This window comes from candidate division TA06 bacterium, assembly GCA_004376575.1.
Lineage (GTDB): Bacteria > Hydrothermota > DG-26 > E44-bin18 > E44-bin18 > E44-bin18.
In genome coordinates this window covers 1-47,832 of record SOJN01000012.1, presented here as the reverse complement: position 1 = coordinate 47,832, position 47,832 = coordinate 1, and the positions used below count along the sequence as shown (strand labels likewise).

Annotated in this window: 33 protein-coding genes and 2 pseudogenes; 32 read left to right on the top strand and 3 right to left on the bottom strand. The window is 51.4% G+C overall.

Annotation, left to right across the window (positions count from 1 at the left end):
* The first annotated feature begins 183 nt into the window (after positions 1 to 183).
* The 9 genes from hflX to E3J62_00870 all read left to right on the top strand — a co-directional run bounded on the left by hflX (position 184) and on the right by E3J62_00870 (position 10,245).
* Entirely contained in the window at positions 184 to 1,476 is a 1,293-nt protein-coding gene (hflX, locus tag E3J62_00910) for a GTPase HflX (GenBank protein ID TET47652.1), read from the top strand.
* A 3-nt stretch (positions 1,477 to 1,479) separates the two neighbouring features.
* Complete coding sequence (locus tag E3J62_00905) at positions 1,480 to 3,111, top strand: DUF885 domain-containing protein (GenBank protein ID TET47651.1); 1,632 nt, start codon at positions 1,480 to 1,482, stop codon at positions 3,109 to 3,111.
* A gap of 63 nt (positions 3,112 to 3,174) precedes the next feature.
* A complete protein-coding gene (locus tag E3J62_00900) occupies positions 3,175 to 3,447 on the top strand; it encodes a hypothetical protein (protein ID TET47650.1) in 273 nt (90 codons plus the stop codon).
* A 32-nt stretch (positions 3,448 to 3,479) separates the two neighbouring features.
* On the top strand, positions 3,480 to 3,923 hold the full coding sequence (locus E3J62_00895) for a LysM peptidoglycan-binding domain-containing protein (GenBank protein ID TET47649.1): 444 nt from the start codon (positions 3,480 to 3,482) through the stop codon (positions 3,921 to 3,923).
* Positions 3,924 to 4,071: 148 nt separating this feature from the next.
* Positions 4,072 to 5,028, top strand: coding sequence for a PhoH family protein (locus tag E3J62_00890; protein ID TET47648.1), 957 nt, complete (start codon positions 4,072 to 4,074; stop codon positions 5,026 to 5,028).
* Entirely contained in the window at positions 4,991 to 7,273 is a 2,283-nt protein-coding gene (locus tag E3J62_00885) for an HDIG domain-containing protein (GenBank protein ID TET47647.1), read from the top strand. The genes E3J62_00890 and E3J62_00885 overlap by 38 nt, the downstream gene beginning before the upstream one ends.
* A complete protein-coding gene (ybeY, locus tag E3J62_00880; GenBank protein ID TET47646.1) occupies positions 7,203 to 7,655 on the top strand; it encodes an rRNA maturation RNase YbeY in 453 nt (150 codons plus the stop codon). The genes E3J62_00885 and ybeY overlap by 71 nt, the downstream gene beginning before the upstream one ends.
* Positions 7,656 to 7,767: 112 nt before the next feature.
* Positions 7,768 to 9,021, top strand: coding sequence for an HlyC/CorC family transporter (locus E3J62_00875; protein TET47645.1), 1,254 nt, complete (start codon positions 7,768 to 7,770; stop codon positions 9,019 to 9,021).
* A gap of 3 nt (positions 9,022 to 9,024) precedes the next feature.
* Entirely contained in the window at positions 9,025 to 10,245 is a 1,221-nt protein-coding gene (locus E3J62_00870) for an HlyC/CorC family transporter (protein ID TET47644.1), read from the top strand.
* Here E3J62_00870 and E3J62_00865 read toward each other — a convergent pair.
* From E3J62_00865 to E3J62_00855, 3 genes are all read right to left on the bottom strand, one after another.
* The gene (locus E3J62_00865; protein ID TET47643.1) at positions 10,226 to 11,305 is read right to left on the bottom strand and encodes a hypothetical protein; all 1,080 of its coding nucleotides are present in this window, start codon (positions 11,303 to 11,305) and stop codon (positions 10,226 to 10,228) included. The two genes, E3J62_00870 and E3J62_00865, sit on opposite strands and share 20 nt — an antisense overlap.
* Before the next feature lie 26 nt (positions 11,306 to 11,331).
* Entirely contained in the window at positions 11,332 to 12,045 is a 714-nt protein-coding gene (locus E3J62_00860) for a CAP domain-containing protein (protein ID TET47642.1), read from the bottom strand.
* 113 nt (positions 12,046 to 12,158) lie between these two features.
* Complete coding sequence (locus tag E3J62_00855) at positions 12,159 to 13,739, bottom strand: D-aminoacylase (GenBank protein TET47641.1); 1,581 nt, start codon at positions 13,737 to 13,739, stop codon at positions 12,159 to 12,161.
* Positions 13,740 to 15,291: 1,552 nt separating this feature from the next.
* Between E3J62_00855 and E3J62_00850 the strand changes: the two genes are divergently transcribed.
* The 23 genes and pseudogenes from E3J62_00850 (at position 15,292) to guaA (ending at position 47,799) form a co-directional block, all read left to right on the top strand.
* The gene (locus E3J62_00850) at positions 15,292 to 16,101 is read left to right on the top strand and encodes an acyltransferase (protein TET47640.1); all 810 of its coding nucleotides are present in this window, start codon (positions 15,292 to 15,294) and stop codon (positions 16,099 to 16,101) included.
* Positions 16,098 to 17,516: an aldehyde dehydrogenase family protein gene (locus E3J62_00845; protein TET47639.1), complete on the top strand. Its 1,419-nt coding sequence runs from the start codon at positions 16,098 to 16,100 to the stop codon at positions 17,514 to 17,516. The genes E3J62_00850 and E3J62_00845 overlap by 4 nt, the downstream gene beginning before the upstream one ends.
* Before the next feature lie 119 nt (positions 17,517 to 17,635).
* Positions 17,636 to 18,616 (top strand): kelch-like protein, encoded by a 981-nt coding sequence (locus E3J62_00840; GenBank protein TET47638.1) that lies wholly within the window; start codon positions 17,636 to 17,638, stop codon positions 18,614 to 18,616.
* A gap of 123 nt (positions 18,617 to 18,739) precedes the next feature.
* Positions 18,740 to 19,918 (top strand): phosphopentomutase, encoded by a 1,179-nt coding sequence (locus E3J62_00835; protein ID TET47637.1) that lies wholly within the window; start codon positions 18,740 to 18,742, stop codon positions 19,916 to 19,918.
* Positions 19,900 to 20,289 carry a cytidine deaminase gene (gene cdd / locus E3J62_00830; GenBank protein ID TET47636.1) on the top strand — a complete coding sequence of 130 codons (390 nt, stop codon included), beginning with the start codon at positions 19,900 to 19,902 and terminating at the stop codon, positions 20,287 to 20,289. The genes E3J62_00835 and cdd overlap by 19 nt, the downstream gene beginning before the upstream one ends.
* On the top strand, positions 20,282 to 21,550 hold the full coding sequence (gene serS / locus E3J62_00825) for a serine--tRNA ligase (GenBank protein TET47635.1): 1,269 nt from the start codon (positions 20,282 to 20,284) through the stop codon (positions 21,548 to 21,550). Before cdd ends, serS begins: the two co-directional genes overlap by 8 nt.
* A 284-nt stretch (positions 21,551 to 21,834) precedes the next feature.
* A complete protein-coding gene (locus E3J62_00820) occupies positions 21,835 to 22,458 on the top strand; it encodes a class II aldolase/adducin family protein (protein ID TET47634.1) in 624 nt (207 codons plus the stop codon).
* Between the two features lie 1,005 nt (positions 22,459 to 23,463).
* Positions 23,464 to 24,003, top strand: coding sequence for a T9SS type A sorting domain-containing protein (locus tag E3J62_00815; protein ID TET47633.1), 540 nt, complete (start codon positions 23,464 to 23,466; stop codon positions 24,001 to 24,003).
* A gap of 35 nt (positions 24,004 to 24,038) precedes the next feature.
* A complete protein-coding gene (locus E3J62_00810; protein ID TET47632.1) occupies positions 24,039 to 27,137 on the top strand; it encodes a hypothetical protein in 3,099 nt (1,032 codons plus the stop codon).
* A 399-nt stretch (positions 27,138 to 27,536) separates the two neighbouring features.
* On the top strand, positions 27,537 to 28,808 hold the full coding sequence (gene thiC / locus E3J62_00805; GenBank protein ID TET47656.1) for a phosphomethylpyrimidine synthase ThiC: 1,272 nt from the start codon (positions 27,537 to 27,539) through the stop codon (positions 28,806 to 28,808).
* Complete coding sequence (locus E3J62_00800) at positions 28,809 to 31,661, top strand: DEAD/DEAH box helicase (GenBank protein ID TET47631.1); 2,853 nt, start codon at positions 28,809 to 28,811, stop codon at positions 31,659 to 31,661.
* 1 nt (position 31,662) lies between these two features.
* Positions 31,663 to 33,336 (top strand): urocanate hydratase, encoded by a 1,674-nt coding sequence (hutU, locus tag E3J62_00795; GenBank protein TET47655.1) that lies wholly within the window; start codon positions 31,663 to 31,665, stop codon positions 33,334 to 33,336.
* Positions 33,337 to 33,358: 22 nt separating this feature from the next.
* Positions 33,359 to 34,603, top strand: a complete 1,245-nt coding sequence (locus E3J62_00790) for an imidazolonepropionase (protein TET47654.1) — start codon at positions 33,359 to 33,361, stop codon at positions 34,601 to 34,603.
* Between the two features lie 113 nt (positions 34,604 to 34,716).
* Entirely contained in the window at positions 34,717 to 35,022 is a 306-nt protein-coding gene (locus E3J62_00785) for a DNA-binding protein (GenBank protein TET47653.1), read from the top strand.
* Complete coding sequence (locus E3J62_00780; GenBank protein TET47630.1) at positions 35,016 to 35,432, top strand: putative toxin-antitoxin system toxin component, PIN family; 417 nt, start codon at positions 35,016 to 35,018, stop codon at positions 35,430 to 35,432. The genes E3J62_00785 and E3J62_00780 overlap by 7 nt, the downstream gene beginning before the upstream one ends.
* Positions 35,433 to 35,447: 15 nt before the next feature.
* Positions 35,448 to 37,157, top strand: a pseudogene (gene ftcD, locus E3J62_00775) (glutamate formimidoyltransferase).
* 23 nt (positions 37,158 to 37,180) lie between these two features.
* On the top strand, positions 37,181 to 39,451 hold the full coding sequence (locus tag E3J62_00770; protein TET47629.1) for a tetratricopeptide repeat protein: 2,271 nt from the start codon (positions 37,181 to 37,183) through the stop codon (positions 39,449 to 39,451).
* Positions 39,452 to 39,474: 23 nt separating this feature from the next.
* Positions 39,475 to 40,293: an AAA family ATPase gene (locus E3J62_00765; GenBank protein ID TET47628.1), complete on the top strand. Its 819-nt coding sequence runs from the start codon at positions 39,475 to 39,477 to the stop codon at positions 40,291 to 40,293.
* A 24-nt stretch (positions 40,294 to 40,317) separates the two neighbouring features.
* Positions 40,318 to 41,154 (top strand): PHP domain-containing protein, encoded by an 837-nt coding sequence (locus E3J62_00760; protein TET47627.1) that lies wholly within the window; start codon positions 40,318 to 40,320, stop codon positions 41,152 to 41,154.
* Positions 41,138 to 42,361, top strand: a complete 1,224-nt coding sequence (locus E3J62_00755) for a 2,3-bisphosphoglycerate-independent phosphoglycerate mutase (GenBank protein TET47626.1) — start codon at positions 41,138 to 41,140, stop codon at positions 42,359 to 42,361. The genes E3J62_00760 and E3J62_00755 overlap by 17 nt, the downstream gene beginning before the upstream one ends.
* A 32-nt stretch (positions 42,362 to 42,393) precedes the next feature.
* Positions 42,394 to 43,947, top strand: a pseudogene (gene purH / locus E3J62_00750) (bifunctional phosphoribosylaminoimidazolecarboxamide formyltransferase/IMP cyclohydrolase).
* A 26-nt stretch (positions 43,948 to 43,973) separates the two neighbouring features.
* Entirely contained in the window at positions 43,974 to 46,265 is a 2,292-nt protein-coding gene (locus E3J62_00745; GenBank protein TET47625.1) for a hypothetical protein, read from the top strand.
* Positions 46,243 to 47,799, top strand: coding sequence for a glutamine-hydrolyzing GMP synthase (guaA, locus tag E3J62_00740; protein TET47624.1), 1,557 nt, complete (start codon positions 46,243 to 46,245; stop codon positions 47,797 to 47,799). Before E3J62_00745 ends, guaA begins: the two co-directional genes overlap by 23 nt.
* The last annotated feature ends 33 nt before the right edge of the window (positions 47,800 to 47,832 follow it).

The window sequence follows — 47,832 nt, the reverse complement described above, 5'->3', positions numbered from 1 at the left end:
TTTTCTATTTTCGAAGGTGTGGGGTAGAGTTGGGTGGAATTTCGAAGGAGTGGGCCATGGGTGAAGGGAGTTTCTATTTTCGAATGTGCAGGGAGGAGATGATGGGAATTTCGTGGTCGAGGGATAGATGGGGAAAGATGGGGCTTGCGCAGGGTGTATGGGTGGTTTATAGTGGGGACGGCAATGTATGATCTTGAGGAAGAGAGCAGGAGGAAAGAAAAGGTTCTCCTGGTGGGCACAGGGCCGAAATCCCAAAGGGAAGAATTGATAGAGTCACTTGAAGAACTCGGTCTGCTGGTCGAAACAGCAGGCGGTGAAGTGGCTGAGAAGATGCTCCACATAAGGGAAAGGCCCGATGCCGCCACCATGATTGGCAAGGGGAAAGCCAGGAGGGTAGAAGAAATACGCACACAGCTCAAGGTAGACACGGTGGTGTTCGATCAGGAGCTTTCTTCCGCCCACATTAGAAATCTTGAAGGCATCATAGCGGCGAAAATCCTGGACAGGACTGAACTGATTCTGGACATATTTGCCCTTCACGCGAGGACGATGGAGGCGAAAATAGAAGTGGAGCTCGCGCAGCTTTCATACAGACTACCCAGACTGACCGGTAAAGGCATAGATCTTTCAAAGCTGGGCGGAGGCATAGGAACGAGGGGTCCAGGAGAAAAGAAACTTGAGGTGGAGAGAAGAAGGCTGAGAGAGAAGATGAAGAAATTGAAGGATGAGCTGAGGTCTGTGGAGAAGGCGAGGGCGGTCCAGAGAAAGCGAAGACGTTCGATGTTCAGGGTGGCCCTGACCGGATACACTGACGCCGGCAAATCAACGATAATGAATGCGCTCACCAAGGCCGGTGTCAGGACTGAAAAAGCTCTTTTCACCACTCTGGACCCGACAACCCGGCTGCTCCAATTTGAGAATGGGAGAAAAGCCCTGATCACGGACACCGTAGGCTTCATCCGGGATCTTCCTCACCATCTAGTCGCTTCGTTCAGATCCACCCTCGAGGAGGCCATTGAAGCTGACTTGAGGCTTCGAATAGTGGACGTTAGCCATCCTGAGTTTAAATCCCATATGGACGCAGGTTCGGTTGTACTCCGTGACCTGGGATGCCTTGACAAAAAGAGCATTCTCGTTTTCAACAAGATAGACAGGCTTCTTGACAGGGCAGTGCTTTCCGGGTTGTCTCGCAGATACACTGGATGCCTTTGCGTCTCAGCCCTTACTGGCGAGGGTATGGACAGGCTTCTATTCGCCCTGGAGGCAGAGATGGAGAGAGAGGTGGTTGAAGGAAAATTCAGGTTGCCTCTGAAGAATGGGAGGCTAATATCTGTGGTGCACGAACTGGGTGAGGTCCTTGAGACCAACTGCGAGGGTGGATATGTGGAACTGAATGCCAGGTTACACAAATCGGATTTTGAAAAGATAAAGAAGCTTACGCTTGAAGCAGGGGGCGAAGTAAAACCCTGGAGGTGAGAGGTGCCCAAGAGGGACACTCTTGATGCGGCAGTAGATCAGTTCTTGAAGGAATTGTGGAGAAGAAATCCCGTTGAGGCTACTGCTGTGGGTGTTCACGACTATGATACCGAACTGGGAGATCTTAGCAGTCCTGCTATCGAAGATGACACGCGCTGGCTAAAGACGCAACTCTCCAAATTTGAAGGACTCGACTCGAATTCTCTGTCGAAAATGGAAGTGGAAGACCTCAAACTCACCATTGCCATGATACGCACCAGACTCCTCTTCCTGGATGAAATGAAAATACTTAAGAAGAACCCGGTCGCCTATCCAGAGATTTGTATCTACGGCTGCTATGTACCGTGTGTTAGAACCTATGCTGGAATTGAGGAGAGACTCAATTCAGTGGTGAAGAGGCTTTCGCTCATTCCTGGTGTGCTCAAAGAGGGGAGGGCCAATCTCTCAAATCCACCTCGTATCTGGACAAACCTCGCAGTCGAGTCAGCAGAAGGGGCCATCATGTTCGTGAAAGGTGCACTTCCCCCTCTCTTTGAACAGGTTCCCAAGCTGAAGAAAGATTTCGAAAAAGCCAGTACTCAGGCTCTGGCAGCCGTTGAGGGGTACATCAAGTTTTTGAAAGATGCTCTGCTCGCAAGTTCTTCTGGAGCTTTCGGAATAGGAAGGGGCCGGTTTGATTTTTTGCTCGGAGAGGACCACATGCTGGAATTTGACGCGGATTCTCTTCTCGCGTTCGGGGAGAGCTCAATCTCGAAGACGGAGGAAGAGCTAACTCTAGTCGCCAACCGGCTTGATCCAAGCAAGCATTGGAGGGACATTGTTGAGATGCACAAGGATGAGCATCCAGAGCCTGGTGAGTTACTTCGCTTCTATGAAGAAAAGATTGAGCAGGCAAAACGTTTCGTGGTGGACAATGGCCTCGTCACGCTGCCGGAAGAGGAGTCCCTTGAGGTCATACCTACGCCTGAGTTTGAAAGGCCTTTCCTTCCTTATGCAGCCTACATGCCTCCTGCCCCTTTTGAAAGAGAGCAGAAGGGCTTTTTCTACGTCACTACTGTCGATGAGAGGCTCGATGACGAACAGAAAAAGCAGCAGCTTAGAGGACATAATAGATACAAGGCTGGGATTACGGCCCTCCATGAGGCATATCCGGGGCACCACTTGCAGTTGACAACGTCTAATACTCACCCCTCAAAGATCAGACGACTCTACGGAAACAACGTGTTTGTGGAGGGTTGGGCACTTTACTGCGAGGAGATGATGTACGAACAAGGGTTCTATCCGGATGCAACTACCAGGCTCTTTCAACTGAAGGATACACTCTGGAGGGCTTGCAGGGTGGTGCTTGATGTCAAACTTCATCTCAATCTCATCTCATTCACTGAAGCGTGCGACTTCCTGGCGAAGGAGGCTGGACTGGAGAGACTCAATGCTGAGAAAGAGGTGAGCCGCTATACTCTATCACCGACCCAGCCGATGAGTTACCTTGTTGGCAGAGAGGAGATAAGGTCCCTGCGGGAGCGCGTCAAGTCGATGAAGCCCGAAGGCTTCCAGCTAGACCGTTTCCACGATTGGGTTCTGAGTCATGGTTCGGTTCCGGTGGGGCTCATTTTCCCTGAGTCTTTTTTCTCTTGACACTCACAGTTGCTTTTGATAGCCTATCTGAAAGTTTAAGAAAAGGGAAAGGAGGTGTAAGAGATGCTACGGAAACTATCATCTCTTGTGTTGCTTTTGGCGTTTGCCGTATCAATTGTATTCGTTTCTGGGTGCGGGCCGAAGGGTACCCCTCAGGAGCTTCTGGATGAGCTCGGGGAGTTGAAGGCTGCTTCAGAGGCTTGTGACAACAACGTCAAGAACCTGGAACGGCAGAAGGCGGAGAGGGAGAGGGAAAAGACAGCGAAGGAATCCAGGCTCGAGTCACTCACCGAAGAGAGAGATGCGCTGAAGGCCGAGCTCGGATTGGTCAAGTAATTTAACCTATTGATGTGAAAGGAGTTGGAACAATGAGGTCGATTATTACTGCCCTTGTGGCGATCGCTCTCCTCGGCGTTCCGGTTGGGCTGTTGGCCCAGGGGGACATTAGCAGGGAAGAGGCCCAGGAGATGATTGAGGGCTACAAGCAGAAGCTAAAGGACTGCAAAGATAGAGCTTCCGACCTTGAGGGTGATGTACGGGACCTGGAGGGGACCCTCAAGAATCTCGATACGAAGATAGGGGCACTAGAGAGGGAAATCGCGGACCTGAAGGGCATGAGAGCTTCCACCTACATTGTGAAGAATGGCGACTGGCTGGCGAAGCTGGCTGAGTATCCTGAAATCTACGGTCATGGCAACTATGCGTGGTGGCCCAGAATCTATAGGGCCAACAAGGACAAGATAAAGGACCCGAATTTGATTTATCCTGGCCAGGTATTGTTCATTCCACGGACTGTCAGCGGGAAAGACTAGAGGGACTATTCTGGGCTGAGCGGAGCTGTCACAGCAGTTAGGTGATTACCCTGCTGAATAGATTCCCAAGGACGAGTGAAAACTTGGAGATTATACTAGCCCTTGGCTTTAGCATCAGCGGCCAAGGGCTCTAGTTTTGAGGTAGACTTTGAGCAAAAGAACCATAGAGATTGAAGGAATAGACTGGCTTGATCTTCTGGGTGAGAAGGACGCCAATCTCAGGCTAATAGAAGACAGCTTTGAGAGCAAGATAAGTGTCCGGGGAGAGAAGATCACAATCACGGGGCCGGCCGATGATGTGAAACTTGTTGACAGGCTATTCAGGCACCTCGTATCAAAGGTGGAGAGTGGGACCGCGGTAGGCGACTTGGATGTGAGGTATGCCATAGACATCATCAGGGATGAAGGAGAGTTGAAGGAAGAGCATAAGGGGTCCTCAGCACTAATAAGTACTCCCAGAGGCGCGATAAGGGCCAAGACAAAGGGGCAAGAGGTCTATGTGGAGGCCATCCACAAGTACGATATGGTCGTGAGCATAGGTCCGGCCGGCACAGGGAAGACATATCTGGCTGTTGCCAAGGCAGTATCTGAGCTAAACCGGAGAAGTGTGGACAGAATCATACTCTGCCGGCCAGCAGTCGAAGCTGGCGAAAGCCTGGGGTTCCTCCCTGGTGATTTCAGAGAGAAGATCGACCCCTATCTGAGACCTCTCTATGACGCGCTAAGGGAGATGATACCTCCAGAGAGGATGCGCAGGTTGATGGAGAACGGAACGATTGAAATCGCGCCCCTTGCCTACATGAGAGGGAGGACCCTGAACGATTCTTTTGTCATTCTGGACGAGGCTCAGAATACGACGAGCATGCAGATGAAAATGTTTTTGACGAGACTTGGCTTCAAGTCAAAGGCTGTGATAACAGGGGATATTACGCAGATAGACCTTCAAGATGGGACCCAGTCAGGTCTTGTAGAGATAATAGAAATACTGAAGAACATAAGCGGTATAAAGTTCGTAAGACTGTCCGGCAAAGATGTAGTGCGCCACAGGCTCGTTTGTGATATAATAGATGCCTATGAAACCTACAGCGAGAAAAAGCAGGACTAACGCGACCCTGAAGGTGTTCCGGAAGTCCCTGGTCAGGTGGCATCGTAGCAGTCTGGGCTTCTGGATTGAAAGAGCCGCCATGTTTCTGATAGTCCTGGCCATGGTCAACGTGCTCTATCCGGCCAAACCGGCCCTTCAGAAGGTTCCAAAGGAGGGAGACATAGCCAGGGAAGACGTGATTGCGCCTTTCACATTCTTCATTGAGAAATCGCACGCGGAGCTGGAAAGCGAATGGAAGGCAGTAATCGAAGCTGTTCCCACTGTTCTCGATTTTGACTCAGACAGGACAAGTAAGATAGTCTCTGACTTTAGGTCATTTCTCTCCAAGGTTTCTTCCATAGCAAAGGAGGGCAGGCCGATTCGAAAGGCTATTGATGAGATCAACTCGCTCAATCCTGCTATGTCGGCGGAGGGCATTTCAGGGCTGATCAAGAATAGAGATGCCAAATTCGACAAGGCAATGACAGGCGTCCTGAAGGATGTTTTGGACAGAGGTGTTATTGCCAGCAGGGAGGAACTGGCCCTCAGCGGTGGCAGCAAGGTGGCTGTGGTCAAACGTGGCAAGGAGATTACAAGGGGAGTCGAAACTATCCTAGATAGCATATCAGCCACCAATCTAATCAAAGAGCTTGCCACCCAACTTGCAGGTAGCGGTCAGCTAAGAATGGAGACATTTGTTGAGGCTGTATCCAGCTTCATTGCCCCCAATATTGCCATAAATGTGAAAGAGACTCACAGCAGGAAAGAAGAGGCAAAGCTTGGGGTTGCCACCACAAAGGGGACCGTCCTCAAAGGTGAAATGATAGTGAGGGCGCACGATGTAGTTACCGCCGAAGTTGCCGAAAAACTGAGATCCCTGGAGTTGAATAAAGGCGGGATGCCCATTCCTTCGAGCATGATTTCTTCTGCTGCAGGCCGCAACATCCTCTACTGCATAGTTCTTGGTGTACTGTCAGCATATCTGTTTCTCTTCAAGGGTGTATTCTTCAAAAACTACTCTATGCTCGTCCTGCTGTCGCTGCTCTTCACTGTTGCCGTGGCTCTCTCTGCAGTCATCCTCAGGCTTGACGCCGGATCCGTATATCTTGTTCCTATTGCTATTACTTCCATATTGGCTTGCGTGCTTCTGGATGCTCAGATTGGTGTGGCTCTGACGCTTGCGCTCTCCGTACTTTTTGCAGTGTTTACGGGATTGAGGGTGCCAGTGATGCTCGTAGCGCTGTCCGGCGGGCTGGCTGCTGTCTACAGCGTCAGGAGTATCACAAGAAGGTATGAGTTTTACAGAGCAGTGCTTTTCGTTTCACTGGCTAACGTCTTATGCATCCTTGGTCTCGAACTATTCCGACTGACGCCGATGGCACAGATTCTGAGAGCTTCCGGTTTTGGTGTACTGAACGCATTTGCCTCCACCTTTGTTGCTATTGGACTTCTTCCTCTATGCGAACATGCGTTCGGAGTTACCACGGACATAAGACTGCTTGAGCTGTCTGATCTCAATAGGCCGCTCCTCAGGGAGTTGGCCATGAAGGCCCCCGGAACGTTTCACCACAGCATCGTGGTGAGCAATCTTGCTCAGGCAGCAGCAGAAGCTGTGGGCGCCAATTCCCTGCTTGCGCGTGTTGGTTCTTACTATCATGACATAGGTAAAATGACAAGACCTGACTATTTCATTGAGAATCAGACTGGAAAGAAGAACCCCCATGATGAGCTGGCACCTAAGATGGGCAGTCTGATAGTAATGTCTCACATAAAAGATGGAATAGAGCTGGCGAAAAAGGCAGGCCTTCCAAAGACAATAATTGATATTGTGGCGCAGCATCACGGTACTGGGTTGATGGTCTGGTTCTATGATAAGGGATTGGCGCACTATTTAGATGATGGAATCAGTGACATTCACTTCAGATATCCTGGTCCAAAGCCCCAAAGCAGAGAGGCAGGCATAGTCATGCTTGCCGACTCGACGGAGGCCAGGGCGAGGTCGATAGAGTCTCCAACTCCGAACAGGTTCCAGGGAGTGGTAAAGGAAATAATAGATGACAGATTGAAAGAAGGTCAGCTTGATGAGACTGATCTGACCATGAGGGACCTGCACAAGATTTCTGAAAGGTTCCTTCCTGTTCTCATAGGTATTTTCCATCCAAGAATCGGATACCCTTCGGTTGAGCGGGATAAGAATGGAAATCTACGTAAAAGGTCTTCCGGAAAGGTGCGGAGTGAAACCGGGGGACGTAAAGCAAATCGCTAGACACGTTCTGACAAAAGAGGAAGTAGATTGTGAGCTGGCTGTCATCTTTGTTGATGATGCAGCCATGTCCGCCCTGAATCACCAATACACAAAAAGAGAAGGTACAACAGACGTACTTGCCTTTTCCGCGCGGGAGGGGAAAGACTCTGAGTACTCTGGCCACGTACTAGGGGATGTATTCATCTCCTTGGACAGAGCGCGAGAGCAGGCCAAAGAGCTCGGACACTCCTTTAGAAGGGAGCTCCTTTTCCTGGTCCTCCACGGGCTTCTCCATCTCCTTGGATATGATCACAAATCCATGCCCAAGAAAATAGAACGTCTGGAAAAAGAACTGGCTATTCTACCTATTAGAAACAAATCACGCTCCAGACGTAAGATGTAAGATATAAGATGTCAGACTACTGAAGCTGTACGCTACACGCTGTACGACAAAACACTTGGAATTTGTTTGGAGTTTGGAATTTGTGATTTGATTTTAGAGGGGGTATGTTTGCTTGAGGAGCGCGATTCTCCTCCACCTTGCGGGTATTCTTGTATTGCTTGTTCTTTCTGCCTTTTTCTCGGGCTCTGAAGCAGCCATCTTTTCACTTTCCCCTCTGCGAGTGAGAAGGTTAGTTTCTGAGAGGGTAAGATTCTCTGGTCATCTCTCGCGGTTGCTTTCAAATCCCCAGAGAACCCTCATCAGTATAGTTCTTGGTAATACGCTGGCCAACGTGGGTACAAGCTTTTTTGCCGCGCTCCTGGCCTTCAGGGTGGCAAAACTGATTGGAGTTGGTGAAACCGCGGGCGCAGCCGTGGGCATAGGTGTTACGACATTCCTCCTTCTCGTCTTCGGAGAGATCAGTCCTAAGTGGTATAGCCTGGAGAGGGCAGAGAGGGTTTCACTGAGAACTGCGCCAATACTCAATCTTGTTTCCACAATCTTTCTTCCTGTATCCTACATTTTGGAACTCTTCATCCGCTTCGGGCAGTTCGGTATGAACAGAAGAAGCCTGGTAACCATGGATGAAATAAAAGCGATGCTTGAGCTGGGCAGGAAGACCAAGACTCTAAGAGATTTTGAACAGGAGATAATAGGAAATGTCTTTGATTTTTCTGACACTGTTGTCAGAGAGACAATGACCCCTAGAACTGAAATGTTCTCCATCTCAAAAGATCTGTCCGTTTCCGAGGCGAGAGATCTGGCCAGGACAAAGCGCCATTCTAGAATGCCGGTCTACGATGACAATCTTGACGACATTGTGGGTATTCTTTACTTAAAAGACATTCTGACTGCCAGAGTGTCAGAGAGAGACTCGGTGCTCAATCTTCTCAAGCCAGCGTATTTTGTGCCCGAGACGATGAGAATAGGAGGACTCCTGGAGGAATTTCAGAGGCGGCGGATGCACTTTGCCATGGTAGTGGATGAGCATGGTGGGACGGTTGGCCTGGTCACCTTAGACGATGTCTTGAAGGAGATTGTCGGTGACATTACAGAAGAGTCACGTACCGGGGAAAGGCCTGAGATTGTTGTTATCAATGAGAAAGAACTGGTGGCAGATGGATATGTCAGCCTTAACGACCTGAAGAAAAGGACCGGCCTGGACCTGCCTGTTCAGGAGTTCGACACGCTTTCAGGCCTAATTTACGATCTTGCTGGAAGAATTCCCGTCGAAGGAGAGAGTTTTGAGTATCGGGGAGCGACCTACACCATTCAGGAAATCCAGGGGACCAGGATATCCAGGGTGAGGATAGTAAAGGCAGGATGAGCCATGATGGGTGCTATTATCGCGATCTTCTTTCTTCTTATGGTGGGGTTCTTTGGGGCCAGTGAGATGGCTCTTATCTCTGCAAACAGGGTGAGACTGAGGCATCTTCGGAAGCTTGGTTCCAGAGGGGCAAGAAATGCTCTTGACCTTTTGGCCAAGCCGGAGATCTTTCTCACCACAATCCTGGTGGGGACAAACCTGAGCGTGGTGGCCTGCACTTTTCTGGCAACCAGGCTGCTGTATCTAAGATTCGGAGAGCCGGGAAGGCTTGCGTCCCCGTTCATCGTAGGCTTTGCCATATTGATTCTAGGTGAAATGATCCCCAAGTCGTTTGCTCGAGTCAGGCCCGAACGTGTTGGAATTTCAGTGTCGCCAGCGATCGTTTCTGCAAGAAAAGTTCTCTTTCCACTGATAGTCCTTTCCAACTGGGGAGCAAGAGCTCTCCTGTTTCTGTTCCGATTCAGTCCCAAAGAGGTGATACCCATTTTTAGCAGAGGGACATTCGAGTCTGCCATTGAAGCCGGGGAGGATGAGGGGCTGCTGGGGGCAAGAGACAGGCGAATCATATCTACAGTGCTTGACTTCTGGAGAAAGCCCATACGGGAAATTATGGTTCCCAGGATGGAAATGGTTGTATCTCCTGTAGATGTCAGTTATGAAGAGATAGCGCGCCTTCTAGCTGACACGGGCCATTCCAGGATTCCAGTTTATGAAGGGAATGTAGACAACATCAAGGGAGTTGTCGTCGCCGTCGACTTGCTCGAGAAGGAGGGTTGGGACGCGAAAAAGGTGATGCGGTCTGTCACGTTCGTTCCAGAAGAAAAAAGCTGCGCTAGCCTCCTTGATGAACTAAAAAAGGACTATACACACATGGCTATTGTTGTTGATGAATACGGGGGAACTTCTGGTCTGGTGGGGCTTGAAGATCTGGTTGAGGAATTGATTGGCGAGATCAGGGATGAACACGACAAGGAGTTGAGACGGTTTCGAAAGGTGGCAAGGCGCACAATCCTGGCGGACGGGAGTGCGAGGATTGCGGACATTGAAAAACACTTCCACATAAACCTGCCAAAAGGAGAATATGAAACGATAGGCGGATTGCTAATCGAGAGTGCTGGGAAGATTCCGAAGGTGGGCAGGATCTTCAAATTTGGGCAGGTCACCGTTGTCGTTCTTGATTCAAGCGACAGAAAGGTGGATAAGGTCAGGATAAGAGTTTCCTGAGAAGTTTAGAGACCTTGAGGGGCGCTTCTGTTACCAAGGTAAGGCCGGTCGCTTCTTCGAACCCTGCTGGGGTGTTTGTCTCCGTTTTGGGCACAAACTCGGCGTGGATGTGACCTATCGATTTCCCGCATCTCACCGCCACATTGTAGCCGGGAACGACACCTGTTAATGATTTGATAGCCCTCAATGAGACCTTGAGTGCATCAGCGAATGCGTCAGGATCTATTGTCTCGAGTTGTGGCACGCACTGCCTGGGTGCGATGAGAAGGGAGTGATTCCTGACTGGGGCAGGGTGCGCCATGACCTTAAACTCCCTGTTGGTGTACACAGTAAGCGAACGACTCCTCAAAATGCTGCAAACTCCACATCCGTGTTTTTTTCTCCTTCGTGCTATCTGCTTGTAGAGGAGAGGGGTCTTTGTGATGTATACCTGGCTGTGAAAGCAGGAGACGCTCTGTCCCGCTCCAGCTCTCTTGCCGCCGTTTATGAATGGGACAGCCACCAATCGATTTGAGGAGGCAAGTTTTTCGATTGCCTGCCACGAGACGACTATGGCGCTTACGACGCGTTTCGGGAGCTGGTGCATGTGCCTGTAGTGATCCGCGGGGCTGATTGAGATGACTAGACTGAGTTCAGGATCGTCTGTAAGGGAAGGTACAAGGTTGAGAAATGTTCTTGCCGCCCACCTCTCCTTTGGAAAAGTGTGGCTGGGCATGTTTTCTAGCATTTTGTAGTAGGTGCTCACTTTGCTTTTGTCCTTGCCCTTAAGGGAGGCGAGAGCTGTCTCCATTGACCGGGTCTCTTCCAAAAGCTTCAGTTTGTTGTTGTTGTCTACATAGAAAAGGGTTGAGGGCGTTTTTCCACTGCAATAATAGCAATCTTCTCTTTTCCTCGTCGTCCCAGCATCTTCTCTGTGTATCTCCGCATGCCTTGTCTCTCTGTTTGGGCTTACGAGGACAATCCGGCCAGTTATGGGGTCTTCGACTCTGAAGAGACTCTTCGGCTTGAACTGCTGAAACTGAGACGCCTTGATCCGTCTTTTCAAGTCTGCCAGTTCCATAATCTTCTCCTTTACGAGATGGGGTCCTATTCGGCAATGATTATGGTTATCCATAACAGGCCGTTACCGTACTTGCGGGAGCTACCTTGCGCTATGCCGATCCCCATCCGTGTACCCCTGCACCGAATCATCTTTGCGTCACCAAAGATATCGTTCAACCCGGGTGTTACGAAATGAAAGGCGCTGGCGCTCGCGTCAATGTTTCCGAAATCTTGAGCGATTCTTGGGTTTTGGGATTTCAACATCTTCAGAGAATGACGGGTGGCAATACTGTCAATTGTAGCCTGCCTTCTAAGATAGGAACGGTTACGATAGATTCTTTTCCTGTTGAGCTTCTTCTCGATGAACTTGGCTGCGGAGTCGACATTAATTGTGTCTGCCGCTTGTATGTAGTTCTGAGTGATACACAAGAAACCGTCTGAACCCCTGTAGACTCCAATTCCAATGTGAGTGGAGGATCGGTCGAGCATGTTATCTCGGTGTCCTTTGCTCTCCATGAACCCCTTGTGCGCATTTATGATGCTGAAGGTTTTGGCGACGTTCTCCGCACACGAGACATACCAGATACCAGCGTTGTTTAGCCTCTTAGCCACACCCCATCCGTCAGGATTGATGTGCCCAAAGAAGCCTCTTTTGGACATGTCAAGGCTGTGTTTTCTTGCGGCCACTGCGATAGACTGCGACCTGAGTAAAGGTGGAAGCTTATGTTCGCGACGCTGTGCGTTTGTGATGGCGAACATGCTGTCTTCCAGTTCTTTTTCGAAATGAACCTGACAAAAGGCAATTTGCGATGAAGAGAAGAATCCAAGTAAAATGAGAAATACAAATGTGTGCTGAGGTTTCACTAGATGAATTACCCCTGTCTTCTCAAGACCATCCCGGGCGCTGCTTTTGTGTGAATGCCTTTGTTGACAACCAACTCCCCATTGACAATGACGTACTCTATGCCTTGGGGATAGCTGTGGGGATTCTGGTAGGTGGCAGTATCCTCGATCCTTGACGGATTGAGCACTACGATATCTGCAAAAAACCCTTCACTCAATGTCCCTCTGCTTTCCAATTTGAGCCTTTTCGCAGGCATGCTGGTCATCTTTCGTATTGCTTCTTCTATGGTGAGCAACCCCTTTTGACGCACGAATAGATTGAGAAATTTTGGAAATGCGCCGTAGCATCTAGGATGCGGTTTGCCTTCACCAAGCTTACCTTCAGGGGATTTCACTCCGCTGTCTGAGCATACCATGACCTTGGGGTGGGTCAGTGTTATTAACATGTCGTTCTCATCCTGTGTGAATGAAACCATGGATGCCAGCCCCTCGCTGTCGAGAATCAACTTGACCAGGATATCATAGGGATCCACGTTGGTTCTGGCGGCACACTCGGCAATGGATTTTCCTTCAAGCTCAGTGTTCTGCGCAGACCAGGCGTTTGTCAGAATGATCTTTCCCCATCCCACATCCGCGACTCTTTCATCAATTGCTTTTTTCAGATTCGGTGTGTGGTCAGCTGTTTTTAGGCGGGTGAGAAATGCCTTTCTTCCACCCTCGTGCGACCAGGCCGGGAAAATGGCCGCGAGGCTTGTGGCTCCGGCTATGTATGGGTATCTGTCGGCCATCACATCCACACCATCTTTTGATGCATCTTCTATTCCTGACAAAATGCTGGCCATTCTTCCCCAGTTTGATTCGCCCGACGCCTTCAGGTGAGATATCTGAACGGGAATGCTCGCCTCTCTGCCGATCTGGATTGCTTCTTCGACTGCAGGGGCAAGATTTTTGCCTTCCCCTCTTATGTGAGAGGCGTAGATGCCTGACTTGCTCGCAGCACATTTCGCGAGTTCTACAATCTCCTGCATATCTGCGTACATACCTGGAGGATACATAAGACCGGTTGAGATTCCCAGAGCCCCTTGGTCCAGGGCCTCCTTCACCATGTCCTGCATCCTTGACAGTTCGGAGGGGCTTGCTGGCCTGTCAATTGTACCGATTGCCCCACCTCTTATGGTGCCCAGTCCCACAAGAGTTGCATAGTTAATTGATATTCTTCCCTCGAGCATATCCAGGAAACTGCCCAGGGTTCCCCAACTCAGCTCCACTTCAAATCTTTTTGCGTCCGCGGCTAGATCGTCCATCATTCTCTTAGAAACAGGGGCCGCTGATTCTCCGCAGTTTCCTGCGACTTCAGTCGTTATCCCCTGCATGATCTTGCTGTCTGCTGTGGGGCAAACTAGAAGGGAGATATCTGAGTGTCCGTGAATGTCAATGAAGCCGGGACAGATGACCATTCCGTGGCCATCGATTGTCTCCGTGGCCTGGATATCATTCAGTGCGCCGATTCGTGATATTCTCCCCTTGAGAATGGCAAGGTCTGCCTGATAGGTTGCCTTGCCTGTCCCGTCAATGATGTCTCCGCCTTTTATGAGAATATCCACTTCCATATCTCCCTCCGGCCGAAATCTTAGGCCAATAACATGATCATGTCAAACGAAATAGGCCCGGGCCGAACTCCCGAAATTCCACTCCGCCCTTCCACTCACCTTCGAAATTACACCGCCCTGACCCAAAACAAGCCCGCCGCTGGGCCAAGCAAACCAGCCAATTGTCATTGCGAGCGCCCGAAGGGCGCGAAGCAATCTAAAACATGTCAAATGAGGGGGATTGCTTCGACTCGCTCCGCGAGTCTCGCAATGACAAGTTCTTTCGTCCGAGGGAAGAGGGGGACTTTTTCAAAATTGTAAAATTGGGGGGCTGTCCCCACTCCGCCCTCTTCATCGCCACTCCCCGTTCAATCCCGCGTCCCACGCGCCCGTCCCCGGTTCAATATGGTTCAATGTTGAACAATCTTGCCGCTCCCTAGCTAATCTGGAGTAGCCGCCTGCCCGGACCGTTTCACGGCCTCCTTCGCACTCAGCTTCGCCAAGCATAAACTCCGTCGGGGGGAGCTTGCTCGGCGCCGAGAGAATTGTAGGGGCGCGGCCTAATCATCTAAGATTGATGATCTAAGATCTATGATCGCGGGTTGAGCAGGGGGAGTGCCACATCAGTTTTCAGAAGTTCCCACCACACTCTCCCGAGAGAAAAACCTGTCATTGCGAGAAGCCCCGAGTTAATCGAGGGGCGACGAAGCAATCTCCGGACATGCACGGTGACCTCGTGAAACGAGGGACCGTGGAACGCCCCGGGCAGGCAGACGTGAACTTTTGACAAGATGGGCCGGGCGCGGCCTAACCATTTACGATTGCAGATTTCAGATCTCAGATTGCGGGTTGAGTTGTAGGGGCAGTGAGTGAGCTTGTCCTGAGCGATAGTCGAAGGGCGAACCGCCCACACTGTTCTTCATCTCGACCCTCAATCCTTATGTTTCAATCTTAGATCTGCGATCTACGATCTGAAATGTTGAGATCCTTCCACTCACCTCCGAAATTCCCAGCCCCATTTATCCCCCCTTCGAAATTACGAAATTCCTATCCACCCTTCCCCGGACCTACGAAAATAGAAAATCGAGAACAGAGAATATCCTACCCCCATCTCAAAATACCAGTGCTATACCGCAAGATGCCCCTACACATGGCCTGCGCACAAGACCGGGCAAAGTATTCGGAGTAGCGCCACTTGCCTGCCCCGTCGCACGGGGTGGCGCGTTCCTTGTCACGTGTGTGCGCCGAGCAAGCTCGGCTACTCCTCCGAGCTTGACATAGAAGGGAAAGGGTGGGGCAATTTGATTTTTGCCCTTCGATTCCTCTCACGATCTTCGACAGTTTGCATTCTGCATTTTGATATGCCTGCCCTTCGAAGCTTTAGCGAAGGAGGGTTTGCCCCGCAGAAATTAGGGGGTGCGCCCAAATGCTTCAGACCATTTTCGAAGGTTGGATTGGGGGGTGAAGGGAATTTCGTATGTCAGAGTATGGCGTACAGCCTAGCAGTCAGTTTCCTTTTGGGTTGAATGGTCATCGTCTGCCGTGTACAATCCAGTTCCACCAGGAGGACGGCGTGACGATAGGCTCAATTCAATTCCGACCACTTTTTGGGAAAAAGAGGCATAATATAGAGCGGGCTATCACTCTCATGAACAAGAAGAGAGCTGACCTGTACGTCCTTCCTGAATTGTTCAACACCGGATACAGTTTCAAAGACAAAAGTGAGGTGCGGGATCTCGCTGAACCGGTTGGGAGGGGAGAGACGACGCAGGCTTTGATGGATTATGCCAAAACCAAGAGGACTTCTATTGTGGCCGGGATAGCGGAACGCGAAGGAAAAAAGATCTACAACACTGCCATGTTGATAAAGCCGGACGGCAGGATTGGAAAGTATAGAAAGACGCATCTATTTCTCTTCGAAAAGCTTCTCTTTGACTCAGGAAAGGGTCCTTATCAGGTTCACCGTGTCGGCGAAGCAAGAGTCGGCATGCTCATATGTTTTGACTGGATTTTCCCAGAGCCTTTCCGGGAACTGGCCTTGAAGGGCGCAGACATCATAGCTCATCCATCAAACCTTATCCTGCCCTACTGCCAGGATGCGATGGTGACGCGCGCCCTGGAGAATCGTATTTTCATAATCCTGGCAAATAGAGTAGGCAATGAAAAGAGGAGAGGAGAACGTCTCACATTCACGGGCGGGAGTGAGATAATCTCCCCAAGAGGTAAGATCCTGGCGAAGGCTCTTGAGAAAGAGGAGACTGCGATTACTGCTAAGATAAGCTTGAGAGAAGCAAGAGACAAGAAAGTGACACTTCTAAATCACATCTTCAGAGACAGGAGGACAGATCTGTATACAGAGCTAAAGAAAGGAAGGAAAAGATGAAGATGCTGATTGGCGGAGAGTGGATTGAAAAGAAAGAAAAGATAGAGGTTCTGAACCCATACGATCAATCTGTTGTGGATACTGTCCCGCGTGCTGATGCTAAGGACCTAGACCGCGCCATCAACAGTGCTCAGATTGGCCTGAAGGAAATTTCGACCATCTCCAGCTACGATCGCTCCCAGATTCTGTCCAGGGCCGCGGACCTAATCAGGAAAAGAGCTGATGAACTGGCAACCACCATGAGCAAGGAAGTGGGAAAGACGCTGAAGGAAGCTAAGGGTGAAGTTTCACGCGCTGTTCAAACGATCACACTCTCATCTGAAGAAGCAAAAAGGATTTATGGAGAGACGATCCCATTTGATGCAGCTCCAGGAGGACAGCACAAGATGGGTTTTGCCATGCGAGTGCCGGTTGGTGTGATTGCTGCGATAAATCCTTTCAATTTTCCGCTCAATCTGGTGTGCCACAAGGTGGGGCCCGCTTTAGCCGCCGGGAACTCGGTTATCTTAAAGCCTGCCTCAGCAACTCCCCTTTCTGCACTCCTTCTGGCTGAAGTTCTGTTGGAGGCAGGTCTTCCGCCGAACTGCCTGAATGTGATTACAGGTTCCGGCGGGACAATTGGAATAGAGCTTGTAAGAAATGAGAATGTGAGGATGGTCACTTTTACGGGAAGTCTTGAAGTGGGAAAGGATATTGCTGCCAATGCGGGCCTTAAGAAGCTCACCATGGAACTGGGCTCCAACTCATGCTGCATAGTGATGAATGATGCGAATCTGGAAAGGGCTGCAGAGAGGATCCGGATTGGAGGATATGCTCTTGCCGGCCAGGTGTGCATTTCGGTTCAACGAGTGCTCGTTCAGGAAGATGTATTTGAGGGATTCCTGGATATGCTCAAGAAGGAGGTCCAATCGATCAAAACCGGAAATCCTCTTGATGATTCCACGGATATGGGGCCAATGATCGATGAGGCTTCCGCGGCAAGGGTGCAGGAATGGGTTGGTGAAGCCAAGGCCAGGGGAGCAAAGATTGTGATGGGTGGTAACAGGGTCAAAACCATTTTTGAGCCTACCATACTCAGGGATGTATCCAGAGATTGCAAGGTCTGGTTCAAGGAGGCATTTGCGCCACTTATTGTCGTCAATCCCTTCAAGACCCTGGATGAGGCAATAGAAGCAGCGAACGATTCAGAGTATGGGCTCCAGGCAGGAATATTCACAAAAGATTTGAAGTCGGCGTTTGAGGCGGCGAAAAGGATCGAGGTGGGCGGAATTATGATAAATGAGATTCCCACCTACAGGGCGGATTTGATGCCTTACGGCGGTGTAAAAGGCAGTGGTTTGGGGAGGGAAGGCCCAAGGTATGCAGTTCAAGAGATGACGGAGATCAGGGTGGTCGGGATTGACCTCCAGGATTGACTCTAAAAGTCTTTGACAAGACCTCTATCTTGTGTTAAGGTAAAATAGTGTACGAAAGGAGGTGAGTGGAATCTGGAGGTTTTCGCTGCGAGAATTATGCTACCCTTAAGGAGGGTGAAATGAGAAACAGAATTCCTTTTGCAATAGTTTTGGCCTTAATGGTGAGCTCGCTCGCGCTGACAGGATGTGGGGGCGGAGATGAACCGACCGGCCCCGGTAACGGGGGCGGAGGAGGAGGAGAGGGCGTCCTCTCATGGGCAGTGATAAGTCCGCTCTCCTCTCCCAGGTGGACCATGGCCGTTGTAGTTGCAGGCGGGAAGATATACGCGATAGGCGGTGTTGACACGTTGGGGGCAGTAGTAGGCGATGTTGAAGAATGGGATCCCGGCACGGGAAATTGGACAGCCAAAGCGCCCATGAATGAGCCGAGGACCTGGGCTACAGCACAAGCAGTTAGTGGGAAGATATACGTGATTGGCGGGCGTGACACACTCGGCAACTACTCCGACGTCGTGGAGCAATATGACCCATCTACCAACTCATGGTCCACTCGTTCTTCCATGTCGTCTGCGAGGGCTGGGATGGCATCGGGTGGGGTGAGTGGAAAGATATATGTTGCAGGAGGCTACGACGGCACGGCGAATGTCAACACAATGGAGGAATACGATCCGACCACAAATAGCTGGAACCTTCGGGCTCCCATGACTACTGCGAGGTATGACCTGTGTGCAGGAGTCTCCAATTCAATACTGGTTGCAGTGGCGGGATGGACCACTACTTGGTCAAGTGTGACTGAGGAGTACAATGCAGGGGGCAATGCGTGGACCACTAAGACCCCGCTTGCTCAGGGCCGGGATCGTGCTGGAGCAGTTGGTCTGGGTAACTACGTCTTCGTCGTTGGTGGCGTGACCAGCGCCGGACGTACGGCAGACGTGCAGAGGTACAATCAGACGAACGGGACCTGGTCCCAATCCACACCCCTCAGCGGGGCGCGTTATTATCTGGGTGTTGTCACCCTGAATGACAAGCTCTATGCCGTAGGCGGTGTGGACGGTAGCAATCAAACTGTGGGAACTGTGGAAGAGGGTACGTTCCAGTAACCTATTGCCAGCATTATCCAGTGGGGCGCCTGAACGGCGCCCCATTTTTTTCTTTACAATACCCGGTCATGCAATAGAATGTTTTGTCCTGTAAGGGCATGTGGTGTCAACAGAAAGTAGGTCATGTTCAAAAGGGCCATAATACTTCTTCTTGACGGTGTCGGCGCGGGCGAGCTTCCCGACGCTGCAGACTATGGAGATGTAGGAAGCAACACCTTGGGGAATCTGGCAAAGGCCTGCGGCGGTTTGCATCTTCCAAATCTTGGTCGTCTCGGCCTTGGCAATATAATGGACATAGAAGGTGTGCTACCATCGAGAAATCCAGGAACCTGCTACGGGAAAATGGCCGAAGCTTCCAAAGGTAAGGATTCCACCTCTGGCCATTGGGAAATTGCCGGAATAGTGCTGGATAAAGCCTTGCCGCTCTATCCAAAAGGATTTCCTTCTGAGATAATCTCTGAATTCGAACGCAAGACCAGCAGGAAGGCGATTGGAAACCGGCCTGCTTCTGGAACCATCATCATAGAGGAGCTTGGTGAAGAGCATATGAGGGATGGGAGTCTCATCGTATACACCTCGGCGGATTCTGTGTTTCAGATTGCGGCCCATGAAGATGTGGTTCCGCCGACAGAACTCTATCACTACTGTGAGATGGCCCGGTCCATCCTGACCGGGGAGCATGGGGTAGCGAGGGTTATTGCCAGGCCATTTGTGGGAAAGCCTGGGAGTTTCAGGAGAACAGAGCGCAGAAGGGATTTTTCCCTTACGCCACCGGATGATACCCTCCTTGATCTTCTCAAGAAGAGTGGGGTTCCTGTGATCGGGGTGGGAAAGGTTGATGACCTCTTTGCTGGAAGGGGGTTGACCGAAAGCTATCATTCGGTCAAAAATATGGAGTGCATAGACTACACTTTGAATGCTATGGAGAAGACCAGCGAGGGTCTCATATTTGCCAACTTCGTTGAGTTCGATATGCTGTGGGGACACAGAAACGATGTTGAAAGCTTCAAATCCGGTCTTGAGCAGTTTGACAGGAGATTACCTGAAGTGGAAGATAGGATGCGTTCAGGCGACATACTTTTTTTGACAGCAGACCATGGGAACGATCCGACCACTCCCAGTACGGATCACTCAAGAGAGTATGTGCCTCTGATTGCTTTCGCCCCTGAAAACAGAAAGAGCTGCGATCTGGGTACGCGAGACAGCTTCGCAGACCTGGGTGCAACAGTGGGGGAGGTTTTCGGCATAGAGCTGAAGAATGGAACATCATTCCTGGAGGAACTATGGATGAACAGGAACTGATCAGGATGGCCCACAAGGCCAGGGAGAAAGCGTATGCGCCATACAGCAAGTTCAAGGTTGGTGCAGCACTTCTGACAAAGACTGACAGGGTGTATACTGGATCAAATGTGGAGAACAAGTCATACGGACTGACAGTGTGCGCTGAGAGGAACGCCGTCTCTGCCGCTATCAGCGATGGTGAAAGGGATTTTGTTGCGATTGTGATCTCCTCTACGTCGAAACCCCCTGGACCGCCGTGCGGGGCGTGCAGACAGGTTCTTATGGAGTTCTCAGGTGATATAAAAGTAATCATGGTGAATGCCGCGGGTGACAGAAAGATCAGAACAGTCGCTGAACTTCTGCCTGAGCCGTTTGGAGCTAAAGATGCATGATATGAAAGCCCTGAGGGGGAGTCCCGAAGTCTTCAAGAAAGCAATGGAGGACAGGGCTGAGAAGATTGATGTCGATGGACTGCTGAAAATGGACGCAAGCTGGCGCTCGCTGGTGTCCAGGATTGACGAGCTGAAGCATGAGAAAAATGTTGCTTCGGAAAGAATAGCCGGTTTGAAGAAAAAGGGGAAGGATGCAAGCACCGAAATAAAGAGAATGAAAGAAGTATCGCAAAGAATAAAGAAAATGGAGGAAGAGGCGCGCGTGCTCGAGGGTGATATAAGGGAGATTATGGTTGTGATCCCGAACGTCCCTCATGAATCGGTCCCTGTTGGCCGGGACAGCGCTGCGAATGTGGTAGTGAAAGAGTGGGGTGAGAAGAAACCGCTCTGCGAGAACCCCCTTCCTCATTGGGAGGTTGGTGAGATTCTGGGGATACTCGATTTTCCAAGGGCAGCCAAAATATCAGGAGCACACTTCGCGTCCTACTGTGGGGCTGGAGCGACACTGGAGAGGGCACTCGTCAACTTCATGCTCGACCTGCATGTGAACGAGCACGGATACAAGGAGATGTTCCCTCCCTATCTTGTAAATCGGGATTCGATGTTCAGTACTGCGCAGCTCAGGTATGAGGAGGACATGTACAGGTGTGAGGTTGACGATCTCTTTCTCGATCCGACTGCAGAGACACCTCTGATCAATCTGCACAGAAATGAGATATTGAAAACAGAGGACCTGCCCATCAGATACGTGGGGTACACCGCGTGCTTCAGAAGAGAGGCGGGATCCTACGGCAAAGAGACGAGAGGGCTTTTGAGAGTTCACCAGTTCAATAAGGTCGAACTCATTTCCATCATTGAACCTGAAAAATCTTATGAAGAGCTGGAGATAATACTCAATCACGCAGAAAAGGTTCTCCAACTCTTAGAAATACCATACAGGGTTTATTCCCTTTCAACAGGCGAGATTTCGTTTGCCTCAGCCAAGACCTATGATATCGAAGCGTGGGCGCCCGGTGTTGGAAAATGGCTGGAAGTTTCCTCGGTCTCCAACTGTACAGACTTCCAGGCAAGGAGGGCGCAGATAAAGTTTAGAAGAGAAAAAGGTGCTCCCTCAGAGTATGTGCACACGCTGAATGGGTCTGGATTGGCTACCCCCAGGACATTCGCCGCAATAATCGAGAACTATCAGGAGAAAGACGGCACCGTGGTGGTTCCTGAGGTTCTCCGGCCGTACATGAATGGCCTGGAGAAAATCTGCTGATCCGACGGGTTGGATCTCCGCACAAATTCTTGAAAAAAATATTTGAAACGAATCAGGACCTGTGGTAGTGTTGTAGTGCCGTCACGCTGAGGGCACCACACACATAAGGCTGTAAGTCCCCAAGCCCGAGGGAATGATAGGGGCCGAGGTTGGGCGATTTCCCCACCACTTAGGTTTCCCATCTGAAGAGGATTCAAATTCCTGGTCTGGTGTCCCTGTACAAGGCACGTTTTGTCCGGATCGTCGTAGTCTTCACTATTTGAGTTGGTCTAGTGAGGTGTCTTATGCAAGATAAGATCAAACAGGAAATGGTCAGGTACTGCAGGCTGCTCTACGACCGAAAGCTAGCAGTCTCGTCAGATGGCAATCTCTCTGCGAAGGTGGCGGGAGGACAGATTCTGATAACTTCTGATTCTTGCTGCTTCGGTACAATCGATGAAGGTGAAATATCAAAGATAGATTTCCTGGGAAACATACTTCAAGGCAAGGCGCTGCCGTCGTTAGAATTCAGGATACATGTGGAGGCGTACAAGCGCAGGAAAGATGTTAATGCGGTTATCCACACCCATTCTCCCTATGCTACTGCTTTCTCGGCCATCGGTGACGAATTGGAGCCAATACTTTCTGAGCTTGCAATCTTTGGAGGATCAATCCCCAAGACGTGGTATGCCCCACCGCAGACTGAAGAGCTGGCTCATGCAGTATCCAGCCTGGTGGAGAATCACGATGCGATACTCTTGAGAAATCATGGGGCGCTGGTGGTGGGAAAATCGATGAAGGATGCGTTTCTGACTGCGGAGAGATTAGAGTTTGTCGCCCAGGTAGCATCAATCGCCAGGCAAATGGGAGGCCTCAGGAAGCTTTCCAGAGAACAGATTGCGAGAGCGCAGGCAATCTTTAGAGCCTAACCCTGCCTTCCCCGACTCCAGAAATTGGAAAATGGGAAATTCCGCCCAGTCCTTCCCTCAGCCCGGAAATTGAGAAATCACACCTAAACCCATCCCAAGACGGAAGATTACGAAATTCCCCTCTCATCATCCCCGACACACCCGAAATTCCTCACAGCCCTTCCACCCACATTCGAAATTCCCGTTCACTCCCAGCCCGACCTTCGAAATTGCGAAATTCCACCCGACCCCGCACTCACCTTCGAAAATAGAATATCGACCCCCACTCGCCGAACCTTCGAACTTCCCATCCACCCCCCAGCCCGACCTTCGAAAATCGAAAATGAAAATAGCCCAACCCAAGGCTGCAAATAACGAAATTCCCTTCCGCCCTTTCCCGAGCCGCAGAAATTGCGAAATTCCACCCAACGCCCCGCAACCCCTCCGAAATTCGACTCGTGACTCGTGGGGACAGGCATAAACTTATAAACTTTTGGCCACGGGCCACAGATTTCTGTAGGGGCGTATTGCAATACGCCCCTACTAAAGGCAGGTGCGGTCAGAACCCTGTGCCCGGGCGGAGTGTAGGGGGCGGTCTTACCATTCAAGATTGATGATCTGAGACCTATGATGGTGCACTGAGTAACGCGAAGCACCACATCAAATTCCGGAAGCACGCACCACTCTCTCCCGAGAGAAAAACATGTCATTGCGATGCTCGCGAAGCGAGCAGAAGCAATCTCCTGTAGTTCTTCACTTTGACTTTCCCGTTTTGCACTCTTCATTCTGAATTCCGAACGCTTAATTCGGCCTTGTCTTCCTAGAATCATCCTGCTATGATAGATGACAGCGAACGGTAGTACGCTGTCAATAGATTTGGGGCCAATCCGGGATGCGTAGAATTCCTATCCAAGAAATTGAACCTCAAGCAGAGGTTCCGGAACGGAATAAGATCCGCTCCATTATCTATATCGGAGCGGACTCTTTTGTGTGCTATTAAGGTCATATGAAAGGAGGTGAATCATCATGAAATTCGTCTTCGTAGTTTTGCTTTTGTCGCTCTGTGTGAGCGTCTCTTTCGCTCAGACCTATGTGCTGAAGAACGATGTAATTGACGATGGCGGGACCAAGATGTCTTCAGCCGGCTACGTGCTCAGGGGGAGCTTCGGACAGCCGACAATCGGCAAGATATCAAGTGCCAACTACATTGCCTACATCGGGTTCTGGCATCCCTATCCTGTTGGTCCGGGAATCGAAGAGGATTTGCTCTTTTCCAGGTCTATTCCCATAGTCTTCAGTCTATCTCAGAATTACCCGAACCCAGTCACTCATACAACTACCATAAAATACGGCCTACCCCAGGAGTCCAGGGTTGACATAAGAGTCTTCAACAGTGCTGGACAGCAGATCAGGACCCTTGTTCACGAGAATCAGGAGCCGGGATACTACAAGATCAATTGGGACCTGCGAGGGGTTTCCGGGGATCAACTGCCCAGTGGTGTTTACTTCTATCGGATAAGAGCAGGAGGCTTCATCCGTACCAGGAAGATGGTCATCCTGAGATGACCGGGTATTCACATCATGCGCTATGAGGAGGAACAATGTCAAAGAGGATATTGATCGTAATAGTTCTGGCAGCCTTTGCTGTATGCGCTGTTGCTGTGGCACAACAGAGAAAGGCGATTGATGGGGCCAGGTTGGGTAAAGTCGAGGTGAAGAGAACGGAGTCGCATGTTATGAAGCCCGCACGGATGCTGGTCGTTCCCTGGCACATAAACTATCAGGGATACCTTACAGATGATGCGGGCAATCCCATAAATGACACTCTGAGCATGACCTTTGGAATCTGGGATGATCCAGGCGCTGGAAGCGAGCTGTGGAATGAGAATGGGAATGTAGTTGTTGAGGAAGGTCTTTTCAATGTAGTCCTGGGTTCTACGACACCCATACCATCGGATGTCTTCGGGGCCGGACAATCGCGATGGCTCGAGCTGACAATAGTAGCCCAGACTCTTTCTCCCAGGACAGAGATTACGAGTGTCGGCTATGCCTATCGTGCTGTCAAGGCAGACAGTGCTGATGATGCTGGTATGGTGGACGGGTTTGATGCGAGCGCGACGCCTGGGGCGAGCGATCTCTTCCCGCTTTCGGCCGGGGATATACAATATGTGAACGAGGGGCAGACAGATGCGATTACGAGCGGTATGATCCTTGATGGGACTATAGTAAGAGGCGATGCTGAGGCTGCGTTCAAAGCCCCTTATGCGGATACTGCGGATTATGCTTTCGCGGCTCCTGTTGGTTCTGACAATGACTGGACCATAACTGGCAGTGTGCTTCATCCAAGTGCAGACTATGGGCTTGCGATGCGGAGTTCTAATGTGCTCTATGGCACCAATGATAGCACACATGTGAACCTTGGGATTGCTTGCACTACGGGCATGTCGGGTCAGAATTACAAATACTGCACAGTCAGCGGCGGACTGAGCAACAGTGCGGGCGACTGGTATGCGACCGTGGGTGGCGGAGCAGGCAATGTCGCCAGTGATTGGTATGCGACCGTTGGGGGAGGACAAAACAACACTGCCAGCGGCAATAGGGGGACCGTGGGCGGGGGAGAAAGCAATGTCGCCAGTGCTTTGTTTGCGACAATTGCCGGAGGACAAAACAACACTGCCAGTGGCAGCCATGCGACGGTGGGTGGGGGATATGCTGATACAACAAGGGCTGTTTATGGTGCAGTCCTGTCAGGCCGTCATAACATTGCCGGTGATCAGCCTGAAGACACTGCCGCCGTCGTGGCCGGCGGCTCGGACAATGCAGCGGTTGCGGTTTATTCGTCTGTGGGTGGCGGATTTGGTAATACCGCCAGCGGCTCGGGTGCTACGGTAGCTGGTGGAGCTTTCAACACGGCCACAGACACGGCTGCGACCGTAGGTGGCGGAGGTTCCAACACCGCCAACGGCTCGGGTGCCACCGTGGCTGGTGGAGCTTTCAACACCGCCGGCTCACCCGGTGCCACCGTGAGCGGTGGAGGTTACAGCAGCGCTAGCAGCTACGGTGCCACGGTAGCTGGGGGAGGATACAACGCTGCTAGCGGCAGCTGGGCCACCGTAGGCGGAGGATATGCCGATACAGTAGCCGGAGACTACTCTTTTGCCGCAGGCAACTTGGTCAGGGTCGCTGGAGCCGCAGACTACACGTTCGCATTTGGACGGGATTTCACAACTTCAACGCCTAACGCAGTCATATTTCATAACTCGGTCGATCCAATCAGCGTCGGCATAGGAACGGTGAGCCCTACAGAGAGGTTGGATGTTGATGGTACTGTTCAGATGACGGGTTTCAGTTTGCCTGCAGGTGCGGCAACTGGTTATGTTCTGACTTCAGATGCTTCTGGTCAGGGGGCCTGGCAGGCTGCTGCCGGCGACAATGACTGGACCATAACTGGCAGTGTGCTTCATCCAAGTTCCAGCTACGGCCTTGCAATGCGCAGTTTTAATGTCCTTTACGGTGTCTATGATACTACACACGTAAACCTTGGTATCGCTTGCACTACTGGTACTTCAGGGCAAAATCGTGCATTCTGCACCGTGAGCGGCGGATATGGCAACACCGCCAGCTACGACTATGCGGCTGTTGGTGGCGGAAGTGGCAATACCGCGGGCGGTTATCATGGTACTGTGAGCGGTGGAGAAAAGAGCAGCGCGACTGGCCAGTACGCCGTCGTTGGTGGTGGCCGAGACAATACAGCGAGCGGTAACGGCGCCGCCATTGGTGGTGGAGGCATGAATGTGGTCAACGGTGACTGGGCTGCGATTGGTGGAGGATGGGATAATGCCGCTGCCGGCAATCTCGCGACTGTGGGCGGTGGAGAGCAAAACACGGCCGGCGGCCAATATGCGACCGTGGGAGGCGGATATGCGGACACAGCCAGTGGCGACTACGCGACCGTGGCCGGAGGAGATAGCAACAATGCTGGCGGCACCGGGGCGAGCGTGGGCGGAGGACGGGACAACACTGCCAGCCAGCTCTGTACGACCATCGGCGGAGGACAGGATAACACTGCTAGCGACCTCTATACGACGGTGTGCGGAGGATTGAACAACACTGCCAGCGGTTTTGGTGCGACTGTGGGCGGGGGATGGAACAACATCGCCAGCGGGTACTATGCGACTGTGGCTGGTGGAGAGGCTGATACAGTCACCGGATGGCACTCATTTGCCGCAGGCCGACAGGTCAGGGTAACCGCTGACTACACGTTCGGATTTGGACGGAACTTCACGACTTCAACTGCTAATGCGGTCATATTCTACCACTCGCCCGGCCCGGTCAGAGTTGGCATTGGAAACACGGCACCAACACATTTATTGGATGTGGGCACAAATGGCGCTTACTGTAATGGCTTCACTTGGGTAGACGGATCGAGCAGGGAATACAAGGAACAGATTGTTGAGCTTACTTCAGAAGAAGCCATAGAAGCAGTGAGTAGATTGACTCCTGTTAGATACAATTACAAATCTGACAAAGATGAAACATTCGTGGGCTTCATAGCTGAGGATGTCCCCGATCTTGTAGCGACTAAAGACAGAAAAGGCGTGTCGCCTATGGATATTGTGGCGGTCCTGACCAAAGTGGTCCAGGAACAGCAAGAGCGCATTGAAGCGTTAGAAGCCAAAATAGAGACTATGGGTAAATAAAAACCCGAGTCACGGGGACAGGCGCCTCTACATCTAAGATCGCAGATCTAAGATCGAAGATTGCCGGGATGAGTTGTAGGGGCGCGGTTTCCGCGCCCTTTCCCGAAGGGCAGGGAGACCCTGCCCCTACAGGGTGTCAGCTCACACACTGTCCATAACGCAACAACCCGGTGCCTGTCCCCATGCGGTACCGATTTTCGATTTTCTATTTTCGAAGGTGGGTGGGGGGGTCGGGAGGAATTTCGAAGGTGGGGAAGAGGGTGGAGTGGAATTTCGAAGGGGTGTGAGGGTGTTGGGTGGAATTTCGCGTGTAAGGGTATAGCGAGGATGGGCATTGACTTGGGGGGAGGAATGGGCTATATTAAATGGTTGGGAGTGGAGCGCAAAAGGACACATAGCATGGCACAGACAGACGAAAAGCATGCCCTCACTTTGATGGCTTCAGAAGCTGAAGGAGTAGACCCCAAGCTGATAGAAAGCGGTCTAGCCTCTGGTGAAATCGTTCTGCCCAAGAACACCAGGAGAAGAAGAATAAAGCCTGTTGCCATTGGCAAAGGCCTCAGGACAAAGGTGAACGCAAATCTGGGGACTTCCCAGGACAGGGCCGATGTCCAGCTTGAGCTGAGGAAGGTAGAGGCGGCGGTTGAGGCTGGCGCAGATACCGTCATGGACCTTTCGACTGGCGGCGACATAGATGAGATCCGAAAAGCAATCCTGGATGAATCTCCTGTTCCTGTGGGCACGGTTCCCATATATCAGGCCTGGATTGAATGCATCAAGAGCGGCCGGCCCCTGGTTGAGGTTACCGGAGATGAGATGATTCAGGCGGTCAGGACCCACGTCGAAGACGGAGTTGATTTTGTCACAATCCACTGTGGTGTCACCCTCAAGTCTGTGGACATACTCTCCAGAGAAAAGAGGGTGACTGATGTGGTGAGCAGGGGAGGCACCTTCATTTTTGAGTGGATGTGCCACAACCGCAGAGAGAATCCGCTCTATGAGAGGTACGATGAAATCCTGGACATGGCGAAAGAGAACGATGTTACGCTCAGTCTGGGTGATGGGATGCGGCCCGGATGTATTGCAGATGCATCGGATAAGGCGCAGATGGATGAGCTGGTGACTCTGGGTGAGCTGGTTGTCAGAGCAAGAGATGCTGGAGTTCAGGTGATGGTCGAAGGTCCGGGGCATATCCCCATTGACCAGGTGGAGGCGAATGTTCTCATGGAAAAGAGGATATGCAATGGTGCCCCATTTTATGTTCTTGGCCCCATTGTGACAGATGTGTGCCCTGGCTACGACCACATCACAGGAGCCATAGGTGGAGCCCTTGCCGCGGCTGCCGGTGCGGATTTTCTGTGCTATGTAACGCCCTCTGAGCACCTAAGGCTTCCAGACATTGAAGATGTGAAGGAAGGGGTCATCACCTCAAGAATTGCCGCTCACGCAGGAGACATCGCAAAAGGCGTAGTTGGGGCCAAGGAGTGGGACCTGGAGATGTCCAGGAAGAGGAAGAGTCTTGACTGGCCTGGAATGTTCGGTCTGGCCATAGATCCACAGAGGGCCAAAGCCCTGAAGGCTTCAACTCCCAGCAGTATCGATGATGTCTGCTCCATGTGCGGCGAGTTCTGCTCCCTCAAGAACCTTCGCAGCACTCTCAGAAAGAAATAGATGGCTGAACGAGATTTCATTCTGGACCGTTTCGTGGCCTTAGACCTCGAAACGACCGGCCTTGACTATGCCAAAGACGACATCATAGAGGTGGGCGCAGCGAAGGTCGAGTTGGGCGAGGTTGTTGAGACTTTTGAGCAGTTAGTTTCGACTGACAAGGAGATTCCCTACAGGGTAAGGCAGTTGACAGGGATCACCGAGAAAGACCTGGTGGGGAGTCCTCCGCTGAGCGACGTACTTCCACGCCTAAAGGATTTTGCTGGCGATCTGCCGGTCATTGCCCACAACGCCCAATTTGACATCCGATTCCTCAAGGCCAGTGGTTATGAGGTCAAAGGCCCTATCTACGACACGCTGGCCATCTCAAGAATTGTCATCCCCAGAGCCAGGAATCACAGGCTGGAGACGCTGTTGAAGGGGTTCGGCCTCTATTCAGACGTCTCACACAGAGCCGGTGAAGACGCCTCCTCAGTTGCGAAATTGTTTCTTTGTCTCTGCGAGAGGATGAAGGGAATGGGACCGGCTGTTCTCAACAGTATCAACAGGATGGTACAGGACTGTACATGGAGCGAGAAGGACTTATTTCTTCAAGCTGAAAAACTTGCTTTGAAGTCCGCTCTCCTTTCTGTGGATGGCGTTCAGTTCTCACCAGACTACGAGAATAGACACAGAAATATCTTTGGAAAGGGAAAGGCTGAATCGAAGGAAGAGGAAGAAAAGAAATATCTGGGGGAGGAGGTTGTTTCTCTCTATTTCAGGGAGAAAGGGAAGCTGGCGAGCACGCTCCCGGGATTTGAACACAGGCCTGAACAGGTGAGTATGGCCAAAGCCTGTGCCAGAAGTTTTGATGAGGATGGATTCCTTGTTGTGGAGGCTGGTACAGGCACGGGCAAGTCACTCGCCTATCTTCTGCCTGCGATACTGTGGTCCGTGAAGAACGGTGAGCGGGTGATCGTCTCCACAAACACCAAGAACCTCCAGGACCAATTGTTCAACAAGGACATACCGTCTCTATCAGAGTCTCTTTTCTTCGATTTCAAAGCGGCACTCCTGAAAGGGAGGGGTAATTATCTATGCAAGACGAAGTGGCAGTCTTTGATCTCTGAGCCAGAGGCTAATCTCGCTTGTGAGGAGAGAATCGGAGTCCTGCCCATCTTCGCCTGGCTAGAAGAGACTGAAACCGGCGAGTTCTCTGAGTGTACTGGATTCAGAGCCAGGGATTACTGGGGTACCCTCAATGCGATTTGCTGTGAGTGGAATTACTGTCTCAAGAAGAAGTGTCCCTTCCATTCCCAGTGCTTCTTGAACAGGGTGAGGGATGCGGCTGCCGATTCGCACATTGTCGTTGTGAACCACTCTCTTCTTCTTTCTGATCTTATGGCCAAGAGCAGGGCCATAGGGAGCTACAACAGACTGATCATCGATGAGGCTCACAATCTGGAGAAGGCTGCAACTGAGCACATGGGAAGAAAAGCGAGTTACGCGAGCATAGGGGGCATGCTGGATATCATATCCCCTGACCGTGGTTACGCAGGGGGTCTTCTGGGCCGAATAGAGAGGCGGCTTGGGACCAAAAAGAAAGCTCTGACAAAGAGTGTTGAGGGGTTGAAAAGGGTGACTTCTGAAGCGAGGCAGTTTGCGCGTCGGTTCTTCGACGATTTGGGCCGAATGACATCAAAGGCTTCAGACTTCGGAAGGAGAAGATATGGAAAGGGCGAGGACAGAATCGCCGCGGTCATGCCAGATGGTATGGAGCTCGCCTCAAGGCTGAAGCAACTGAAGGATGGTCTTTCTGGTCTTGCCGCGTGGATCAGGGCCGCGGAAGGAGAGGGTGCCGGAAAGTTTGATGATATTTTAGAGTCACTTGCAGCGCGTGAGGTGGATCTCCTTGAAACTTCAGACGACATCGAATTCCTTGTCGCCGCTCGGGATGAGAATCACTGTTACTGGACTGAGATGATTGGGAGGGATTCGAATCGGATATGCGAGATGAGGTCCGCGCCGATTGACGTGGGGCAGGCTCTTTGTGATATGCTTTATGAAAATGTGGACTCACTGATATTCACTTCTGCCGCTTTGACAGTTGCCACCTGGTTCGACTTCTTCCTTGAAAGGAGTGGATTGACGAAGTGCCCGGGGGAAAGGGTGAGGACTCTTCTTCTGGGCTCGCCCTTCGATTTCTCCGAACAGGTACTTGCCATTCTTCCCAGGTATTTTCCATCGCCGCAGAGCCCAGAATTCAAGGATGTGGCCGCGAGACTTCTTGAAAAGGTGATACTCAGGACGAGGCGAGGGACACTCGTGCTAGTAACTTCATATGCGATGTTGAACGAGCTCTCCTCCAGAGTTTCTGGGAAACTTGTAGACAATGGAATAACTGTTCTTGTGCAGGGTGAATCCGGATCGAGGACCAGGATGCTGGAGGAGTTCAAAGCAGACAGGAGTTCGGTGGTGTTTGGAACGGACAGCTTCTGGGAAGGGGTGGATGTTCCAGGGGAATCCCTGGAGATGGTGGTCATAGGAAAACTCCCTTTCCCTGTTCCAAACGAGCCAATTACAGAGGCGAGGGCCGAGGCCCTGCAGCAGCAGTCTCTTGATCCGTTTTCTTCCTACATGGTTCCCCGGGCGGTGGTGAGGTTCAGACAGGGTTTTGGCAGGCTCATAAGGAACAAGAGCGACAGAGGTGTCGTGATAATCGCAGACTCGAGAATAGGATCAGCATCATACGGTGAGCTTTTTCTCGATTCGGTACCGGTTGACGTGCAATTCTGTTCAACAGAACATGAAGTGATAGAGAAAATAGACGAATTCTGGAGGGAAGAGGATGAGAAAAAAGAAGAGGAGGCTTCTTGAAATGAAGTACGAGCCAGTAAAAGCGCCCACAGGGAACACAATCTCCTGCAAAGGATGGCACCAGGAAGCTGCGATGAGAATGCTCATGAACAATCTTGACCCACAGGTTGCGGAGAAACCTGAGGATCTGATCGTATACGGCGGGACGGGCAAGGCGGCCAGAAACTGGGAATGTTATCGGGCCATAGTCCAGTCTCTCAAGGAGCTGGAGAATGACGAGACTCTGCTCGTCCAGTCAGGGAAGCCCGTCGGGACATTCAAGACCCACAACTTTGCACCCAGGGTTCTGATCGCCAACTCCATGATTGTGCCGGCCTGGGCCACTGGTGACTACTTCAGGGAGATGGAAGCAAAGGGGCTGATAATGTACGGTCAGATGACCGCCGGATCCTGGATATACATTGGCACGCAGGGGATTCTTCAGGGAACCTACGAGACTCTTGGAGAATGCGCAAGGCAGCACTTTGGGGGCTCATTGAAAGGCAAGTGGCTTCTCACTGCTGGAATGGGTGGGATGAGCGGAGCCCAACCCCTCGCCGTTACCATGAACGAAGGGGTCGTACTCGATGTCGAAGTGGACAAGAGGAGAATACAAAGGAGAATAGAACAGGGTTTCTGCGACGTGATGGTGGAGAACCTGGATGAGGCATTGAAAATGGTTGAGGATGCGGTGAAAAAAGAGCAACCGCTTTCTGTGGGACTGGTGGGCAATGCATCCGAGACTCACCCTGAACTGGTGAGGCGGGGGGTAAACCCGGATGTCTTGACGGACCAGACTTCAGCGCACGATGAACTGAACGGGTACGTACCAGGCGGAATCCCTTTTGAGGAAGCACTCGAGCTGAGAAGGAAAGCCCCAAAGGAGTACATAAGACGTTCATACGAATGGATGGCCAAGCAGATGGATGCAATGCTTGAGATGAAAAGGAGGGGTGCGGTCGCATTCGACTACGGGAATAACATAAGGGGTCAGGCAAAGAAGGCTGGCGTGAAGAACGCATTCGACATGCCTGGCTTTGTTCCTGAATTCATAAGGCCCATGTTCTGCAGAGGTAAGGGGCCTTTCAGATGGGCTGCCCTGTCGGGTGACGAAGAGGACATCTATAAGACCGATGAGGCGGTTCTGAAGCTATTTCCTGAAGATGAAGGCCTCTCAAGATGGATAAGGCTGGCCAGGGAAAAGGTCCCTTTCCAGGGTCTTCCTGCAAGGATCTGCTGGCTTGGATATGGAGAGAGAGACAGGTTCGGGAAGTTGATAAATGACATGGTGGCCAGGGGAGAGTTGAAGGCGCCAATTGTGATCGGGAGAGACCATCTAGACTCCGGCTCTGTGGCATCGCCCCATCGTGAAACCGAAGGGATGAAGGACGGGTCAGATGCGATTGCAGACTGGCCCATTCTGAATGGCCTTTTGAATGCGGTCTCAGGAGCGTCCTGGGTTTCAGTCCACCATGGAGGAGGGGTGGGAATAGGTTACTCGATTCATGCAGGCCAGGTGATCGTGGCTGACGGCACCGATGAGATGGCAGTACGGCTTGAAAGGGTCCTGACGAACGATCCAGGCATAGGTGTTGCGAGGCATGCCGACGCGGGTTACGACCTCGCCAGAAAAACCGCTAAGGAGAAAGGGGTAAAAATACCGATGAGTTGGAAGGGCGACAGTGGTGAATGGTAGTCAAGACAAGACTCGAGGCGATGTGAAAGACTCAGGCAAGGCAGATCTCCTTATCAGGAACGCAAGACAGCTACTCACTCTCGCTGGTCCAGAAGGACCCAGGACTGGCGAAGCCATGTCTCATTTGGGAATAGTTGAGGGCGGTGCCGTAGCCGTAAAGGATGGGAGGATAGTCTTCGCGGGGAAAACAGAGGAGTGCCGGTTTGAGTCTGAAAGGGAGATAGACGCGAGCGGAAGGGTGGTTATGCCCGGTTTTGTCGATTCGCATACACACCTTGTGTTTGCAGGCTCCCGGGAGGAGGAGTTCGAACTGAGGCTGAAGGGGACGAGTTACATGGAGATTGCACAGAAGGGGGGCGGGATCAAATCAACTGTGAAGAAGACTCGCCAGGCATCGAAAGATGAACTGATAGATCTCGCTGAGCCGAGACTGGATGAGATGCTTAGATGGGGTACCACCACTGCAGAAGTCAAATCGGGCTACGGCTTGAATAATGAAACTGAGACGAAGATGCTGGAGGCAATCAGGGATCTCAACGCCAGGCATCCAGTTGACCTGATTCCGACATATCTAGGTGCGCACGACTTGCCGGAGGAGTTCTCAGATGACAGGGAATCCTATGTTGTTCAGGTGATAGAGGCTATCCCGGACGTGGCGAGAAAGAAGCTCGCCAGGTTCTGTGATGTCTTTTGCGAGCAAGGTTTTTTCACTGTTGAAGAGTCCCGCAGGATACTCGAGGCAGCTTCAAAGAATGGTCTTCTTCTCAAACTGCACGGAGACGAGCTGAAGCCTTCGGGTGGTGCTGAGCTTGCCGCGGACCTGGGTGCTGTCAGCGCAGACCATCTTGTGTTTGCGTCCCGGGAGGGGATGAATGCGATGAAGGAGGCCGGAACTGTGGCAGTCCTTCTCCCTGGTACTTCGTTTTTCCTGAGAAAGGCAGCGGCTCCAGCAAGAAAGATGGTGGACACAGGGGTTACGGTTGCAATCGCATCCGACTTCAATCCCGGGAGTTCACCAATAAGCCATATGCCCTTAGTGGTTGGCCTGGCGTGCCTTCTCTACGGGTTCACTCCGGCCGAGGCGATAACTGCGTCAACTGTGAACGGGGCCTGGGCTGTTGGTCTTGGAGAAGAAGTGGGCAGTCTTGAGCCGGGGAAGAAAGCTGACGTGCTGATATTGCGGTTGGAGAGCTATCTTCAAGTGCCGTATTGGTTTGGAAGCAATCCAGTGGCGATGGTGGTGAAGAACGGGAAATTGGTCGTGTAGAAGAAAATACAACAAAACACAAAAAAATACAAGAAAACGCTTGACAAATCCTCCTGGATTTGTTATTTTTTGTTAGACACTTGGAATCTCTTCATTCCTTAAAGGAGGAGATGCTGCCTGGACGTATTATGACTGTAGGGGATGTTGCCGAATACCTGAGCCTTGACCCTCAGACTGTGAGCAGAAAGGCCCAGACAGGTGAATTGCCCGGCTTCAAGGTGGGGAACAGGTGGCGGTTTGACAGGGACGACATAGACAGGTGGATAGTTGGCCAGAAAAACAACACGGGAGAACTCTCGGTAAGGGTAGACCGCATCTGGGAAAAGATAAGATCCAAGGCAGAAAGGTCAGGACTGACCAGGGAGTCGGTCCCTGACCTTCTTTCTGAGATAAGGTCTGAGGGGGGTAGCACGTGGTAAAGCTCGTCCTTGACACGGGCACTCTCGCTGAGAGTTTCTGGGATGGACCGGCCAGAGCTATCATTGGACTGTGGAAGTCTGGAGAGATCATTCTCTGCGTTTCTCAACCCCTCTTGCGCGAGTATGCGGCAATTGCGTCCAAAATGGGGGCAACGGCAAGGGAGAAGGAAGAGTTTGTCAGTCTCTTTTCAGAGAGTCCATGGGTCTCAACTGTGGGGTCAGCAAAGAGGGTAGACGTTATCAGGGAGGATCCCACCGACGACATGTTCCTCGACTGTGCGGTGGCAGGAGGGGCCGATTTTCTCATTACGAAGGATGAGCATCTTCTTGGACTTGAGTCCTACAGACGTATCACAATCGCTCTTCCGGAGAACTTCGTAAAGGCACACTCTGTTGGATACAGGCACTAAAAAGCTGGAGGTGAGATGGACAAGATAGTCGAATGCGTACCGAATTTCAGTGAAGGCAGAGATATGGCCGTGATCAAAGCGATTACAGATGAGATTGAGAAGACAGAAGGTGCGAAGCTTCTGGATGTCGACCCAAACGGTGACTACAACCGGGTGGTAGTGACGTTTGTCGGCGACACCACCTCAGTATGGGAGGCAGCGTTCGCGGCAACAGCGAAGGCTGCCAATCTCATAGATATGACTGCGCACAAGGGTGAGCATCCAAGGATGGGTGCGACCGACGTTGTGCCGTTTATCCCGGTGAGGGGCGTTTCAATGGATGACTGTGTTGAGATTGCGAAAAAATACGGCATGGAGGTAGGCGAGAAACTGCGCATACCCGTGTACCTCTACGAATATGCCGCATCCAGACCTGAGAGGAAGAACCTTGCTGCTGTCAGAAAGGGAGAATACGAGGCACTTGCCGAAAAGCTGAAGGACCCTGCCTGGAAGCCTGACTTCGGACCTGCCTCATTCAATGCGACTACTGGGGCCACGGCTACAGGGGCTCGAGTTTTCCTGATCGCATACAACGTGAACCTGGCGACAGACGACGTAGGGATAGCAAATCAGATAGCGATGAGAATAAGGCAGAGTGGTGGACCAGTCAGAGATGAACAGGGAAAGGTTGTTAAGGACGAAAAAGGGAAGACTAAGCGGATACCCGGGTCTCTGAAAGCAGTCAAGGCCATGGGAGTTCCACTCGAAGAGCACGGCATAACTCAGGTCTCAATCAACCTGGTTAACTATGAAATCACGCCTCCACATGTCGCATTTGAGGAGGTTTCAAAGGAGGCGGAGAGCCTCAACGTCAAAGCTACTGGCAGCGAGATTGTTGGTATGACTCCTTTGACCCCGATGATCCTGGCTGGTAAGTACTTTCTGGGCAAGGCTGGGGAAAGCACAGAGGCGTCGGAGGAGAAGCTTGTGCAGGCCGCCATTGAGGGGCTGGGCCTGTCTCAGCTTGCTCCATTCAAACCGCAGGAGAAGATAATTGAATACCGGATCTGAAAAAGCGGATAGACATGAAGAGCCCTTCAGGCTCTGGAGAAGGGAGGAGTGATGTTTAGCGGGCAAACACTGAGTGATTTTCTGGATGTGCTTGCATCAAAGGCTCCAACACCGGGTGGAGGGTCGGTGTCTGCCCTCTCGGGGTCAATTGGAGCATCTCTGGTGGCCATGGCAGCTAACCTGACCATTGGAAGGAAGAAGTACGCTGATGTTGAAGAAGAGATGAAAGAGGTGCTTTCCAGTGCAGAGAATCTCCGCAAGGAAATGGAGACCCTCATTGAAGAGGATGCAAGATCTTTCGATTCGGTTATGGAGGCATTCAAGATGCCCAAGGAGACAGAGGAGGAGAAGCAGGTGCGCAAGGAAAAGATTGAGACTGCAACAAAACTTGCCACTGAGACTCCTCTGAAGGTAATGAGGAGATGTCTGGAGGGTACGGATATATGTTCCAAGGTTGCTCTCAAAGGTAACAAAAATTCCATTTCTGATGCCGGGGTCGCGGCACTTCAGCTTGAGACTGCTGTAAATGGCGCCATGCTGAATGTGCTCATAAACCTTCCCGGCATTGAGGATGAGGCTTTCAGAAACAGGGCTAAGGCTGAGGCGGATAGTATCTGCGAACTCGTAGAATCGAATTCGAAGGCGATTCTGGATTTGGTTAGATCGAAGATGTAAAAGAATAGAGGAGGTTTTGTCTCTTGGCAAGTCAGGCTGCAGTAAAACAGTTAGCAGCTGAGCACTCAGCGAGGGGAGAGTACGAGCTCGCGCTGCAGGAGTACAACAAGCTTCTCGCAGAGAACGACAGCGATGCAAGCGTGCACAACCTCATGGGAGACATATACCTCAAGATGGGTGACAGGGAACAGGCCATCATGGAATTCGAGAGGGCCATAGAGATTTACACAGAAGAGGCATTCTTTACAAATGCAGTTGCAGTCTGCAAGAAGGTACTGAGGGCAGACTCAGATCGGGCAACTGTATATGAGGAGATGGGCGACCTCTATTCAAAGCAAGGGCTTTTGGGCGAGGCAGTAGCCAAGTACAACGAGTTTAGCGACCGTATGAAGGCAAAGGGTGAGATGGAAAGGGTCTTCCGCACCTACCAGAAGATAAAAGAGATCATGCCCAAGAAGCTAGACGTCAGACTGTTTCTTGTCGATATGTATCTTGCCCGAAACAGAAGTGGCGATGCCGTATCAGAGCTGAGGGAAGTGGCCAAGCTCTTCAGAGAGCAGGACAAGACTGAAGATGCGGAAGGTGTTGAGGCGAGGATAAAGGCACTGGGTGGTTCCATAGAGCCTGAGAAGGTGGTGAAGGCTGGGCCGATAACGGAAGAAGGAAAGCAGACTCGTACTACCTTTTCAGGTGTTCAGGAGTTGCCTCCCGGATTAAGGGAGCCGGGAGCAGAGCCACCGCCTCAACCTGCGCCTACAGAGGTCGAGGCTCCAGCTGTGGAGGAGCCAATCGCAGCAACTGCTCCCGAGGAGGCTGCGCCGAGTTCTGAGATAACGTTCGAACAGACCACCAGTGACCTTGAGATAGAAAGGACTGAGGCTCCAGCGAGTATGGGTCCAGAGCTTGTCACCGGTGAGCCAGAGGCATCGGAAGCAGTAGCGCTGGAGGTAGAGAAGACGGGTCCGGTTGCTGTTGAGACAGAGCCGTCGGATGCGGTCACTGCTGAGGCAGAGAAACCGGAGGCCGAATTACTAGAACTGGAAAAAGCAGAGACAGATATTGCTGATCTGACTGTGGAGGAAGCAGAAGCGGTGCTAGGGTTGAAGAAAGATAAATATGAACCGATGTTCAAGAGCTCTCCGACAGACTATGCTAGCTATGTGGAGCTGGCTGACTTGTGCCTCTCCGTAGGGAACGAAGAAGAAGCTTTGGAATACTTTTACAATGCCGCTGACTCCTATTTTGGAGACAAATCGTATGATGAGGCATCTGAGATCTATGAAAGGATAGCTGAAATGAGACCTCTGGAACTGAGACCCCGCCAGAGGATCGCGCAGTCAGCGCAGAAGAAAGGCGATACAGGAGAACTGGTAAAAGCCTATATTGGTCTTGGCAACTGCCTGGAGACAAGGGGGGCAGCCAAAGAGGCGATTTCAATCTTCAAGAAGGTGCTCAAGCTTGACCCCCAGAACGATGTGGCACAGGCCAAACTTTCCGGCGCGGTTGAGCAAGTGGCAGAGCCTGCTGCCAAGGAGCCTGTCGAGGCCAAGCCCGAGGCCAAACCCAAGCCTGCTCCGGCCGCTGGGCGGACGAAGGGTAGACTACGTGTAGAGGCTGAACCTGTTCAGACTGGCGGTAATGTGAACTTTGATGACATAATAAAAGAGGTGAGCTCCGAACGGCCGGCCAGGTTCAAGGTCGGGGAGGAGCCAAAAAAGAGAGCGGGACTCCTCACCATGGCGGAGCTTCTACAGGAGTTCAAGAGTGGCGTGGAGGAGAACATACCTGCTGGAGATTACTCCAGCCATTATGACCTTGGGATAACATACAAGGAGATGGGTCTTCTTGACGAAGCTGTAGAGGAGTTTACAAAGACATCAAAGAGCCCTGATATGGCCGCAAAGGCGTTTGAAATGCTGGGAAGGGTTTTCCTGGAGAAGAAAGACTACAAGGGAGCCGTAGGCCATCTTAAGGCAGGGCTTTCCTCAAAGGTGTCGGTCCCAGAGGAGCAGATCGGTCTTTTCTATAACATCGGTAGGGCATATGAGGCGTTGGGAGCGAAGAAGGATGCCCTTACTGCATATTTGAAGGTTAAGGGATTTGATCCGAATTTTGAGGATATTGAGGCAAGGGTAGCGAGCGTCCAGCCTGAAAAGGCCGAACCGGCTCCTGCGGTGGAGGTAGAGGCTGCTGCCGCAGAAGCTGAGGCTCCCGCTCCGCCGAAACCGAAGCGGAAGAAGAAGCGGCCCGAGAAGAAAGCACCAAAGAAGAAGGGTAAGATAAGTTACGTGTAAGAGCCTTTTGAAGGTGGGTGAGCATGGACTATACTCAGTTTTATGGCCTAAATGAACAGCCTTTCTCCGACACACATGACGACAGGTTTTACTACGACAGCCCGCAGCACTCCAAAGCTATCATAAAGCTCAGCTATGCTGCGGAAACGATGAGAGGTCTTGCCATTCTAACCGGAGACATAGGTACAGGAAAAACGACTCTAGCCAGAAGGATGCTTGGGCTCTTCTCATCGCAAAGGGACTACGAGACGGCTCTGCTGATCATCATTCACTCGGAAATCACTCCCATCTGGCTTTTGAGAAAAATAGCTATGCAGTTTGGGGTGGAACCCGGAGAGGTCGGGAGAGTAGATATAATTGCACAACTCTACAAGAGACTGGTTGAGATAAGTGACCAGAACAAGAAGGCTGTTGTGTTGATTGACGAGGCGAACATGCTTCAGACCAAAGACATAATGGAGGAATTGCGTGGCCTGCTGAATATCGAGTATGCCGAAGGACATCTCATCACGTTTATTCTATTTGGCCTGCCTGAGATGGAGGGTCGTCTGAGACTCGACGAACCCCTGTTTCAGAGAATAGGGATGAGGTGCCATCTTCATCCCCTGTCGGTTGAGTCGACCAAGGAGTACATAAGATACAGGGTCAACGTTGCTGGTGCCGAGAATAACATATTCAGTGATGAGGCTATTGAGCTGGTCCACCATTACTCTAAGGGAAAGCCGCGTCTGATAAACTTCCTGTGCGACAATGTTCTTCTGGAAGGATTTCTCCTGAAGAGGGAGACTATAGATGAGTCAATGATTGAGGAGGCAGCCGAAGATCTGGGGATGACAACCTGAGAAGTCGAAGAGAAAGTGCAGCTCATGCACAGAAAATACGTTGACCTGCATGTTCATACCACCTATTCCGACGGAACCTTCACCCCTGCCCAGGTCGTAGAGAAAGCGGAGGCCGCGGGGCTCTCGGCTGTTGGAATAGCAGACCACGACTCGACCCTTGGGATTGAGGAGGCGGTGAGTGCTGCGGCTGAGAAAGAGATTGAGGTGGTCCCTGCTGTGGAGCTCAGTTGCACGGCCTATGAACTCGATATTCACATTCTGGGATACTATGTGGACTACACGGACACAGGCCTTCTCGAAATGCTATCCAGGGTTCGGGAGGAGAGATTCAACCGCGCTGTAAAGATGGTGAAGAAGCTAAAGGGTTTGGGAGTAGAGCTTAGTATGGCTGAGGTCGAACATCTGGCCAGCGGTGGTGCAGTTGGCCGCCCTCATATTGCCGAGGTCCTGGTGAAGAACGGCTACGTCAAGAATTTCGGCGAGGCTTTTGTCCGATACATCGGCTACCATTCACCTGCATATGTTCCCAAGATGGAGATGAGCCCAAGAGAGGCCTTCGACCTTCTGAAGTCTGTGGACGCCATCCCCGTCTTTGCCCATCCGGGAACGGTGGGCAGGGATGAGATCATACCTGAGTTTGTCAGGCAGGGGCTGGAAGGCATAGAGGTCTGGCATTCGAAGCATGATTCCTCAACTTCAACGAGGCTTGCCAGAATAGCCAAATCCTATGATCTGATCATGACTGGTGGCTCCGACTGCCATGGTGAAAGGCAGAATGGGCCACTTCTCGGAAAAGTTAAAGTTCCGTATAAGATACTCGAAGAGTTGAAGTCAGCAAGGGAAAATATCGTTGCCATCTAAGAGCGCCTACTTGAATCTGTTATCTTCGCTGGCAAGGAAGAGCAGTTCCAGGATTGTCCTTCTCGTCCTTGATGGGGTAGGCGGGCTGGCCAAGGACGGGAAGACTGAGCTGGAGGCTGCCAGGACTCCGAATCTGGACAGCTTGGCGTGTGGTGCGTCATGCGGCCTATCCGTTCCAGTCCTGCCTGGAATTACACCAGGGAGTGGGCCGGCCCATCTCGCTCTTTTTGGCTACGACCCATTGGTCTTTGAAATCAGCAGGGGTGCGCTCGAGGTGTACGGTGTGGGAAAGACCCTGTCAGATCAACAGATCGGCGCAAGAGGAAACTTCTGCAAGATAGACGGGGACGGGGTGGTAAGAGACCGAAGGGCTGGGAGACTCAGGACCGAGGAGAATGCAAGGCTGTGCGCGCACCTGAACGAGAGGATAGGGGAAGTGGACGGGGTGGGCGTTGAATTTGTTCCTGGAAAGGAACACAGGTTTGTCCTCATACTTACGGGCAAGGGCCTGAGTTCTAAGTTGTTCGATACTGACCCTCATGAGGAGATGAAGCACTATGCAGAGTGTACCGCTTCTGACCCGGAGGGCGAAATGACCGCACGCGTTGTGAACTCCCTGATGGAGACTGTTCTGGATGTCCTGACCGGGGAGAAGGAAGCGACGGGCATCATCCTGAGAGGGTTTTCGGGCAGGCCTGAGATACCCACGCTCGGAGATCTTTACCATTTAAGACCTGCCGTTATTGCCACCTACCCGATGTATAAAGGTATTGCTAATATCGTCGGTATGGATATAATCGGGTGCGAAAGCACCTGGGGAAGCCAGGTGACGGCGCTGGAGGAGTTATTTGGCCGCTACGACTTCTTCTACATACATTATAAATTGACGGACATGGCCGGAGAGGATGGGGACTTCGAAAAGAAGGTAGGTTTCATCGAAGAGGCTGACGGAGCTGTGGATAGAATATTAGAGCTGAAGCCCGATGTTTTTGTGGTCACAGGTGATCACTCGACCCCTGCTTCCATGAAAAAACATTCATGGCATCCCAACCCATTTATGATAAAATCAATAGGTGCGAGGATCGATTCTGCCGACAGGTTCACAGAGGGGGAATGTGCCAGAGGATGCCTGGGCGTGTTTGAGGCCAAATATGGGATGGGGTTGATGCTTGCCCATGCAGGCAAGTTAGATAAATTTGGTGCATAGACTTTGGGTTTCTGAGTAGATGGGAGGTTTTGTTGACAATCAAGCGGGCGCTGCTAAGCGTTTATGATAAGACTGGGATAGCCGATTTCGCCCGAGGGCTCACGGACCTGAACGTTGAGCTAATAGCCAGCGGAGGCACAGCGTTGTGCCTGGGGGATGCCGGGGTTGAGGTTGTGGAGGTTTCCTCGCTCACGGGCTTTCCGGAGATTCTGGGCGGGAGGGTAAAAACTCTCCATCCTGTTATACACGGGGGAATACTTGCAGTAAGAGACGACCCGTCGCAGGAAAAGGAGCTATCGGCAAATCAGATTTCGCCCATAGACATGGTGGTCTGCAACCTGTATCCTTTTCCGGAGGTGGTGGCGGGTGGGTGCGGGATGAAGGAGGCTATGGAGAATGTGGACATCGGCGGACCCGCTATGATAAGGGCGGCTGCCAAGAATCATGAAGGTGTGCTGGTGGTGACCGACCCCAATCAATATGATGACGTCCTGAAGGAGATAACAGGAGACGGCGACGTATCTGATGAGATGAGGCTGGAGTTCGCAAGGAGGGCTTTTAGACTGGCCTCCGTCTATGATTCAGCGATATACAAGTATTTACAGGGGTCAAAGAAGGACATGGAGTTCCCCAGGACTCTCTGGCTGGTATTTGAAAAGGTAAAGGATTTAAGGTACGGGGAGAACCCCCATCAAAGGGGAGCATTCTACAGGGAGGAGTTTTCTTCTGAATACTCTCTGGCTTCTGCAAAGCAGATCCAGGGCAAAGAGCTTTCTTTCAACAACATCATGGACATGGATGCTGCGGTGGCCATCGTTTCAGAGTTTGACAGACCCGCCTGTGCGGTCGTAAAACATGCTAACCCTTGTGGAGTCGCCTTCGGAGAGAGTGCTGTGGACGCTTACAGGCGTGCCCACCTCACGGATCCTGTGTCTGCCTTCGGCGGGATAATAAGCCTCAACAGAAAGGTTGATGCGGAGGCGGCCGAGGAGATAGCCGGCACTTTTGTTGAATGCTTGATCGCACCTTCGTACGATGGTGCGGCTCTGGAGAAGCTCAAGAAAAGGAAGAACTTGAGGGTGATGGAGCTTCCTTCGCTGGGCGGCAGGAGCGCATCGAGAAGTCTGGATTTCAAGAGAATCAAAGGAGGTTTTTTGGTTCAAGACGCAGATGATGACGAAGACAATGCTCGTGCATGGGAGATTGTGACGCATAGAAAGCCTGATGAGAAGGAGATGGAGGCTGCCACATTCGCATGGAAAGTGGTCAGGCATGTTAAGTCTAATTCAATAGTATTCGGTACACAGGACAGAACGATAGGAATAGGCGCGGGGCAGATGAGTAGTGTGGATTCTGCTGAACTGGCTCTGTAGAAAGCGAGGGGCGTTGGCTCCTACACTGTGGGGACGGCCATGGCTTCGGACGGTTTTATCCCCTTCGCAGACTCTGTTGAGGTAGCAGCTAAAGCCGGCGCAACCGTCATAATCCAGCCGGGGGGATCCATAAGGGACAGAGACGTGATTGATGCTTGCAATAGGAATGACATTGCGATGATATTTACGAAGAGAAGGCACTTTAGGCATTAGGCCAACAACATTTCAGGTGGTCTAAGATGTTTGATGATACGAGGGAAAAGTCTGGAGAGGATCCGGAGTTTGCAAGATTGGTCAAGGAGATTGTGAAGCATCTCGCTCGCTCTCTGAGGAATGTGCGTTCATATCCCGCTGGCCACCCTTTTGTGATTAAGAGTACGAGCGAGACTCACGAACTTCTGATACAGGCCCTGGAAGGAAGGAAAGAACTTGTTATGGTCTTGTTCGAGAATACGCTTATGATAGAAGGGTATAAGGTGGACAAAGTATCAGTCCCTGCTGTACAGGGGTTGTCCAGAGATCTGGCCAGGACAGACATCAGATCTATCTCATTTTCTCCGGCTGTCAGGCCCATAGACCTTCAGGGGCTGTTCCAGGTTCTGGCCATGGATAAGCTCCGTTTGCAGGAGGCTGGCGGTGCAACGGAGGCATTCAGGGATGCGGATGTGAAGGGGGTTGGGTTGAATGAGGTTGAATACGGTATTGTGTCGAGGAAAGGTGGTGACACCGGTCCAGGTTTTGGCTCGGGAACATTTGACTGGGACTCTTTTATGCAGTCTTTAAGTGTAGATGGCCCTTCAGTTTGGGGAAGCCCTGAGATGATTGCAGAACTTGTTCTTTCAGGGAAGGCTGGTGCCGGTGGTGGTGTTGGTGGAGGGGAAGCTGGTGGTGCCGGTGGTGGTGTTGGTGGTGGAACCGACGGTGAGATTGCCTTTACGAACATGCAGAAGGTTGTATCCAAGATGCTGTCTCTATACGGGGATGACAGGAGAAAAGACTTCACAAAGTGGTTTGCAAAGTTTGTAGCTGGAGTGAAGCCGGCAATCGAAGCGAAGCTTGAAGACAAGAAGACTTTCGAATCGAAGATGGCCGAGATGATAAGAAATAACCTGCAAACACTCTCAGATTCTGAAATAATTGACCTTATGATGGAAATGGCTGCCAAGAAAGGTGCCACTGAAAGCGAGGACGTAGTCAAGGAGGCGCGTGCTTTTCTGGATGCACTCTCGATCCAAGAAGACAGGAAGGACGACCTTCTGGAGAAGCTACAGGGAAGACTATTAGCGGGAGACAGTGGTGAGGGGACTGTGCGAATAGTTGAGGAGGATGCAATTGTCACATCAAAAGACTCTCTGGAAAAGCTGAAGCAAAAAGCATCAGGCACTCTGGGGAGGAGAGATATCGACTTGATGATAGAACCTTTTATGAAAACGCTTGACGATTCTTTGCCGGACGTGAGAAAGAGGGGTGCCGAAAGCCTTGGTGAGATGCTGCTAGGTCTCATCGACAAAGAGAAGTTCTTGCTTGCCGAAAAGTCGATCAAGATCCTCAGAGGAAAAATGGACAAGGAGGACAGTTTCGAAGTATACCTGGCTTATGTGTCTGTTCTGGAGAAGATAGCCAGGAAGATGAGAGAGGCAGGGAGAACCGATATAGCCGAGAAGATACAGGCCACATTCACAGAGCAGATTTCATCGGAGCAGAAAAGGAAAAGGGCTGTGCAGGCCTTGGGCAAGGTTGGCGGCACAGATGCTCTTATCAGTCTTTTGTCCGCGTTATGGGAGTCGGGCATCTACAAGGAAGTGAGAGACGCAATTGTGAACATGGGCAAGGAAGCCATGCCACTCGTCATGGAGATATTCCGTGAGGCTGAGGACAAGCTCCTGAGAAGGAGGATGATTGACCTGATAACAAACATTGGTGCCGATGCAATGCCGCACCTTGTTGAAGCAGCCCGTGACGAGAGCTGGTTTATCAGGCGCGATGTGGCAACTATTCTTTCTGAGTTTGAAGATCCAAGGGCGATTGAAGTGTTGGAGATGCTGAGCAAGGATAAGGAACTACTGACAAGGGAGATTGCGCTTGAGGGAATCGCGAGGACAAAGGATCCCGAAGCTGAAAGGATCTTAATAGAGGCGCTGGGTGATCCGGTCACAAAAGTGAGAGACACTGTCATCAAGCTTCTGGCTAAGGTTCCCGGTGAGAAGGGAGCACTTGCGCTTTGCGATATGGCCCTCCAATTGGAAGATGAGGACCTTCAGAAAACAATATGCGGGAGCCTGCGACAGATGGGGCATGTGGCGGCAGTCGAGGGTCTGACCAAACTCATAGAAGAGACTGCCTTTATGGGGAGGCCTAAGTATCCCGATGCTGTGAGAGTCAATGCACTCTTTGCGCTCGCCAAAATTGGGGGGGATGCTGCCAGGTCGGTAGTTGAGAAAGCAGTAGATGACAAGAGCAGGTCAGTACAGATTGCCGCTCAGTCTGCCCTTAGAAGGATGAAGACTGATGACCAAGCGGGCAATGGTTGAAGAGAAGATAGTCGTACTCGACTTTGGCTCTCAGTATACCCAGCTCATAGCAAGAAGAATCAGAGGGTTTTCTGTTTTCTGTGAGATTGTTCCTTTCGATTTCCAGATCGACAGCACAGAAGATGGGAACATAAAAGGGTTTGTGATGTCCGGGGGGCCTTCCTCCGTATACGACAAGAATTCCCCGCTTCCCAACAAGCACATCTTCGATATGGGTAAACCCGTTCTGGGCATTTGCTATGGTATGCAGGTGATAGCCTCTCTCCTGGGAGGAAAGGTGGCGGCCACTGTACAGAGAGAGTATGGAAGAGCTGAGCTTTTGATTGACAAGAGAGCAAGGCTTTTCAAAGGTCTACCTCCAGAGATTCAAGTATGGATGAGTCATGGAGACAGGCTTTCCGGGATTCCCGCTGGTTTCGAACAACTGGCGCACAGCACCAACTCGCTTTATGCTGCGATTGGCGACCTGGATAGGAAGATATATGGGATTCAGTTTCATCCGGAAGTGGTCCATACTCCCAGAGGGAACGACATAATCAAGAACTTTCTATTTTCCGTTTGTGGATGCGAAGGAGGGTGGACTCCGAAATCCTTCTTAAGGAATTCACTTGAAAGCATCAGGCAGGTGGTTGGTGCCGGTCAAGTTATTTGCGGCCTCTCTGGGGGCGTGGATTCAGCAGTAACAGCGGCATTGATACACAAGGCGATTGGGGATCAGCTCACGTGTATTTTCGTGAACAATGGGCTGTTGAGAAAAGGGGAGGAGAAAGAGGTACTTTCCACATTCAAAAGCAAGTTTAAAATGAACCTTATATATGTAGACGATGAAAAAGGCTTCTTGAGCAGATTGAAATCTATCACCGATCCCGAGGACAAGAGAAGGATAATAGGAGAGAGGTTCATAAGGGTATTTGAGCAAGAGGCGAAAAAGCTGGGTAAGGTAGACTATCTGGCCCAGGGCACGCTGTATCCAGACAGGATCGAGTCTAGCTCAGTCCACGGTCCATCGTCGACAATAAAGACCCACCACAATGTAGGAGGTCTTCCTGAGCTTATGAGACTGAAACTCATAGAGCCTCTAAAGGACCTGTTCAAGGACGAAGTTAGAGCGGTGGGAAGGGAGCTTGGTCTGCCGGAGGGGATTGTTGAAAGGCAGCCCTTTCCGGGTCCTGGTCTCGCAGTGCGGACGGTCGGTGAGGTAACCAGGGATCGGTTAGATATATTGAGGGAAGCAGATGCCATCTTCCTCGAGGAGCTTGAAAGGTCAGGCCTGAGGTCGAAGAAGGTCGCTCAGGCCTTTGCAGTCCTCTTGCCAGTCAAGAGCGTTGGTGTCATGGGAGATGGAAGAACTTATGAGAATGTTGTGGCGCTGCGTGCAGTGACCACTGAGGACTACATGACCGCCGACTGGCTCAGGATTCCGCATGATGTACTTGCCAGAATCTCCACCAGGATAATCAATGAAGTGAAGAATGTGAATCGCGTCGTCTATGACGTGTCCACAAAGCCCCCCGCCACGATAGAGTGGGAGTAACCCCACCCTCTTCACCGCCACTCCCCGTTCAAT

Excerpts from the sequence above, each read along its gene's own strand:
- hflX (TET47652.1), top strand. The coding sequence starts at position 184 with ATGTATGATCTTGAGGAAGAGAGCAGGAGGAAAGAAAAGGTTCTCCTG.
- E3J62_00900 (TET47650.1), top strand. The coding sequence starts at position 3,175 with ATGCTACGGAAACTATCATCTCTTGTGTTGCTTTTGGCGTTTGCCGTA.
- E3J62_00895 (TET47649.1), top strand. The coding sequence starts at position 3,480 with ATGAGGTCGATTATTACTGCCCTTGTGGCGATCGCTCTCCTCGGCGTT.
- E3J62_00885 (TET47647.1), top strand. The coding sequence starts at position 4,991 with ATGCCTATGAAACCTACAGCGAGAAAAAGCAGGACTAACGCGACCCTG.
- ybeY (TET47646.1), top strand. The coding sequence starts at position 7,203 with ATGGAAATCTACGTAAAAGGTCTTCCGGAAAGGTGCGGAGTGAAACCG.
- E3J62_00870 (TET47644.1), top strand. The coding sequence starts at position 9,025 with ATGATGGGTGCTATTATCGCGATCTTCTTTCTTCTTATGGTGGGGTTC.
- E3J62_00865 (TET47643.1), bottom strand. The coding sequence starts at position 11,305 with ATGGAACTGGCAGACTTGAAAAGACGGATCAAGGCGTCTCAGTTTCAG.
- E3J62_00860 (TET47642.1), bottom strand. The coding sequence starts at position 12,045 with ATGTTCGCCATCACAAACGCACAGCGTCGCGAACATAAGCTTCCACCT.
- E3J62_00855 (TET47641.1), bottom strand. The coding sequence starts at position 13,739 with ATGGAAGTGGATATTCTCATAAAAGGCGGAGACATCATTGACGGGACA.
- E3J62_00845 (TET47639.1), top strand. The coding sequence starts at position 16,098 with ATGAAGATGCTGATTGGCGGAGAGTGGATTGAAAAGAAAGAAAAGATA.
- E3J62_00840 (TET47638.1), top strand. The coding sequence starts at position 17,636 with ATGAGAAACAGAATTCCTTTTGCAATAGTTTTGGCCTTAATGGTGAGC.
- E3J62_00835 (TET47637.1), top strand. The coding sequence starts at position 18,740 with ATGTTCAAAAGGGCCATAATACTTCTTCTTGACGGTGTCGGCGCGGGC.
- cdd (TET47636.1), top strand. The coding sequence starts at position 19,900 with ATGGATGAACAGGAACTGATCAGGATGGCCCACAAGGCCAGGGAGAAA.
- serS (TET47635.1), top strand. The coding sequence starts at position 20,282 with ATGCATGATATGAAAGCCCTGAGGGGGAGTCCCGAAGTCTTCAAGAAA.
- E3J62_00820 (TET47634.1), top strand. The coding sequence starts at position 21,835 with ATGCAAGATAAGATCAAACAGGAAATGGTCAGGTACTGCAGGCTGCTC.
- E3J62_00815 (TET47633.1), top strand. The coding sequence starts at position 23,464 with ATGAAATTCGTCTTCGTAGTTTTGCTTTTGTCGCTCTGTGTGAGCGTC.
- E3J62_00810 (TET47632.1), top strand. The coding sequence starts at position 24,039 with ATGTCAAAGAGGATATTGATCGTAATAGTTCTGGCAGCCTTTGCTGTA.
- thiC (TET47656.1), top strand. The coding sequence starts at position 27,537 with ATGGCACAGACAGACGAAAAGCATGCCCTCACTTTGATGGCTTCAGAA.
- E3J62_00800 (TET47631.1), top strand. The coding sequence starts at position 28,809 with ATGGCTGAACGAGATTTCATTCTGGACCGTTTCGTGGCCTTAGACCTC.
- hutU (TET47655.1), top strand. The coding sequence starts at position 31,663 with ATGAAGTACGAGCCAGTAAAAGCGCCCACAGGGAACACAATCTCCTGC.
- E3J62_00765 (TET47628.1), top strand. The coding sequence starts at position 39,475 with ATGGACTATACTCAGTTTTATGGCCTAAATGAACAGCCTTTCTCCGAC.
- E3J62_00760 (TET47627.1), top strand. The coding sequence starts at position 40,318 with ATGCACAGAAAATACGTTGACCTGCATGTTCATACCACCTATTCCGAC.
- E3J62_00745 (TET47625.1), top strand. The coding sequence starts at position 43,974 with ATGTTTGATGATACGAGGGAAAAGTCTGGAGAGGATCCGGAGTTTGCA.
- guaA (TET47624.1), top strand. The coding sequence starts at position 46,243 with ATGACCAAGCGGGCAATGGTTGAAGAGAAGATAGTCGTACTCGACTTT.